We start from the raw sequence: 41589 nt of genomic DNA, 5'->3' as shown, positions 1-41589 counted from the left end.
GTCGGGATTGTGGCGCGGGTCAGCGTCGAACATGCCGTCGCGGTCGGTGAGGATCACCAGCAGGTCGGCTTCCACCAGGTTGGCTACCAACGCGGCGAGGGTGTCGTTGTCGCCGAAACGGATTTCATCGGTGACCACGGTGTCGTTCTCGTTGATCACCGGGATGACCTTGAGCTCCACCAGCGCGCGCAGGGTACTGCGGGCGTTGAGGTAGCGCTTGCGGTCGGACAGGTCGTCATGGGTCAGCAGGATCTGCGCCGTGTGGCGACCGTGCTCGGCAAAGCTGGACTCCCAGGCTTGCACCAGGCCCATCTGGCCGATGGCGGCGGCGGCTTGCAGTTCGTGCATCGCGCTGGGTCGCGCGGTCCAGCCGAGGCGGCTCATCCCGGCGGCAACTGCCCCGGACGATACCAGCACCAATTCGACTCCGGCCTCATGCAAGGCCACCATCTGCTCGACCCAGACGCTCATGGCGGCACGGTCCAGCCCCTTGCCATCCGCTGTCAGCAACGCACTGCCGATCTTCACGACCCAGCGCTGCGCACCTGTCACTTTGCTCCGCATCATCTTCAACCTTAGAGTGAGGGCCGCGCGACCCAGCGCCGCCCATAACGTTATACCCGGATACCAAAACGCCGCTCCAAGGGAGCGGCGTTCAAGTTTATCGCAACGAATCAGTCGCGCACGTAAATGATTTCCGGGCCGTCCTCATCATCCACGTCTTCTTCGTCCCAGTCATCGTCGCCGATGTCATGCACCGACTTCACGCCGCTGCGGCGCAGGGCACGCTGGTCGTCCAGCGCTTGCAGCTGGGCACGGGCTTCGTCTTCGATCTGCTGGTCGAGTTCGGCGAGCTCGGCCTTGAACACCGGGTCGGCCGCCAGGCGGTCGGCGCGGTCTTCCAGGTAGCGCATGATGTCGCGGGTCAGGCGCTCGGTGCCTTCTTTGGCGATGGCCGAGATCACGTAGACCGGACCTTCCCACTCCAGGCGATCGACGATTTCCTTGACGCGCTCTTCGTGCTCTTCCTCAAGGATCTGGTCGCACTTGTTCAGCACCAGCCAACGATCACGCTCGGCCAGGGCCGGGCTGAACTTGGTCAGTTCGCTGACGATCACTTCGGCGGCGTCGGCTGCACTGGTGTCATCCAGTGGCGCCATGTCGACGAGGTGCAGCAGCAAACGCGTGCGCGACAAGTGCTTGAGGAAGCGAATCCCCAGGCCTGCGCCGTCGGAAGCGCCTTCGATCAGGCCAGGGATGTCGGCGATCACAAAGCTCTTCCAGCGGTCGACACTGACCACGCCCAGGTTGGGTACCAGGGTGGTGAACGGGTAGTCGGCGACTTTCGGCTTGGCGGCCGAGACCGAGCGGATGAAGGTACTTTTACCGGCGTTCGGCAGGCCTAGCAGGCCTACGTCGGCGAGCACTTTCATTTCCAGCTTGAGGTCGCGCTGCTCGCCCGGCTTGCCCGGGGTGGTCTGGCGTGGCGCACGGTTGGTACTGGACTTGAATCGGGTGTTACCCAGACCGTGCCAGCCGCCCTGCACCACCATCAGCTTCTGGCCGGCCTTGGTCAGGTCGCCGATCACTTCCTGGGTCGCGGAGTCGATGATCGTGGTACCGACCGGTACGCGCAGTACCAGGTCTTCGCCTTTTTTACCGGTGCAGTCGGTGCTGCCGCCGTTGGAGCCACGCTCGGCATCAAAGTGCCGGGTGTAACGGTAGTCGACCAGGGTGTTGAGGTTTTCGTCGGCCATCATATAGATGGAACCGCCGTCACCGCCGTCACCGCCGTTGGGGCCACCGTTTTCAATGAACTTTTCGCGACGGAAACTCATGCAACCGTTACCGCCGTCGCCTGCTTTTACTCGGATGGAAACTTCATCAACGAACTTCATAACAAAACGCCTCTCGCCGCACGGACGAGCTTAAGAAACCAAGACATAAGACTCTTGCAAAAATGAGCGTAGCGACCTCAATCAGCGACCGCAAATCCAGCCCCGGAGCCCATCACAAACAGCTTTGCAAGAGACTCACCCCATAAACGAAAAAGCCCCGTCGCGAGACAGGGCTTTTCCAGCGATCGCGCAATTAAGCGGCGACAACGCTCACGTAACGGCGGTTGAACGCGCCTTTTACTTCAAACTTGATCACGCCTTCGATTTTCGCGAAGAGGGTGTGATCCTTACCCATGCCAACACCGTAACCGGCGTGGAATTGGGTGCCGCGCTGACGCACGATGATGTTGCCCGGAATGATTTTCTGGCCGCCATACATCTTCACGCCAAGGCGTTTGGCTTCTGAGTCGCGACCGTTACGGGTACTACCACCAGCTTTTTTGTGTGCCATGAGTCAATTCTCCTAGTGAGGAATTAGGCTGAAATTAAGCCTGAATACCGGTGATTTTGATCTCGGTGTACCACTGGCGGTGGCCCATACGCTTCATGTGGTGCTTACGACGACGGAACTTGATGATGCGGACTTTATCGTGACGACCTTGGGAGATCACTTCAGCCACAACGGTAGCGCCAGCAACAACTGGAGCGCCGATGTTCACGTCATCGCCATTGGCGACCAACAGAACGCGATCAAACGTCACGGATTCGCCAGTGGCGATTTCCAGTTTTTCGATCTTCAGGTATTCACCTGGGGCGACTTTGTATTGCTTGCCACCAGTAACAATTACTGCGTACGACATGGTATTTCTCCGATAATCCTGCTCACCCAGCGCTTTATAAGAAGAGGTATTGGCTGGCATGGCTGCATGGGATGGACGTCCCGAATGCAATTGCGTAAGGCAGGTGCTGCCCAGGAAGTTCAGGGTGCGCGATTGTACGCAAGGTAAATGGGTGTTGCAAGGGGCCGTCTATCGCGCCTTGACACCCGGGGGTCAGGGTCCTAGCATGCCGCGCAACCCTTCTGGAGCGACTGTCGCTGATGCAACCCCAAGCTTTCTACCGCGCGGTCGCGGACGATTTTAGCGCCGTCGACGGCATCATCAAGCAGCAGCTGACGTCCAAAGTGCCGCTGGTCTCCAAAATTGGCGACTATATTACGTCGGCGGGCGGTAAGCGCCTGCGTCCTTTATTAGTGTTGCTGTGCGGCAAGGCCCTGGGCCGCGAAGGCGATGACCTGCGCCTGCTGGCCGCCACCATCGAATTCCTGCACACCGCCACCCTGCTGCATGACGACGTGGTCGACATGTCCGGCATGCGCCGTGGCCGCGAGACCGCCAATGCCATGTGGGGCAACGCGCCAAGCGTGCTGGTGGGCGACTTCCTGTACTCGCGCTCGTTCGAAATGATGGTTGAACTGGGCTCGATGCCGGTCATGAAAATTCTTTCACAGGCCACGCGCATCATCGCCGAAGGCGAAGTGCTGCAGCTGTCGAAGGTACGCGACGCCAGCACCACCGAAGAAACCTACATGGAAGTGATTCGCGGCAAGACCGCGATGCTCTTCGAAGCCTCCACCCACAGCGCCGCCGCGCTGTGCGGGGCTACCGCCGAACAGGCCGAGGCCCTGCGCACCTTTGGCGATCACCTGGGCGTGGCGTTCCAGCTGGTGGATGACCTGCTCGACTACAAGGGCGACGCCGAAACCCTGGGCAAGAACGTCGGTGACGACCTGGCCGAGGGCAAGCCGACCTTGCCGCTGATCTACACCATGCGCGAAGGCACGCCGGAACAGGCTGCACTGGTGCGCAAGGCGATCCAGAAAGGCGGCATCGAAGACCTGGAGGCCATCCGTGCCGCCGTGGAAGCGTCAGGCTCGCTGGAGTACACCGCACAACTGGCGCGTGACTACGTGGCCCGTGCGATCAAGTGCCTGGACGCCCTGCCCGCCAGCGAATACCGGGATGCCCTGGTTGAGCTGAGTGAGTTTGCGGTCGCCCGCACTCACTAAAGCACCAGCGCCGCAGGACCCTGTGGGAGGGGGCGTGCCCCCGATAGCAGTAGCTCAGCCAATGTATAAGGTGGCTGACCGACCGCAATCGGGGGCAAGCCCCCTCCCACATTTGAATTTCATACAGCCTGCAAGGCCACAAAACCCTATATAATGTGCGACTTTTAGCCATCCTGACTCTCAAGGAGCTTTAGTGAGCACGTTGCCACCCTGCCCGAAATGCAATTCCGAATACACCTACGAAGACGGCACCCAGTTGGTCTGCCCGGAATGCGCCCATGAATGGTCCGCCACTGGCGAGACCGAAGCAGCGGGCGATGAAACCGTGAAGAAAGACTCTGTGGGCAATGTCCTGCAGGACGGCGACACCATCACCGTGATCAAGGACCTCAAGGTCAAGGGCACCTCCCTGGTGGTCAAGGTCGGCACCAAGGTCAAGAATATCCGCCTGTGCGACGGCGACCACGATATCGACTGCAAGATTGACGGCATCGGTCCGATGAAGCTCAAGTCCGAGTTCGTGCGCAAAGTCTGAATCTGCTGCATCCATCCCGCACCCGCTGCGGGATGGCGCTTTGCCCTCCCGTTGACCTGTCTCAAATACCCACACAAAAAATCGTAAACCGCCAATAGACACTTGCTATTCTACGAATAAGAATTATTCTCATTGAAACCCATCAAGGAGAACGACCATGACTTATTTGATAGATGCCTGGCTGGACCGCCCACATCCGTACCTGCGAATCCTGCATCGGGAAACCGGCGAAGTCTGTGCGGTGCTGGAAGAAGAAGCGCTGAATGAGCTGCAGGACCAGGGCGACCTGGACGTGAATGGCCTGAGCTCCAGTGAACCCGGTGTGCTGAAAGAGGTGGTGCGTAACTTGTTTCTGTTCTGCTATGCCCGAGCGTTGCGCCCGGCGACGGAGCTCAATGGCAAGTTCCATCCATGAGAAACAACAGCCAATGTAGGAGCGAGCTTGCTCGCGAAGATAACAAAGGCAGCGCGCTAAACCAGGCTTTACGCGTTATCGTTGACGTTCTTCGCGAGCAAGCTCGCTCCTACAGGTACAGGCCTTACAGAACGTCGAGCAGCTCGACGTCGAACACCAGAACGCTGTGCGGCGGGATGCTGCCAACGCCTTGAGCGCCGTAAGCCAATTCGCTCGGCACATAGAGACGCCATTTGCTGCCGGCATTCATCAGTTGCAGGGCTTCGGTCCAGCCGGCGATCACGCCACCAACCGGGAATTCTGCAGGCTGACCGCGCTCGTAGGAGCTGTCGAACACAGTGCCGTCGATCAGCGTGCCGTGGTAGTGAGTGCGCACTTGATCTTCACGGGTTGGCTTAGCGCCATCACCGGCCGTCAGGACTTCAAATTGCAGGCCGGAAGCCAGTGTGGTGATGCCGTCACGCTTGGCGTTTTCAGCAAGGAATGCCAGGCCCGCACCTGCGGCAGCTTCAGCCTTGGCAGCGGCTTCGGCTTGCATGATTTCGCGGATCACCTTGAAGCTGGCCGCCATTTGCTCCTGGTCAACACGGCTTGGCTTGCCTGCGAACGCATCGGTCAGGCCGGCCAGGATGGCGTCCAGGCTTACGCCTGGTGGCGGGTTGTCGCGCAGTTGGTCGCCCAACTGACGGCCGATACCGTAGCTGACGCGGGTTTCGTCGGTGGACAGATTAACTTCGGACATGAAGAGGCTCCGCTGTAGGACAACGCTGTTTACTGCGTCATCCAAAACTAAAAGGGCCCGCAGACTAGCACACAAGTCCGACGCGTGATGAGCCCCGCACACCCGCTTCCATTACCGCACCTGCAACGTTTTTTCACTGCGCCGATAAAAGTATTTCAGATTCACGCCCTGCCGCCGATACAGCGCTACACACTTTGGCTGGCTCCAACAAAACAACATCGTCCAGCGAACAGACATCACTCTTGCGGAGCATTAGATGAACAGCTGGTTCGGTAACATCAGCGTCAACCTCAAACTGGGCCTGGGCTTCGGCCTGGTGCTTGTCCTCACCTCGATCCTGGCACTCACCGGCTGGACCAGCCTGGGCGGCCTGATCGATCGCAGCAACTGGATGAGCGACATCACTCAGCTCAACGCCTCACTGACCAAACTACGTATTGTGCGCCTGCAATATATGCTGGCCAACGGCGATGAAGAAGTGGCGCAGAACGTGCAAACCAGCCTTGACGCCTTTGCCGCCAAGCAACAAAAGCTGCTGGACAGCTTCAAGAGCCCTGAAAACGTCAAGCTGCTCAATCAACAGAAAGCCGTCATTACGGCGTATCAGCAGTCGTTGAACAAAATGCGCGAGGCCTATCGCAACGGCAACGCCGCACGCCAGGTCATGGGCGACAAGGCCGACATTGCCAACGCACAAATCAATGCACTGGACACCAACGTGCAGCAGATGCCCGACAGCCCGGAACGTTTCGCACAGTTCCAGGCCGTGTCCAATGCCAAGGAAGAGTTCCTGCTGGCGCGCTACGAAGTGCGTGGTTACACCAACAACGTCAACGCAGAAAACGAAGCCCGTGCCGCCGCACAAATCGAAAAAACCATCGCCGGCCTGAAAAGCCTCAATGCCGTCTTCGGCAGCAGCCAACAGGCCGCGCTGAGCGCGCTGGAAACCGCACTGGGTGCCTATCGCAGCGCGGTACAAAGCTATAAAGCCGCCAACGCCAACATCGTGGCCGCCCGCGCCGAAATGACCACCCAGGGCGCCGATATCGTCACCATCAGCGACAAGCTTTACGACATCCAGCTGGACCGCCGCGACGCCGAAAGCGCCCAGGCCCGCAGCCTGCAATTGATCAGCACGTTGCTGGCCCTGCTGGTGGGCATCATCGCGGCCTGGGTCATCACCCGCCAGATCACCCGCCCGCTGCAAGACACCCTGGCTGTCGTCGAGCGCATTGCCTCCGGCGACCTGAGCCACAACATCCAGGTCACCCGCCGTGATGAACTGGGTGTGTTGCAACAAGGCATCCAGCGCATGGGCACCACCTTGCGTGAACTGATCAGCGGCATTCGTGACGGCGTGACCCAGATCGCCAGCGCGGCCGAGGAACTCTCAGCCGTGACCGAGCAAACCAGCGCCGGCGTCAACAGCCAGAAGATCGAGACCGACCAGGTCGCCACGGCGATGCATGAAATGACCGCCACCGTGCAGGAAGTGGCACGCAACGCCGAACAGGCCTCCCTGGCCGCTGCCGATGCTGATGGTCAGGCCCGCGCGGGCGACAAGGTGGTGGCCGAGGCCATCGCCCAGATCGAACGCCTGGCGGCCGAAGTGGCACGCTCTACCGACGCCATGACCCACCTGCAACAAGAGAGCAACAAGATCGGCAGTGTGATGGATGTGATCAAGGCCGTGGCCGAACAGACCAATCTGCTGGCCCTCAACGCGGCGATTGAAGCAGCCCGTGCCGGTGAAGCCGGTCGTGGGTTCGCCGTGGTGGCCGACGAAGTGCGTGGCCTGGCCCAGCGTACGCAGAAATCCACCGAGGAAATCGAAGGCCTGGTTGCCGGCTTGCAGAACGGTACCCAGCAAGTGGCCAACGCGATGAATAACAGCCGCAGCCTGACCGACAGCAGCGTGGACCTCACGCGCAAAGCCGGTGCATCCCTGGAAAACATCACCCGTACAGTGTCGAACATCCAGTCGATGAACCAGCAGATTGCAGCGGCCGCCGAACAGCAGAGCGCCGTGGCCGAAGAGATCAGCCGCAGCATCGTTAATGTGCGCGATGTATCCGAGCAGACCGCTACGGCCAGTGACGAGACGGCCAAGTCGAGCGTGGAATTGGCGCGTCTGGGTAGTCAGTTGCAGCAGATGGTCAGTCATTTCCGGGTGTAAAAAACAAAAAGCCGCCTCGATCTAAACCGAGGCGGCTCCACTTCATTAGACCTTAAAGGTCATCGAAGCTGTCCCGTAGGAATTTCCAAACATGATAAACATGCACGGCATTCACTACGAGGTTCCACGCACGTCGTGCAAACTTAGACATACTCGGCCCTCCGTGAGTCAGGCCTTACCTCCAGCACACTTACCGGAACATGTGGGGCCTTCGGATGCAGGTCAATGCATCTTTGAGGCGGCCGGGTTGATGGGCCTCCCGCTTGAATCCGGCACGGATTACTAGCCCGTGGCGGTCGGTCCAAAAAATCGCGCGCGTACCCGGCGCACCTGAAAGCGACAAACTCAGAACGAATGGAGCCTACCCAAAACTCCGCGGGAAGGTGTGACAAGCGCTGGGCAAATACTCAGTATTGTTCGGGGGATCTATTGCAAAATTTTGCGACAGGGATCATTCCTATGGAGTCCCATAAAGAAGGGGGGGCAGGACATCGTTCAATCTTGCGTGATGATAAGACCAGGGTTAATATCCGCCTGCAGGTCAATGCATCTTTGATGATAGCAATCCAGCCACTAACTGGATTGCAAAAAAAAACCGCCCTACTAAGGCGGTTTTTTATTGCCTGCGATTTACCTCAGCCCTCCCCTTCCTCGACAAACACCACCCGATTCCCAAACGGGTCCTTGATGCTCATCTCCCGCGAGCCCCAGGGGGTCTGCTCCACATCAGGCTTCGCGTAACGGTAGTTCCTGGCCTGCAATTGCTGCTGATAAGCGTCTATTCCTTGCGCCTGGATCCGCACCGCAGCGCCCGGCGACGCATCGCCATGATGCTCGGACAAATGCAGCACGCACTCACCCAGCGACACCTGCAGGTACAACGGAAAATTGGCCTCAAAGCGATGCTGCCAGTCCACTTTGAACCCCAGGAAGTCGATGTAGAACTCCAACGCCTTGGCCTCGTCGAAAATCCGCAGGATGGGGGTGACTTTTCCTAAGTGCATGTGACTCTCCAAGTCCAGGTAAACACTGTTCGCTACAGGCGAACATCCACCCTAGCTCAACAGACCGCCAAAATGAAACACACTCAGTGACGGGAAAGCCTGGTGATCCTCGCGCTGGACAACTGATCATTGTCCACATGCACTTCATCGAACTGATAAGCGTCGTTGGCAAACTCGCGCAAGCGGCCTTCATTGCGCAGGCGTTCAATAGTGCCTGACGCCACACACTGGCGCGCTTCGACGAACTGGGGATTGGCATCGATATTTTCATTGAAGGACACGACGGGAATGCCGCGACTGTCGATTTCGTAAAGGTTGTATTGGCCGGCGAATTCGGTTTCACCAAAGTACTTCGCCGCCTCCTTTGAGCGGGAGGCGACCACGACGTTGCCATCCATCATCTTTTCCGGACCGGAAAAGAAATTCGAATCGCGAAACCCCGTATCTTCCGGATCGCCCCGACGCTCTACGCGGTCGGCCTTTTCGACGCGATACAACTTCGGCACGTCAGTGCGCTCAATCATGCCACGACTGTTGAAATACCCACCGGCAGGCAGGCTGACGCTGGCTTTGAACGGATTGGTCTTGAGCACGCTGTCATCGTCATACGCCTCATAATCCCCGGACGATGTGGCGTTCGAGTCGACGGAAGAAGGCGAGCGTTCATCGTCCGACAGCTCGGTTTCCGACTCGTCAATTCTCGGTTTCTTGGGCGTGACCGGAGCGTCTGCCACTATTTCATAGGTGGGCTGTACCAAGGGACGCTTGGATCCGGGCTGCAGGTAGATGTCCATGGATGAATCCCATAAGGGGTTCAATTGGCCCTCCTGCACGGCGGGTAATCGAGGAGGCTGATTGGGACTCATCAGCACACCGATTTGCCCGTTTACCCGCCGATAGTTGAAAAACGGTTTATCACCGCGCGCGCCGCCGGTTTCACCTTGCGTCGTCTGTGCGCCTGCCTGGCCAGTGGAGTCGCCCTCAGTGGGGGCGGCCTTGCCCAGCGCATGGAAAAACGCCATGGTCGCAACATCCGTGACGGCGGCATGCAAACCGCTTTTGCGCTCGGCCTGGGTGTCGCCTTCAACGGCCTGGTCGATTTCCATGCCCACTTGAACCCCGTATGAGGTAGCGCCCAGGGCGAGGCCGATCGGACCGAGCAATGCCATGGGAATGGAAAACACCGCGTTGCCCGCTTGCAGCATGCCTAACGCATCGTCCTTGTACACTTCTGCGTTGGACTTCATTTCAGTGTCTGCGTCGTCGTTGATACGCTGACGTGTCTGATTGGCCATGAAGGTGAACACATCGCCGCCAATCGGGACGTTGCGGGTGTTGATGTGACTGTCATTGGCCGCCATCGCGCCCGTGCCGATCTTATTCAAGGTACTGTCTACGCCGTTGACACTCAGGGTACCGAATACACCCTGCTGGCGATCACGCAATGCAAAATGCTCTTCCAGCGCCGCTGCCTTGACAGGGTCCCTGCTCTGCTCCACCACCCATTGATCCACTGCGGCGCGGTCCTTGAATGTCTTGAAGGCAGGCTTGCCCCCCGGAAAACATAAGGTTTCAGCGCCATCCTTGGTCACAAAACGCAGGATGTCGTTGGATCGATAGCCATTGATGTCGAAGCATAACGCCTTGACGTCCCCCTCTGGCGCGGCCTCTGCCTGCAACTGCGCTTTCGTGACCGGCCCTTCAAGCGGCACGTTGGGCGCGGCGGCCTTCATGACACCGGCGTAGGCCTGCGGGCTGAGCCCCTGACTGGGGTCCTGCTGGTTGAGGGCCCGCGCAGCACGGGCTTCCATCACAAACTGTTGCTTGGCCAACGCCCGCCACTCACTGCCATGCTGCGTCCAGAATTCATCCAGCCTGGCGGTCACTTTCTTCTGCAGATCGCCCTCTCGGACCAGTTTCAATAACTCACTGGGCTTCATTCGCAGTTGATTGTCCGCATCGTACTTGCCCTTGCCCGGGCCATCCAGGTAGAGGCCATAGACTGAATCCAGGTCACGCCACGTCTCCCTGGCATTGGGCACATCGTCATGAATTTTCGAATAGAGATAACCCGGCCCCGTTCGATCCAGCACCAGACGGCCGAGCCGGCTGAAAAAATCCGGCACACTCTCGCTGTCGAACAGCGAAAACGGACTGGTGTTCGAAGACATGAAGTGCGCCACGGCCTGGGCCTTGCCGGCCACCCCGTAGCGTTCGGCCGAGAAAAAATTACTGGCGACGGCCTCGGTGAGTGTCATCGACGACTCGGGCCTTGCACGATGCTCCCAGCCCGTTACGGCACCGCCGTTGCGGGTACTGGCGGCGGGTGAGAAACGATGCAGGTAAACCTTGTCCGGATCGACCCATTGATTGGTCTCGTTCCAGACTTTTTCCTGGATCCAGCCTTTGAGGGTATCGCGGGGAAAGGGGAACGCCGATACCGCATCGGCGCCTGAATTCAGCGTGGCGCCAGGTGCGGCACCGGTGGTCGAAGCGGGGACAGAGACAGGAAGGTTACCGACATGACTGGAGCTTATGGATTGAGTATTCATACGGATTCTCCGGAAGCGACCTGCTCATCTTAGAGAGCGGTTGCGCATACTCAATCCGCTTTTTGTAAGCGCTCATTGGGCATATTCCGACACGTTATCCACCGCAGGAAAACGTTAATTCATGTGCCCGACGCCAGCCCGAAGCCCTGACGCAAATCCCCGCTGCGCACCAAAAAACACCCCGCACGCTGCGCCGTCGCCTGCCCCTGGCGATAGCTCAACACCCCGTTGACCCAGACGCCCTCGATCCCCTCGGCTGCACGCTGCGGCGCCTTGAAGTCCGCCCTGTCGCGCACCCGCAGCGGATCGAATAACACCAGGTCGGCCCAGTGCCCTTCACGGATTTCGCCACGCTCAGCCAGGCCGAAGCGCGCCGCTGACAGCCCGGTCATTTTGTGCACAGCGGTGTGCAACGGGAACAATCCGACATCACGACTGAAATGTCCCAGCACCCGTGGGAACGCGCCCCACAATCGGGGGTGGGGAAACGGGTCTTCGGGCAACCCGTCGGAGCCGATCATCGACAGCGGATGCGCAAGAATACGTCGCACATCCGCTTCATCCATTCCGTAATACACCGCACCGGCGGGTTGCAGACGGCGGGCGGCGTCCATCAGCGCAATGCCCCACTCGGCGGCAATGTCCTGCAAGTCACGCCCGCCCATTTCAGGATGGGGTGTGGACCAGGTGATGGTGATGCGGAACGCGTCAGTGACCTGCTTGAGGTCCAGGGTCGACGAGCTGGCCGCATAGGGATAACAATCACAGCCCACCGGCTGGGTTTTCGCCGCCGCCTCAAGCGACGCCAACAGTTGCGGGCTGCGCCCCCAGTTCCCCGCACCGGCGCACTTGAGGTGAGAAATAATCACAGGCGCACGGGCATGTCGACCGATTGAAAACGCTTCGTCCATTGCCTCCAATACCGGCTCGAACTCACTGCGCAAATGCGTGGTGTACACCGCGCCATAAGCGCTCAGCTCTTCGCTCAGTTGCAGCACCTCCTCGGTCTCTGCATTGAATGCACTGGCGTAGGCAAGGCCCGTGGATAAACCCAGGGCACCGGCGTCAAGGCTCTCCTGTAATTGCATGCGCATGGCCGCGATTTCATGCGCCGCAGCCGTGCGGTGCAGGTCGTCCATATGATTGCTGCGCAGTGCCGTGTGGCCGATCAGTGCGGCGACATTGACTGCGGGGTGGGCGCGTTCGACCGCCGCGCGATAATCGATAAAGCGCGGGTAGGCAAACGCCTCGGCATCGCCCAACAGGTTCATCGGATCGGGTGGATTGCCACGCAGGCTCACAGGTGAAGCGCTGATGCCACAGTTGCCGACAATCACCGTGGTCACGCCCTGGCTGAGCTTGGGCAGCATCTGCGGGTGGCGGATCACCACGGTGTCGTCGTGGGTGTGCACATCGACAAAGCCCGGCGCCAGTACGTAGCCGGTGGCGTCAACTTCATGCTCGGCTGTCGCCGCCGACAGGTCGCCGATCGTCTCGATACGCCCGTTGCGCACCCCCACATCGGCGAGGTACCCAGGCGTGTTGCTGCCATCAATGATCAGCGCCTGGCGAATCAGCGTGTCGTACGTCATTTCAGTCTCCAAGCGGCAGGCTGTCAGGGCCGCCGCGATAATCGTCCAGGGCGAGTTTGATCCGGCGCAGGCGTTCCTGGTTGGCGTCGGGCATGGCCAGCGCCAGCTCGGTGGCCAGCAGGTCGATGGCCAGCAGCATGCCGTAGCGCGCAGCCGTAGGCTTGTAGATAAAATGGGTTTCAGCCGGTTGCAGCGGCAGCACCACGTCCGCCAGCCCGGCCAGCGGCGAATCGGCCAGGGTGATGGCGACAACGCGCGCGTCGTAGTTGCGCGCCAGTGTCACCACATCCAACAGTTCGGGGGTCAGTCCGCTCAGCGAGCAGACGATCAGCGCCTGTTCCGGCCCCAGGGTCGCGGCCGTCACCCGCATCATCACCGGGTCGTGGCAGGCCGCAATCGGATAGCCCAGGCGCACCAGCCGCACCTGCAATTCATCGCTGCACAGGCTCGACGGGCCGCCCATGCCGAACGCGTGGATCATCCGTGCCTTGCCCAGCAGGCTCACCGCATCGACAAAGCTGTGCTGATTGAAGCCAACCAGGTGCTGGCGCAACGTCGCTTCGATATCTCCGAGAATCTGCCGATGAAATGCCGATTGTTCCGGCAGCCCCGCCGGGTCCAGGAAGCGGCTGCCAACCCCGCTGGCCTGGGCCAACTGCAGGCGCAGGTCACGCAAGTCGCGGCAACCGACACTGCGCGCAAAGCGCGACAAGGTGGCGGTACTGACCTCGGCCCGTTGCGACAGCGCTTCCAGGCTGGCCGACGCGGCAAAGCCCACATCGTCGAGCATCAGCCTGGCGATACGCCCTTCGCCGGCGCTGAAAGAGTCCTGGCGGGCGCGGATCTGGTAGAGGATGTCCATGGGGCTCCCGTTTACAAAAGGCAGGACAGACCGTAGGTCAGACCGAAGGCCACCACCGAAATCAGGGTTTCCAGCACGGTCCAGGTCTTGAAGGTCTGGATCACCGTCATATTGAAGTATTCCTTGATCAGCCAGAAGCCGCCGTCGTTGACGTGGGAAAAGATCACCGAACCTGCACCGGTCGCCAAGACCAGCAATTCAGGGTGGGAATAACCCATGCCCAAAGCGACCGGCGCCACCACACCGGACGCCGTGGTCATGGCCACCGTGGCCGAGCCCGTGGCGATACGCATCAGCGCGGCGAACAACCAGCCCATCACCAGTGGCGACAGCTGGAACGCATGGGCCAGACCGAGGATTTCGTCAGTGACGCCGGCATCCACCAGGATGCGGTTCAAGCCACCGCCCGCCCCCACCAGCAGGGTGATGCTTGCCGTGGGCGCCAGGCATTCATTGGTGAACTTGAGGATCGACTCACGGTTGAAGCCCTGGGCCAGGCCCAGCGTCCAGAAACTCACCAGGGTCGCCACCAGCAGTGCGATCACCGAGTTGCCGATAAATAACAGGAACTGGTTGAAGCCGGTGCCAGGCGTGGAAATCACATTGGCCCAACCGCCGATCATCATCAGCACGACCGGCAACAGGATGGTGCCCATGGTCAGCGCGAAGCTCGGCAAACGGGTACGCGGTTCGCGCTCGATAAACTGGCGCTCCAGGGGGTTTTCCGCCGGCAGGTGAATGTGCGGCACGATGAATTTGGCGTAGACCGGCCCGGCGATGATCGCCGTCGGAATACCGATCAGGATCGCATACAGCACGGTCTGCCCGACCGAGGCGTTATACGCCAACACCGCCATCATCGCCGCCGGGTGCGGCGGCACCAGCGCATGCACCACCGACAGGCCGGCGACCATCGGCAGGCCGACCATCAAGATCGACACGCCCACGCGCCGCGCCACGGTGAAGGCGATCGGCACCAGCAACACAAAGCCCACCTCGAAAAACAGCGGCAACCCCACCAGGAACGCGATGCAGACCATGGCCCAATGGGCATTGCGCTCGCCGAAACGGTTGATCAACGTACGGGCCACCTGCTCCGCGCCGCCGGACTCGGCCATCATCTTGCCGAGCATGGTGCCCAGCGCCACGACCAGGGCGATATGCCCCAGGGTCTTGCCGACGCCCGCCTCGTAAGAGCCCATGATGGTGTCCGCCGGCATCCCGGCCATCAGCGCCAGACCAATGGACACCAGGGTGATGACGATAAACGGATTGAGCCGGTAACGTGCGATCAGCACGATCAAAGCAATGATGGCGATGGCGGCATATGCCAATAGCCCGAAGCCCGGTGATGCGGCCATGCGGTACTCCTCGGAAAGGGTCACGTCGAATATGTTGTGAAACTCATAAATCATTACCGAAGAGGGTTTTCAAATTTTATGAAAGTAATTACCGCGCAGGGATAAGCGCTGTCGCGGTGGGATATGCCCGACGCCGCCGCATGAAAATTCAGGGGGTGTTCTTACATCACCTTCAGATAAGGGCCGGAAACTCAGCGTGCGTCGTCGAGTCATACAATGCACATCCATCGATGCCAGGAAAAACACAGATGATTCGCACAACGCTCGCCGCCGGCGCCCTGCTTCTTGCCATCTGCGGCACTGCCGCCGCCGCCGATAACCCGGCGCTGAACAAATGCATGGACGGCGCGAACACCACCGCCGATATGGTCGGCTGCAATGTCAAGGAGGCCAAGGTGCAGGATGCGCGGCTGAACAAGGCTTACAAGACTGCGCTGGCCGCCCAGGAAGGCAACCGCAAGCAGCAACTGCAGGACCTGCAGCGCCTGTGGATCAAATACCGTGACGCCAATTGCGCCTTTGCAGGCAGCGCCACCGGCGGCACCATCGATCAGGTCAACGGCTCCGGCTGTGTGCTGGACATGACCCAGACCCGTGCCCAGGAACTCGAAAACCTGGTCGGGCCCTAGGCTGCTGCAGGTCAGTCGTGCTGAACCCTTGCACGCTTGAGCAGCTTCTTGCAGCGCTCCGAGAGGTGCAGCACGCGCAAATGCTTGCCCGCTTTGCTGTAGCGCTCGCGCAGGGTCATCAGCGCGGCAATCGCTGAATAGTCGACGAAGCTCAGGTGACGGCAGTCGAGCGTCACCTGGGCCGGGTCGTTGGCCGGGTCGAATTGATTCAGGAACGGCGTGGTCGAGGCAAAGAACAAGGTGCCGTGCAGGCGATACAGTTTGCTGCCGTCGGCTTCCAGGTGTTCATCGGCATACAGCTCACGCGCCTGTTGCCAGGCGAAGTTCAGCGCAGCGATCACGATACCGCACAGCACAGCGGTCGCCAGGTCGGTGAACACGGTGATGACCGTCACTGCGATGATCACCAGCACGTCATTGAGCGGGACCTTGTTGATCACCCGCAACGACGCCCAGGCGAACGTCTGCTGGGACACCACGAACATCACCCCCACCAGGGCCGCCAGCGGAATCCGCTCGATCAGCGGCGACAGAAACAGAATGAACAGCAGGATCATCACCCCGGCAAACACGCCGGAGAAACGCCCACGCCCGCCGGAACTGAGGTTGATCACGGTCTGCCCGATCATCGCGCAACCGCCCATGCCGCCGAACAGGCCCGAGACCATATTCGCAGCGCCCAGGGCCACGCTTTCGCGGTCAGGGTAGCCACGGGTCTCGGTGATTTCGTCGGTGAGGTTGAGGGTCAGCAGGGTTTCCAGCAGGCCGACCATTGCCATCAGGAACGCATAGGGCGCGATGATCCCAAGGGTTTCCAGGGTCCAGGGGATCTGCGGCAGCGCGAAGGTCGGCAGGCCGCCTGCGATGTGCGCCATATCGCCGAGGGTGCGGGTAGGCAAGCCGAGCAGGTACACGGCCAGGCCCACGCCGAGGATCGCCACCAGGGCCGGCGGCACGGCGCGGGTCAGGCGTGGCAGCAGGTAGACGATGGCCATGGTGGCCGCGACCAGCGCGACCATCACGTACAGCGGTGTACCGCTGAGCCAGGCTTCACCCCTTTTGAAGTGCTCCAACTGCGCCAGCGCAATGATAATCGCCAGGCCGTTGACGAACCCCAGCATCACCGGGTGGGGCACCATGCGCACCAGCTTGCCCAGGCGCAACAGGCCGAACGCGAGCATGATCAAGCCGCCCAGCAGCACGGTCGCCAGCAAATACTCCACGCCGTGTTGCACCACCAGTGCCACGATCACCACCGCCATGGAACCGGCCGCACCGGACACCATGCCGGGCCGGCCGCCGAACAACGCGGTGAGGGTGCAAATGATAAAAGCGCCGTAGAGCCCCATCAGCGGGTTGAGATGGGCCACCAGGGCGAAGGCGATGCACTCGGGCAGCAATGCAAATGACGTGGTGAGGCCGGCCAGGGCGTCGGCGCGCAGACGGGTGAGCTTCATGGAGTACCAGGGAATTGCGGGGGATAAGGCGGGGAATGGTACGGAATTGAGCGGGGCGGGGCTAGCCTCGAAGACCGAGGCGACCCCAATCGGGGCATAGGTATCTACACAACTCAGCAGCGCCCAACCGTAACCACGATGCGAAGCGAGCCGCTCTTGATCTTGATCTGCTTTTGATCCTAGGCGCCCCGTTAAACCACGCTGGCCGAACGCAGGCTTGAATCCGTGGGCAACCCGGCAGGACGCCGGGTTAGCCGCACTGGGCCATGGATGGCCCATTGCGGCGGCCCACGGATTCAAGCCGGAGAGAGGGCACACCGAGCATTAGCGAGGTGCCGAGTGGTGGGGCAAGAGCGTTTTGCTTACTTTTGCGCTTTTCAAAAGTGAGCCGCCGTCAGGGCGGAACCCTAAGTGGTCGTGACCGCAGAAACGGATATGTACTCAGTCTGATCCAACATCCTGGTCGGCCCTGAGGCCGCCATCGGGGGCAAGCCCCCTCCCACATTTGGACCTCGGAGCGTCAGGTAGATACGCGTTAGCTCCCTCGCCACAGGTGCGGTGTCGCACCAAAACTGTGTAGATACCTATGCCAATCGGGGGCAAGCCCCCTCCCACATTTGAACTGTGAATACATTCAAAGTGTGGGAGGGGGCTTGCCCCCGATAGCCTCACCCCGGTATCAAGCAACATCACACCATCTCGTGGCGAATCCACTCCACCACCGACGTACGCGTCGGCACCCAGCCCAGCCGTTCCCGGGCATGCTTGCCGCGCACTCGGCTGTTGGAGCCCAGCCCGTAGTTGGCCATTTCATAACCCCACTCGGCCTCAGCCTCGGCCAATGGCCAGTCCTGCGGCTCGCCCAGGTTCAGCGCCTGGGCAATCGCCGTGGTCATGTCGATAAAGGCCGCTTCGCCGCTTTCCACGAAGTAGAACGTGCCCGGCACATTCTTCGTCAACGCCAGCAGGTACAGCGCGACCACGTCTTCGATATGCACGTTGGACCAGATGTTCTGCCCCGGCCCCACATGACGTACCACACCACTGTTGCGAGCCTGTTTGAGCAAGCGCGGCAATTGCACGCTGTCGCGTTTCACGCCCAGGCTGTGACCGTAGATCAGGGTGTTACAGATCACGGCCGAATTCACACCCTCCCTGGCGGCGGCCAGGATCAGGTTATCGATCGCCACCCGAGCGGCCTTGTCGGCGGTCGGCTGCGGCAGATTGTCCTCGAAGTAAATGACATCACTGGCCTTGCCGCCCGACGCGTCGCCGACGATGCTCGAACCGCTGGTGTGCAGGAACGGCTTGTTGGAGCCTTTCAAGGCAGCCAGCAGGGTTTCGACGCCGGCGCGATGGTCGCTGCTGGCGGCGTTGATCACCGCATCGGCTTGCTGCGCCTGTGCGGTCAAGACCGCCGCGTCATCGAGGGTGCCGATCACTGGGGTGATGCCCAGTGCCGTCATTTCAGTAGCTTGCTCGGCGCTGCGCACCAGGCCGGTGACGGCGTGCCCGGCCTTGACCAGGCCGTTGGCGATGGAACCGCCGATAAAACCGGCTGCGCCGGTAACGAATACATTCATGGAGAGTGCTCCTGACTGGGTAAGTGATGAGCCCAGTATCCAGCAGCCCCCGACGTTGAATAACCCCGTGCCGGCCAATTCACTCTTGCGCGGCAGTCACGAATCAGCGGGCATAACGCGCCAATTTGGCCTGGATAAAGTCCAGGAAGCATTGGATACGCAACGCCAGTTGGGAGTTGCGGTAGTACACCGCATGGATTGGCTGGCGGTAGCCACTGTTGAAGGTGTCCAGCAGTGGCACCAGGCGTCCGGCATCGATGTCTTTGTGGGTCATGAAGTTGGACAGGCAGCAAATGCCCTGCCCCTCCAATGCCAGGTGGCGCACGGTTTCACCGCTGGAGGCGGCAATACCCGGCTGGATCAGCCAGCGGTCACCTTCGGCATGGCGCAGCGGCCAATGGTTGAGGGTGTCGGTGTGGGTGAACCCCAGCAACGTATGCCCGGCCAACTCGGCGACGGTGGTCGGCGTGCCGTGTTGCTTGAGGTATGCGGCGCTGGCCAGGATGTGCAGCGGCGTGCTGCCCAGGGCGCGGGCATGCAGGGTGGAGTCGGCCAGGGTGCCGATACGAATGGCAATGTCGGTGCTTTGCTCCAGCAGGTCGATGATCACGTCGTCGCTGTTGAGCTCCAATTGGATATCCGGGTACAGGCCACGAAACTCGCCGATGTACGGCATGATCCCGTGCAGCATGAACGGCACCGCCGCATTGATGCGCAGCCGCCCGGCCGGTTTTTGCTGGCGTGACGACAGACGCTCTTCCAGCTCTTGCATTTGCGCCAGGATCACCTTGGCCTGCTCGAAGAAGTACCGGCCCTCCTCGGTCAAGTCCATGCGCCGCGTGGTGCGGTTGATCAGGGTGGTATCGAGCTTGGCCTCCAGGCGCGACAAGGTGCGGCTGACCGCCGACGGCGTCTGCCCGGCCTGCTCGGCGGCGGCGGAAATCGAGCCGCACTCGATCACGCTGACAAAAATCTGTAGTTCATCGGATCGGGCTTTCACGGGCTGTCCTGGTTATCGGCTCGGGCTCATTATTGACCACTGAACAACAAATGGCCTCCCAATAGCGCCATGCCACTGAAAAATCCGCGCTTGAACCACAACGCACTGATGCGCTGGCGCACCACCTGGCCCAACCACATCCCCAGCAACGCCGGCACCAGCGCCAACAACGATGCGCTGATTTCACCGCCACCGAGCGCGCCGCGCCAGGCGAGCCCGCCGGCCAGCGCGAGGGTCGAGACGCTGAACGACAGCCCCAGCGCCTGCACCAACTGATCGCGGCTCAACCCTAGCGCCTGCAGGTACGGCACCGCAGGAATCACGAACACGCCGGTGGCCGCAGTGATGACGCCCGTGACCACCCCGCACAGCGGGCCCAGCCAGCGCTCCGTTCGGGGTTGCACCTTGAAGGTCGGCAGGAATAACCCACTCAGTGCATACACCAGTAACGCCGCACCCAACGCGCGTACCACCCACGGCCCTCCGTCCAGGCCCAGCCACAGCGTGCCCAGCCCTGCACCGAGGACAACCAGCAGCAACATCGGCCACAGGCGCTTGAGCAAGGTACTCAGGTGCCCACCCAATGCCAGTTGCCAGAGGTTGGTGACCGTCGACGGAATGATCAGTAACGCCGCAGCCTGCGCCGGCAGCATAGCCAGGCCGAGCATGCCCATGGCCACCGTGGGCAGGCCAAGGCCAATCACACCCTTGACCGTACCGGCCAGCAGGAACGTGCCGACAACCAACAGCGTCAGGGCTGGGCCGAGGTTTTGATAGAACGTCAGGAAAGTCATCATGCCGGGAGTATGCCGTCAACTGCCGTCGTTCGAACACCTGCCGGTGTCATACCAGGGCCTTGTTCGATGCCCCGGCCCTGCCCTTGCGGAAAAACCCGTAATACACCGCGCTCAGGATCAGCAGGAACGGCACGCCAAACACCAGGGTCATCCTGAACGCCTCGGTGAAATACGTGGTGATCATCACCGCACCCATCAGTACCAGCCCCAGCAAGGTGCTGTACGGAAACAGGCGCAGCTCGAAGGACAGCGTCGGCCCGCCGTGGCGTTTGCGGTAGCGCCGGAAAAACAGGTGCGTGAGGAAGATCATGAACCAGGTGAAAATTGCCCCGAACATCGAGATCGCCATCATCAGCGTGAACGAACTGTCCGGGTACAGCACATTGAGCAGGGTCGCCAAGGCGATACCGGAGCTGGACAGCAGCAAGGCATTGAGCGGGATGCCGCTGTTGCTCAACGCGCCCATGGATTTGGGCGCAAACCCTGCGCGGGACAGGCTGAACATCATGCGCGTGGTGATGTAGAGCTGGCTGTTCATCGCCGACAGCGCCGCGACCAGAATCACGAAATTCATCACCCCGGTGGCGCCGGGAATGCCGATGGTCTGCATCACTGTGACGAACGGGCTCTGGGCCTGACCCGCCTGGTTCCACGGCACGATGGCCAGCATCAGGGCCAGGGTCAGCAGGTAGAACACCACCAGGCGCACGAGGGTCGCGCGAAAGGCTTTCTTCACCGCTCGCTCCGGATCGGCCGCTTCACCGGCAGCCACCGCGATCATCTCCACACTCAGATAGCTGAAGATCGACACGATCACCGCGATCCACATGCCGCTCAACCCATGGGGGAAAAACCCCTCATGGGCCGTGTAGTTCTGCACGCCATATTCCGGGTTGCCGGAGCCGAACACCAGGTACACGGCCAGGATGATGAAGCCGACGATCGCGCTGATCTTGATGGTGGAGAACCAGTATTCGAAGTTGCCAAAGGTCTTCACACTGATCGCATTGAGCAGGATCAACACGCTGGAGAATGACACGATCCATACCCATTCCGGCACGTTGGCGAACCAGAACTTCATGTACATCGCCACCGCCGTCACCTCGGCGCCGACTGCCAGCACGATCGCCGCCCAATAGGCATAACGCACCAGGAACCCGGCCAGCGGGCCAATATAAAACTCGGCATAGGCGCCAAAAGAGCCGGAGGTGGAATGGGCCACCGTCATCTCCGCCAGGCACCCCATCAGGATCAAGGTAATCACCGCACCGATGGCATAGCTGAGCAATACGCTGGGCCCGGCATAGCCAATCGCGTAGGCGCTGCCCATGAACAGCCCGGTACCAATGGCGCCGCCGATGGCGATCATGCTCATTTGCCCGCAAGTGAGCTGGCGCCTGAGGCCCAGTTCGCGGTGGGTGATTTCTGCAAAGCCGTTGTCTGGCGTGGTCACGTGGCGTGCCCCTTTTATTATTGTGATTGGTGCTGTTGTCACAGATGGCAAGTCCTGATGCCAGTCAGTCAAGCGTACCTGGCCCGCTGTAGGAGCGAGCTTGCTCGCGAAAAATGTCAACGATAACGCGTGCTTGCTGAATGAACGCGGTGCCTGTGAGTTTTTCGCGAGCAAGCTCGCTCCTACAGAGGGCGGGGTACGCTTAAGCTCTTAGGTCACGCTGTTGCGCACCTTGAATTGCGCCTGGTCCCAGGTGGTGGTGTCGAGAATGTCACCGAGGATTTCCACCGCATCCCACACGTCGGTGAAGCGTGTGTACAGCGGGGTAAAACCGAATCGCATGATGTGCGGCTCACGGTAATCACCGATCACGCCCCGGGCAATCAGCGCCTGTATCACCGCATACCCTTGAGGGTGTTCGAAACTCACATGACTGCCGCGCCTGGCGTGTTCACGCGGGGTGATCAGCTTCAAGCCATGAACGGCGCAGCGTGCATCGACCCGCTCGATAAACAGATCGGTCAGCGCCAGGGATTTGCTGCGCAGGCTGGCCATGTCCGTCTGTTCAAATATCTCCAGCCCGCACTCCACCATGGCCAGCGAGGTGATCGGCTGGGTGCCGCACAGGTAGCGGGCGATGCCGGCACTCGGCGCGTAGCTGGATTCCATCGCAAACTGACGGGTATGCCCGAACCAGCCCGACAGCGGCTGGCGCACCAGGTCCACCAACGCGGGGTTGACCCACACGAACGCCTGGGAGCCCGGGCCGCCATTGAGGTATTTGTAGGTGCAGCCAATCGCATAATCGGCGCCGGCCGCGTGCAGGTCGATGGGCACCGCACCGGCCGAATGCGCCAGGTCCCAGAGGCTCAACGCGCCGCACTCATGGCTCAAGTCGGTGAGCGCATGCATGTCATACATATAGCCGCTCTTGTAGTTGACGTGGGTGAGCATCACCACCGCGACATCCTGGTCGATGGCGCGGGGCAGTTCGTCCGGGCTGTTGACCAGGCGCAGCACATAACCCTGTTGCAGCAGCTCGGCGAGGCCCTCGGCGATGTACAGGTCGGTGGGAAAATTGCTCGCTTCGCTGACGATCACCTTGCGCGCCGGCGCACGCTCGCGCTGTACGCTCAGCGCCGCGCTGAGCACCTTGAACAGGTTGATGGACGTGGTATCGGTCACCGCCACTTCGCCCTCGCCGGCGCCGATCAGCGGTGCCAGGCGATTGCCCAGGCGCAGGGACAGATCCGCCCATCCGGCGCTGTTCCAGCTGCGAATCAGGCCGTTGCCCCATTCTTCGGCGATCACCTGTTGTGCCCGCGCCAGCGAGGCCAGCGGACGCGCGCCGAGGGAATTACCGTCGAGGTAGATGACGCCCGCAGGCAAGGCGAACTGATCGCGCAAAGGCGCCAGCGGGTCCTGGACGTCGAGCGCTTGGCAATGGCTTCGGGTGGTCATGGTCTGTCCTGGTTTTTATAAGAGAAGATGGACCAGATAATGAACGAAGCTTTAGAGAATTTTCGTGCAAAGTGGTAGGTGAAGCGCTATTTAAGCTGTAGGAAATTCGAATTTAACTCCCAAACACGCGGATTTATTCAAATTATGATTCTTGACGCCACCGACCTGCGCCTCCTGCATTTCCTGCAACAGGATGGCCGTATCAGCAACCAGGAACTGGCGGAAAAAGTCGCGCTGTCGCCCTCGGCCTGCCTGCGTCGTTTGCGCCTGCTGGAGAGCGAAGGCGTGGTCAGCGGCTATCGGGCGGTGCTCAATGCCGAGCAGTTGGGCATTGAGCTTGAGGCCATCGTGCACCTGTCCTTGCGCCAGGATGTGGAAGATTGGCATGAGACCTTCATCGAGAAAGTGCAGGGCTGGCCGGAGGTGGCCAGTGCCTATGTGGTCACCGGCGCCAGCAACTATGTGCTGCGGGTCCAGGCGCGCAACCTCAAGCATTTTTCGGACTTTATCGTGAACCAACTCAACCGCACGGCAGGGGTCGTGGATATACGCTCGGAGATCGTGCTGCAGAAAATCAAGGATCGGGATGAGGTGCTGGATCTGGTCCTGCGCAAATAGCCCCTGCCCGCCAAACGCGTGGGCCCGCTGCGGATCGTCACTGAGGTTGGTCCGGGTGGTCACGGATCAGGCACTTGATGGCGTCCAGCTGTATTACGAAAAGTTTACGCAGAGTAATATCTGCCCCTCAGCACTTCTGAGGGGCTGATGCGCCTGCACTCACCCTTAAGAAAAACAAGTATGAAGGGAACGTTAATGGCGGATGACATGGTAAACCCGGTGGGCCTCAAGCGCGGCCTGAAGAACCGGCACATTCAACTGATTGCCTTGGGTGGGGCGATTGGCACGGGGCTGTTCCTGGGCTCGGCCGGGGTGCTCAAGTCGGCAGGGCCGTCGATGATCCTGGGTTACGCGATAGCCGGTTTCATCGCCTTCCTGATCATGCGCCAGCTCGGCGAGATGATCGTCGAAGAGCCGGTGGCCGGCTCCTTCAGCCACTTTGCGCATAAATACTGGAGCGGTTACGCGGGCTTTCTCGCAGGCTGGAACTACTGGGTGCTGTACGTGTTGGTGGGCATGGCCGAACTGACGGCCGTGGGCAAATACATCCAGTTCTGGTGGCCGGAAGTCCCGACCTGGGTCAGCGCGCTGGTGTTCTTCGTCGCGGTCAACCTGATCAACACCCTGAACGTGAAGTTTTTCGGTGAAGCCGAGTTCTGGTTCGCGATCATCAAGGTGGTGGCGATTGTCGGCATGATCGTGCTCGGCTGCTACCTGCTGTTCAGCGGTACCGGCGGCCCGCAGGCGTCGGTCAGCAACCTGTGGAGCCACGGCGGTTTCTTCCCGAACGGTGGCATGGGGCTGTTGATGTCGATGGCGTTCATCATGTTCTCGTTCGGTGGCCTGGAGCTGGTCGGCATCACTGCCGCCGAGGCCAGCGAGCCGCGCAAGGTGATTCCGAAGGCGATCAACCAAGTGGTGTACCGAATCCTGATTTTCTACGTCGGCGCCCTCGCCGTGCTGCTGTCGCTGTACCCGTGGGATCAACTGCTGCAAACCCTCGGCGCGTCGGGCGATCCCTACAGCGGTAGCCCGTTCGTGCAGATTTTCTCGCTGATCGGCAATGACACCGCTGCGCATATCCTCAACTTCGTGGTGCTGACCGCGGCGCTGTCGGTCTACAACAGCGGCGTGTACTGCAACAGCCGCATGCTGTTCGGCCTGGCCGAGCAAGGCGACGCGCCCAAGGCGTTGATGAAGCTCAACAAGCAAGGCGTGCCATTGCGGGCGCTGGCGATTTCGGCGCTGGTGACCCTGCTGTGCGTGGTGGTCAACTACGTCGCGCCGAAGAGTGCCCTGGAGTTGCTGTTTGCATTGGTGGTTGCCTCGCTGATGATCAACTGGGCGCTGATCAGCATCACCCACATCAAGTTCCGCAAGGCCATGGGCGAGCAAGGCGTGACGCCGTCGTTCAAGACCTTCTGGTTCCCGTTCAGCAACTACCTGTGCCTGGCGTTCATGCTGGTGATCATCAGCGTGATGCTGGCGATCCCGGATATTCGTGAGTCGGTGTATGCGATGCCGGTGTGGGTGGGGATTATCTATATTGCCTACCGGTTCCGGATGCGCAGGAACAGTGCGCGAGTGGTTGCTCGGTAGACCGCTCTGCGAATGGCACCTCAACAATAAAAAACGGCACTTCCCGAGTGCCGTTTTTTAATACGAGTGCCGCCTTTACCGTCCGTCTTAACTGTCACTTCTGACAGTAGTCAAAAATAATAGCCCTGCCAAATACTCAGGCTCATTTTCAAAGAGTCTGACTATCATGAGTAAGTTAATCACACTTACCTTCTCCAATAACAATATTGAGGCCACTCCGTACGTGGGCAAGCCATCCCAAAGCGTTCGTATTGTGCAGCAAGCAGACGGGAACTCTGGCATTCGCAGTTTCTATACCGATCTAGCGCTCAATCTCTCCGAGACCGGAGTATGGGCATCCCCCTACGAAGGCAGTGCTTATCAAAGCTTTTGGATAATCCAGCAGCCTGACGGCTCCAGTATCATTCGAAATGCTTATTCAGGCAGTGCTTTAACAATGACTGAATTTGGGGTCCGATCAAGCAGCTACGTAGAGGGCAATCGAAATCAGCGCTTCAACCTGATCCCCCAAGCGGATGGGTCTACAGGGCTGCGTAAAGTCTCTCGTTCATTATTCAACGGAACCGTCGACGCTTTTGAAGCCATAAAAAGGGTAGGCAATTGGTTTTTCAATAGTGTCCAGCAACCCACAGGCTTCTATCACCCTAAAAATTCCGTACTTACCTGCGAGCTTTTACTCACAGGGACGATTGAAGGCAGCCAACCGACGTTGATAATCGGTGCCGCCTATACAGACCCTGACACTACTTATGCGCTTCCTCGGATCTACCCCTTGACGGTAGGACTCAATACGATAAGGGATGAGGGCGGCGGCATGGTCTATTTGCTACTCGGCGGTGAAGAAAACACCGCAAACCTGACATTTACCTCAGGGGTTGTAGAAGCGCCCTGTTTTGAACATAAAAAAAACACCCTTAAAAACTATAGAGATATGCTGAGAGCCTGGGACAGTTCGCCCTTTGTCGAACTTATCAGTGAGCGCGCAGTTGTCACCGTCAGTCGTGCGGCGGCATTGACCTACCAAAGCAGTGACCAAAACATCCTGATGGATACTTACGAACAAATAATATCTATCGAGGACAACCTGTTGGGCCTTGATGGATCAACAGCACTGCACAAGAGAGCGCCTCTCAAACACCACCTTATTCTGGGCAATTACGGAGGACCGGGATATGCCCATGCCGCGCATGGATATACGGCCTATCATGAAAATTTCGGCCGAGAATTGCTGACACCCAATGGCCTGAAAGGATCGTGGGGAGTCGCTCATGAACTCGGGCATCAAAATCAGATGCTGGCCTACCTCGCGCCTGACTTTATTGAAGTGACTAACAACATTCACTCACTCGCGGTAGAACGTGCGTTCGGATTGCCTTCGACACTGACCGGACAAGGTGCCGATGGGCGAGACATTTGGGACAGTACACTTGCGAAGCTCGGCTCACCCAACCTATCAATTGCTGATTTGGGTATATACGAACGCCTGGCTGCACTTGAACAACTCAGACTCGCATTTGGTGATCAGTTTTGGCGAGACCTGAACAGAACGACTCGAGAACAATGGTCATCAAATGGCTTTTGGCCTAATCGGGAAAAAGCCTTTGACAACCTTGGGTTGTTTGCCTCGATAGCCGCTAAGGCTGACCTGCGCGACTTCTTTTCCGCTTGGGGTATACCTCTTTCAAATCAGTGTAAAGAGGACATCGGGCGCTTGGGCTTGCCATTACCATCGGTCAAGCCGCAAACCCTCCGTGAGCCTCGGTCAACGCAACCATCAACTATTGCGCCACCGGAACTCATACACTGCACCGACCATCCTCACCCATTTGGCTGTAACACTGACAGTACACATTAAGCATCTCGTATCGGTAAAAGCACTCTTCGCCAGGACGTCGGCTAACTTACCTACAGCGAAGAGCGCACCCGCCAGAGTTCGGGAAACAACACCGTGTCGAGCATCTTGCGCAGGTAACCCACACCTTCCGTGCCGCCGGTACCCGGTTGGAAGCCGATGATGCGCTCCACCGTGGTGACATGCCGGAAGCGCCACTGGCGGAATGAATCTTCCAGGTCGATAAACTTCTCGGCCAATTGATACAGATCCCAGTAACGACTCGGATCGCGGTATACCTCACGCCACGCGGCCTCCACCGATTCATCGTGAACCGTTGCCGCCGCCGGGTCGCGCTCGGCCCGTTTCGGGTCTATCGCCAGACCGGCCTTGAGCATCAGGTTTACGGCCTCGTCGTATAACGACGGCGTAGCAATCGCCACCTGCAATTGCTGCTGCAACTCCGGGCGATGGGCGTGGGGCCGCAGCAGCGCCGGGCTCTTGTTGCCGAGAATGAATTCAATCTCGCGGTACTGGAACGACTGGAACCCCGACGACTGCCCCAGGAACGGGCGGATCGCCTTGTATTCAGACGGTGTCATGGTCGCCAGCACCGCCCAGGCGTGCACCAGTTGATCGAAGATCCGCGAGACCCGCGCCAGCATCTTGAACGCCGGCGGCAACTCACCGAGGCGCACATGGTCGCGGGCCGCCTTGAGTTCGTGCAGCATCAGTTTCATCCACAGCTCCGAGGTCTGGTGCTGGATGATGAACAGCATTTCGTTATGGTCCGGCGACAGCGGGTGCTGGGCGCTGAGGACTTTGCCCAGGTCCAGGTAGTCGCCGTAGCTCATGGACTCGGAAAAATTCAGCTCGGCGTTGTGCCATTCCTCCGGGGGTCGGTAATCGGCAGGCTTATATTCTGAAGAGAAGGGACACTGGCTCATCGCGTGGGCTCCAAAAGCGGGCGCAGGATTGCGCGGACCGGGCTGGCGTCCAGGTTGGCAAAACGCAGCGGCAGCGCGATCAGTTCGTAGTCGCCCTCCGGTACGTCGTCGAGCACGATGCCTTCGAGGATCGCCATGCCATGGCGCGCCACAGCGTTGTGCGAGTCCATGGTCTTGGACTGTTGCGGGTCCAGGGAGGGCGTGTCGATCCCGATCAGGCGCACGCCGAGGCCGGCGAGCAGCTCGATGGTTTGCGGGGCGATGGCCGTGAAGTCTGAATCCCATTGCGTCAGGGGGGCTTGTGGATAAGTGCGCAGCAGCACGCGTTCGGGCAGGTTATCCACACGCCCCTGCAGTTGATGCGGTTGCACCAGGGCACCACTGCCCAGGCAGTGCAACACCCGGCACGGGCCCATGTACACGTCCAACGACACCTCGCCAATCGGCGCGCCATCGGCGCTGTAATGCAGCGGCGCATCCACATGGGCGCCGGTGTGCGGCGACAGCGTCACACGCCCCACATTCACCGGGCACTGCGGCCCGAACTGCCACACGCGCTCTTCCTGGAACGGCGTATCGCCCGGCCAGGTCGGGGTCGCCGCACTCAAGGGCGGGCTGATATCCCACCACGTTTTTATTGGGTTCATTTAACGGCTCTCACTCATTCCTGAGTGAATGATACGAGGGCCGGACGTGAATTTTCTTGCGAATTCTGGCGTGAACGGGGAGTTCTTTCGCAGTTACTGCGAGAAAGTCGCTTATTTACGCGCAGAACCGCCTCTGAACACAGTGGCGATGCAACCGGCAATACAAGGTGGGAGGGAGCTTGCCCCCTCCCACATTGACCGCGCTTCGTATCAGGCTGCGCTTCTGGGCATACCGATGTCGAGTCCAGACCACCAGCCCCCGCTGCGACGCTATAGGGTTCGACTCTTATTCCCTTGCCTCGGAGTCATCATGTCCAAGCCCATCACCGTACTGCGCGACACCCATCCCTTGCCGGTCCTGGATGCCTGCAAATGGGAAAAGCTCGAAGGCGACCCGCACACCGTCAACCTCAACGCCTACACCAGCGAAGACGGCAGCAAGATCATGGGCACCTGGATCTGCACGCCGGGCAAGTGGTACGTGGACTACGTGAAATGGGAGTACTGCCACTTCCAGGAAGGCTATTGCATCATCACGCCGGAAGGCATGGAGCCGATTCACCTGCGGGCTGGGGATATCTTTGTGGTGGAGCCCGGGATGAAGGGGACGTGGGAGGTAGTGGAGACGGTGCGTAAGTATTTTGTGTTTGCCTGAGCCATCTCTACAGCAAGCGGTTTTCCTACGGTGAACGGGCTCGCCCGACATCGTTTGTAGGAGCGAGCTTGCTCGCGAAAAACGTCAACGATAACGCGTGTTTCCTGGACGCACGCGGCGTCTGTGAGTTCTTCGCGAGCAAGCTCGCTCCTACAGTAGACCTTATTGCCTCAACTCCACTCACCCCATCATTCAGGCTTGCGATAGCTGTTAATGATCGCCGAAAAGTCCTTGCCCCCTTCCCCACGCTGGCTCATCGATTGATACAACTGCTGGGCCACCGCACCGAGGATCACCGGCTGTTTTGCCTGGCGCGCCGCTTCGGTGGCCAGGCCCAGGTCCTTGAGCATCAGGTCGGCGCCAAAACCGCCGGTATAACCGCGCGACGACGGCGCAGTTTCAATCACGCCCGGCCATGGATTGTAGGTGTCCGAACTCCAGCAGCGCCCGGTGGAGCTGTTGATGATGCCGGACAGCACCTGCGTGTCGATGCCCAGCGCATCGCCCAGGGCCATCGCCTCACTGACGCCGACCATGCTGATGCCCAGCAGCAGGTTGTTGCAGATCTTGGCGATTTGCCCCGTGCCCACGTCGCCGCAGTGCACGATGTTGCGGCCCATCTGCGCCAGTACCGGTTGCAGGGTGGCGAACAGTTCAGGCGTGGCGCCGACCATGAAGGTCAGCGTGCCGGCTTGCGCCCCGCCGGTGCCGCCGGACACCGGTGCGTCGGCCATCACCACGCCTTGCCGGGCGGCGGCAGCGGCGACATCGCGGGCGGTCTGTGGGTCGATGGTGCTGCAATCCACGGCGGGAATGCCGCTGCCGATGCCGGCGAGCACACCGTCTTCGTTCAGCCACACACTGCGCACATGGGCGGCGGCCGGCAGCATGGTGATCACCAGTTCAGCGCCCTGGGCCGCGTCACGCGGTGAGTCGCTGATGTGGCCGCCCAACTCGGCCAGTTCCTTGAGGACGGTCTGGTTCAGGTCGAACAGGTTCAGCGCGTGCCCGGCCTTGATCAGGTTGCGGGCCATGGGCGCGCCCATGTTGCCCAGGCCGATAAATGCAATCTTCATGGTCGTCTCCCAGGTTTCAGCGCAGGTTGATGGTGGTGTTGACGCCATCGTTGACCGTGTCGTCATCGAACCAGCGGCTGGTGACGGTCTTGGTCTGGGTGTAGAACTGCACCACCTGCTTGCCGTACGGGCCCAGGTCCCCCAGCTTGGAACCACGGGAGCCGGTGAAGCTGAAAAACGGCACCGGCACCGGGATCGGAATGTTGATGCCGACCTGGCCTACATCGATTTCACTCTGGAACTTGCGCGCCGCCGCGCCGCTCTGGGTGAACAGGCCGGTGCCGTTGCCGAACGGGTTGGCGTTGACCAGCGCAATGGCTTGATCGAGGGTGTCGACCTCCAGCACCACCAGCACCGGGCCGAAGATTTCTTCGGTGTAGATGCGCATGTCGGTGGTCACGCCCGAGAACAGGGTCGGGCCGACAAAGTTGCCTTGCTCGAAGCCCTGCACCTTGATGTCGCGGCCGTCCAGCTCCAGCGTGGCGCCTTCTTTCACGCCGCTTTCGATCAGTTCCAGGATACGTGCCTTGGCGCGCTTGGAGATCACCGGGCCCACATCCGTACCCGCCTCGCTGCCGGCGTTGACCTTGAGCTTTTGCGCCAGCGCCTTGAGGTCCGGCAGCCATTGCTTGGACGCGCCCACCAGCACCACCACCGAGGTGGCCATGCAACGTTGGCCCGCCGCGCCGAAACCGGCACCGACCAGGGCATTGAGGGTGTGTTCGCGGTTGGCATCCGGCAGCACCACCGCGTGGTTTTTGGCGCCCATCATCGATTGCACGCGCTTGCCGTGCTTGCCGGCCAGGTCATAGACGTGGGTGCCCACGGCGGTCGAACCGACGAAGGATACGGCCTTGATGTCTTTGTGGGTGCACAGCGCATCCACCACGTCCTTGCCGCCGTGCACCACGTTAAGCACGCCAGCAGGGACACCGGCTTCCAGAGCCAGCTCCACCAGCAGCATGGTCGAAAGCGGGTCTTGCTCAGACGGTTTCAGGACGAAGGTATTCCCGCACGCGATCGCCATCGGGAACATCCACAGCGGAATCATCGCCGGGAAGTTGAACGGGGTGATACCGGCGCACACGCCGATGGGTTGGCGCAGCGTGTAGGTATCCACGCCACCGGCGACGTTTTCAGCGAATTCGCCCATTTGCAGGGTGCCGATGGAACAGGCGTGTTCCACCACTTCCAGGCCACGGAAAATATCGCCCTCGGCATCGGCAATGGTCTTGCCCTGCTCGTTGCTGAGGACCACGGCAATGCGCTTGGAATGTTCGCGGATCAAGGCTTGCAGCTTGAGCATGATGCGCATGCGCGCGCCGATCGGCGTCAGCTTCCAGGTCTGGAAGGCGCGATGGGCGGCGTCGATGGCCGCGTTGACCTCATCGGCCGTGGCGAACGGGACTTTGGCCAGTACTTGCTGGGTAGCCGGGTTGACGATGTCTTGCCATTCGGTGGTCTTGGACTCGACCCACTCGCCGTTGATCAGCAACTTGACCTGTTGTACGGAAATATCGGCAGATGCGTTCATGAGGGTCTCCGGATCTTGTTGTTATGCAGAGAGTGAATCGCCTTGAAGAAGGAGGCGTTCGGACTGTTTTTGGAGTATAGATGTGCAAATCTCTAATAAGAACGCACATAAAAGCCGGTCCAATATGCAAAAAAACATTACATCACTGGGCTCCCTGAACTGGGATGACCTGAAGTTTTTTCTCGAAGTGGCCCGCACCCGCAAGGCCAGTGTCGCCGCCAAGCGCCTGGCGGTTGACTACACTACGGTGTCGCGGCGCATCAGCTCGCTGGAAGTGTCGCTGGGCACGCTGCTGTTCGAAAAATCCCGGACCAACGGTTTTGTCCTGACCGCTGAGGGCCAGCGTTTGCTGGGTTACGCCGAATCCATCGAAAGCACCCTGCACATGGCGTGCGAACAAGTCTCCGGCTCCGGCGTGGCGCTGTCCGGCCATGTGCGCATGGGCTGTACCGAGGGCTTCGGCAGCTTCTTCGTCACCCCGCAACTGAGCCACTTCGTCGACACCTACCCGGCGATCTCGGTGGACATCCTGCCCCTGCCGCACTTCATCAGCCTGTCCAAGCGCGAAGCCGACATCGTCATCGCCCTGGAACGCCCGGAACACGGCCCGTACGTGTGCTGCAAACTATGCGACTACAAACTGCAGCTGTACGCCACACAGGACTACCTCGACCAACACCCGCCGATCCAGCGCCCGGCGGATCTGGCCGAGCATCCGTTTATCAGCTACGTGGATGACCTGGCGTTCAGCTCGGAGTTGCTGTACTTGGCGAACGTAGTACCGGGCGCCAGCGCCAGCCTGCGCAGTACCAGTGTGATTGCACAATACGTCGCCGCGCAGCAGGGCCGGTCGATGGCGATATTGCCGTGTTTTTTGGCGGCGCAGGACCCGCGACTGCTGCCGGTGCTGGGGGAGCAGATCGCGATTACGCGGCAGTTCTGGATGTATTGCCGGGAGGATTTGAGGAAGTTGAAGCGAATTACGTTGTTGTGGGACTACATCCGGGAGGTGACGGAGCAGAATCAGAGGTTGTTGATGGGGGAGACGCGGGAGATGCGGTTTGCCAGTCAATAAGCCTACCGGGTTTCTGGATAAGCCAGCGCGGATCGAATCTCCGAATTCCCGCTTGGCCAGATTTCTGGAGGGTTGCCACACCAAATGTTCCGAGCAGCCAATCCGAGGAGGACTTGCCGGAATACTTTAACTGCGGCCGCGATGACTTCCCATTTTAAGAGTAGATCTAACAGATTTTCCCCTTAAGCATTCCTCAGTTGGAGCGTTACATAGAGCGCCCAAAAACCGCCTATGAAAATTTTAAGCGTAAGGCTGTTGTTTGCATCAAAGACATTGCGGCTTGCAGATTTGAAGCCAAAGTCAGAATGGGATTAGATGCTTGCTGTAGCCGAATTTAACACCTGATGCAAAAAAGCCCCCGCACTCACGCTGTTTTGTGCAGCTCTGGCACTCATGCGCGTACTCATTCTTCCAGTCACTGATTGACTTCCGGTAGTAGGGCTGAATGTCCGGATTCACCAAACAAAGCTGATGATTATAGACCGAGATATTCATACCGTATTTGGCCAGAATACCAACCGATTTGCTGAGCGTGTCTTTGTATTCGACAGGGTCGATCCACAGCTCATCAAGATTGGCCCTGGTGAAACCCATCATCTCAAGGCCCATTAGCGCAACATGGTCAACAAACAGCAGATTGCGTGCAATGAACTCACACAGTTCAGGCAGGCGCTGCACTGATAGTTTGTGAATGACAACTCGGATCTCAACCTTCTGACCCAAGCGCTTCAGATTGAGGATGCCCTGAATGGTTTCATCGAAGGCACCCTGGGCCTGGACGATGTAGTCATGTAGCGTAGGATCGTCTGAATAGACAGGGATTCCGATCATCGCGTCGGGCAATTCAATCCGCGCATATTTTTCAGCGAATGCTGGGTCTTTGAAGCTGCGCCCGTTTGAGAGGATATGGATTGCGGTTCTCGGCAGGTAACTTTTTGTCAGACTGATAATTTTAAGGAAGCGCTCCCGATTGGTTGTCGGCTCGCCCCCAGTAAACCCCAACTCGCGGGTATCTTTGGGAATAAGCGGAATCAGACTCTCGATTTCGTCAAGTATCCACGAGTCATCAGCTGCTTTAGGCGGTTGTGAACACATAAGACAGTAATGATTGCATTGCTCGGTGACCAAGATGCTGTTGTGCGGCGACGATGCTCGAAACAGCACGCTAATGCTCTGACGACCAGCTGAAAGTCGGATGATGTCACCATCACCGATGTAGCTGTAGTCATTCGGTAAGAGCGAGTAATCGGAGTCGGACGGCAGTACCTCAACCAACTGTCGATGTTTCTCAAGCAGAAGGTAGTGCGCGAATCCTCGGGGGATCTCCTGATCGGAAACCAAGTAGGCTACTTCCCGTCGCAAGACTTCTGGCAAACTCCGGCTGGTCGACACCTTGAGCAGAGTAAGTTCCCTATGAACATCAACCGCATGGATGCGGATAATCTTTCCGCCGAGTTTCAGCATCGGTTGGCCCAACCCATAAAAATCCGTTTTGTTTGCTCATCACTTTCCATCAGTTCAATGAGATGCTTAAAAATCGCCATATTTCGCTTGCAGAAAGAGGACTCAGGTTTTCTTGCTACAAAGTCCTTATGAATGGCGTGATGGTAGACAGGCTCCGCTCCACAGTAAGGTTCAAATGCACAATCAGAGCACATTGGAGCGCTTAAGGTGAAAGAATTTTCCAGTGCATCCAGAAGCTGATCAGAGAGGATGATTTCCTCATATGAGTGTTCAAGAATGCTGCCCAGACGGAACGTATGATCTCCCATTTCAGCAAGCATACGGCTTTCATCTGAGGCGTAGACCGATCCATCGTAGTTGAACACGATGGCTGCGATACCAGCGCCAGCAGGGTTCATCAAATCAACGAAACCAGGGTCCCCTGATGTCAGCATTTTTGTCAGCACGAGCGAAGAATATTGCTCTACAAATCGTATGCCGGACTTATTTAGTTCAATGATGTACTCAAGGCCCTCCTTGTAAAATTCCAGCCAGCGCTCCGTATCATACGACATGAATTTTTTAGTCTTTATCGCAAAACCGTAAGGGGAGAGCGTGCGGAGGAAGATGCCATCAAAGCCTAGGCGCAAGTACTCATCAATTATGTCGCGTGCTCGTATCAGGCTCTTATCTGTGGTTGTCATCAGGGCTGACACTTGGTCATAGCCGAGGGCTGCACGGGCTTTCTTCAAGCCTTCCTCGAAACGCTGATGACTATCTCTGCCCGGGCGTGGACGATTTGCATTATGCAGATCCATTGGTCCGTCGAGCGAAGATGAAAGAACTATATTGTGCTGCTTACAGAAGTCGAGCACATCATCGGTCAGTAGCGAAAGCGTGGTTGCAATGACGAACTGTAGGTCGCGCCCTTCCTTGACGTTACGTTTTTTGGCCTCAAGAACAACGTACCTCACCATCTCGAAGTTCAGCAGCGGCTCTCCACCCTGAAATTCAATTTTGATGGCGGGATTGGGTGACATAAAAACGAAATCTAACGACTTGTCTGCCATCTCTGTGGTCATGTCGAATTCGCCTTTGCTCTCCGACTGCCTCGAAACCTGGCAATACGGGCAGCTATGGTCACACCGAAGAGTCACTACAAAGATATGCAGGTTGGTGAACTCTGCCAACCTGGATAATCGCGTACGAATTTTTAGAGCCAGAAGCTGAAGTGGCGCTTGCTCATTGGTGAAGCGAATGAACTGCTTGGATCGAAGCGTAGGGATCAGCTCTGATGAGAGCGGAAGCGTCTTGCTAATGATCGGTTCAAGCATCGGCACAGGTATGACATGAAATTCGCCTGCCATGTTGGTAATGACGTACTCATCGTCATTCAGACGGTCGAACTTAAAGGGCAGCAACTCGTAGGGACGTTGCTGCGCGTAGAACTCCAGCTTTTGGAATTTACTCACTAATCAGTCCGGTTTTTGAAAAGGCCAGTCCGAGTATCAGGTTCTTGATCGGTTGCGTCTCAACTGCCAGTCGGTGACGAAGCTGATAATCGAGCGCATCCTTTTTGAACTCTTGGACCGCACACAGAAAGGACTGCTCGTCCACTCCGATATTCGATGACAAAGCGCAGACGAACTGCCCCCCATCAGGGGTTATATCAACCGTCAGGGCGTTGATCGATCGATATGCAGCTTTCTGCAAAACCTGCGCGTCATAAAGCCGCTCATCAAAAACGAGCTTATGAGAGAAATCCATTACCGACCCGAATAGTGGGAGCTGTGGGAACTGTGCGAAGAGTGAGAGCTATGGGAGCTGTGATAAGCCATCATCTGCCCGTGATCGCCGCGTTTGAGAACAAAGGCAAACAAATCGTTGCCACCACGGACCGAAAGGTTCTCGCTTTGGGCTTCAGCTTGAAATGTGTTCTTGGCTTCAGAGCTGGGCTCTACAACCTCATAGGTAGTTAGAGCGGAAGCTTGTTCTGTAGCAACGGCTGCAGCCAAAGTGGCCAAGGGAACCAGAAATGAGCGCTTTTTCATTGCAGATGTCCTTATCGATGTGATGGTTATTCGCCTCAGTGTCGGTGACTCGCGCTGATGATGTCAATGTAGTATCGACTAATGGCCTTTTACTCATCCACAACGCGATAATCGGCTCCCTTCTGATTTCGGACTTCTTGCCGCTGGGTATAAATTGAGAAAATGCTAGGGCCGAAAATGATGCTGATCCCAACACCTACAAGCTCTCCATAAACGCCACAGTTTGCGAACGCCTTTGTCAGCGCCATAGCACCTGCTCGCCGACCATTAAGACACTAAAGCCTTACGCGAGACGTTGTTGTGGGATTACATCCGGGGGGTGACGGAACAGAATCAGGGGTTGTTGATGGGGGAGACGCGGGAGATCACGTTCGCAGATTAAAGAGCCATCAACGACGATTCCCTTTAAATTGCAGGACGTTTCCTAGAGAATCCATGGCCTATTGCGCCATAGGATTTGAGTGTCTAGCCTCCTCGGGTCGCTGCAAAACGGCGACTGGGTTTAGCGACCCGAGAAACGTAGGTTCAACGCCCTCAATTACTTTGGCTGGCCACTTTTGCTTGCCTCATTGTGTTATGGCGGCTGTGCGCGGGAGACCTTCGGGTCTACCGGGTTCCTAGGTTACCGGTTCGCTAACCCGCGTACAGCTGCCACCTCTCCATGTTTAGCGACGTGCCGTGGCGGTTTCTACTTATTAACCTAAGGAAAAACCATGTCCAAGATCGTTCCCGATCCACCGCTTTCCTCGATCATTACCCTGGGCGTCGTCACCTTCGGCGACTACGGCGAAAACCAAAAACCATTGTTCCGCGTCAATGCCGGCATACCGGTTGAGGAAGCCCTGGAGCACGCCTCTACCCTGCTTTTTTACTCCAAGAAACTCGCAATGGAAGCCGCCATGGATGTGCGCGGCGAGCAGTACGCTTGGGCCGCGCATTATCTGTGTGAGATGGGCAAGGCGGTAGTGGATGACTTGACGCAGGCGATGACGCCGAGCCGTTGAGCGAACACAGTCTTAAGCACAATGCAGTACAACTGTGGGAGGGGGCTTGCCCCCGATGGCGGAGTGTCAGTTGCCAGTTGTATTGGCTGACACACTGCTATCGGGGGCAAGCCCCCTCCCACATTTGAATGCGTTTCAGATTGAGGACGGTGAAGGCCTTAGTCCGCGATGACCACAATCGACACGCGTCGATTTTCGGTGCGCCCCGCCGCCGTTGTATTTTCCGCCACGGGCTCGCTGCTGCCCAGGCCGCGCAGTTGGATGTTTTGTTGTTTCATGCCCACGCTGCTCAGCACCTTGCCCACACTTTCAGCACGGCGCAGGGACAAGGCCTGGTTGTAGAGTTCCTTGCCCGACGCGTCGGTGTGGCCGTCGACGCGTACACGTTCGATGCCTGCGCCCACCAGGGCCTTGCCGATGCGCTCGACGATGTCGGTGCTCGGTTTGTTGAGGGTTTCGACGTCGCTGCCAAACAGCACTTTGCCAGACAAGCCGAAGGCCCAGCCTTCGTCGGTCAGCTCGAAACCCTGCTGCTTGAGCACGGCCACTTGTGCCGGGCTCAGGCCTTTGGGCGGTGAGGTCTGGCAGCCGCCGAGGACCAGGCAGGCGAGAAGCAAGCTGATGAATACAACGCGCGGGTGAGAGAACAAGGGATTAACTCCTGTGCTGGACATTGACGACAGAGTGCACAGGCTCCGCCGTTTGCTGACTGCCCGAAGACAGCCGCTTGGCTTGGTACATCGCCACATCGGCGGCATTGAGCAGGGTGCCGGGCGTGGCGCCATGATCGGGATAAATGGCGATGCCGATACTGAGGGAGGTCAAGACCTGGGTGTTGCCGGGCAGCGGGATCGGTTGGTCCATGCTGGCAATGATCTTGTCGGCAATGCGTTGCGCATCCTCGATTTTGTTCAGCGGCGCCAGCAGGACGGCGAATTCGTCACCGCCCAGGCGGGCCACCAGGTCATCTTCGCGCAGCTGTGCCCGCACGCGCTCGGCAACGGCCACCAGTACGGCATCGCCGGCGGCGTGGCCGAAGTTGTCGTTGATGTCTTTGAAACGATCGCTGTCGAGAAACAGCACGCCTACCCGTTCGTTGACTTTGGCGGCGCTGCGCAAGGCTCGAATCAACCGGCCTTCGAAGAATGCACGGTTGGGCAGGCCGGTGAGGCTGTCGTGGCTGGCCTGGTGCGCGAGGGTTTCGTTTTCGCTTTGCAGATGACTTTGCCAGGCCTCCATCTCGCCCAACAGGGCATTGAAGTCGCTGCCCAGGCTGTCGAGTTCGGCAATCTGGGCCGGGGGCACGCGCCGGTCAAAGTCGCGCTCGCTGCGGGCGGCGTGGGCCACGGCGGCAAGGCTTTGCAGCGGCCCGGTGATGCCATTCAACAGACGCCGCGCCAGATGCAGCGCCACCCAGGCGCTGAGCGCGGTACAGATCACAATGCCCGCCAGGCCGCTGAGCAGGAAGCGCAACAGGCTGCCGCCATGACCGGTCAGGTGGATACTGCCGACCGTTTGCCCCTGGTGAAGGATCGGCTGGCTGATGGGTTGCTCGAGCAAGGCATGCGCCAGTTCGAGTTCAACCCGCGACAACATCCCGTTGTTCGGCCGCACCCATTGCGCCAGCAGCTTGCCACTGGCATCGAAGACTTCGGCCTGGGCCACCTCTTCGGTCGAAGCGATCAGGCTCAAGGCTTCAGTGGCGGCGGCGCTGTCGTCGAACACCACAGCCGCTTCCACGGTGTAATTGATCGAGCGTGCGATCAAGTGCAGGTTGTGCTCGGCGTACACCCGCAGCGCCAGCACGCCGAGCAGGGTCAGGGACACACTGGCCAGCGCCACCGCCACCAGGGCCAGGATCATGTGCCCTCTGCCGATGACCGACCTCAGGGTCGGTCGCGTCTTGGCCGGCCTCATGGCGTCGGCGCTCGACGGCGCGACAGTTGCAGCACGCTGGGGTGAATGCGTACGCCACTGCGGGCAACGGAATCCAGGTTCACCTCAAACGACACTTGCGCATCACTCACCCGCAGGCAGAACAGGCTGCCCACGGTGCATTGATCGCCGCCTTCGCTGATGCTGAGCACCGGATGGCCGATCAATGAAGCAAACAACGCGGTGCGTTCGTCAGCGCTGAGTTTGCCGATGTAGACGGCGTCGCAGGCACTGACGATGTCCGGATGGTTGGCCAGCAAGCGTCGCACTGCCACCGGTCGGCCGGTGGCCTGGGTGGTGCCCTTGATCAGGTCGTCGGTGTACTGGGTGGGCCCGACGATGCACAAGCGCAGTTGCACAGGCTCCACCGGCCAACGGGCATAACTGAGAATCCCCAGCACGACTTGGGTGACCGTCTGGGCGCGCTGCTCGGCCAAACTGGGCGTTTGAGCCCAGGCCTGTGGAGCGAGCAGGCATAGCACCGCCACCTGCAACAGGCGTCTCCAGCTCAAACTGCGCTCTGAGAGCGAGACAGCCACGTTCATGCAGCAATTCTCTCAAGAAATTCGATGGTGATGCCGCAACGATAGCACAGCAGCGGAAAACCCCATGACGCGAGGCTTTCCACAGTGCTGAGTATTTTTTCAGAAAAATCAGACATCTGAATCAAAAATATCGCATGACCGTTCAGTCAGCTTCCTCGGCCATGGCGTCCAGCTCCAGCATCAGCCCGCTCAAGCGTTTGACCCGGCGCCGTACGGCTTCCTCAAAGACGCCGGCACGGGGTTCGATCAGGCTGAACCAGCGTTTGGCGCGGGTGATGCCGGTGTAGATCAGTTCTTTGGTCAGTACCGGGTTCAACGCGTCCGGCAGGATCAGCGCGGTATGGGCGAACTCCGACCCCTGGGATTTGTGCACGGTCATGGCATAGACGGTTTCCACATCATTGAGCCGACTGGGCAGCACGAAGCGCACACCACCCTGGCCGTCATTGCGCGGGAAAGCCACGCGCAGCACCTGAGGGCCGCCGTCGCTCTCGGGCAATTTCAGGGCGATACCGATATCCCCGTTCATCAGGCCCAGGCCGTAGTCGTTACGGGTCATCAGCACCGGACGCCCTTCATACCACTGCTCGTCGCCCTCGATCAGCCGCACCTTGCGCAGGGCGGCGGTGATGCGCAGGTTCAGCCCTTCGACGCCCCAGGGACCTTTGCGCACGGCGCAGAGCAACTGGAACGCGTCGAAGGCTTGCAGCAGTTGTTGCGCCCAGTGGGTCCAGGCGTGATCGTCACGCGGGGTCTGCGGCGCAGGACGCGCCGACTGCAGCAGGTTCAGGTAATAGCGATAGCCCTGGGCACCTTCGCCCTGCCCGTCCAGCACCAGGCGCTCAAGCGCGTGATCATGCTCGCCCTTGAGGCTGAGGCAGAACAGGTCGTCATGACTGCGCGCGGCCAGCAACATGCGCGCTTGCTCAGCGTTCTGCTGGTTGACCCAGCGCGCCAGTTGGCCGATGCCGCTGCCCTCGCCGAAGCGACGCGAGTAGCGCAGCATCACCACCTGCTGGGCCAGCGGATGACTGCCGTCAAGGTCTTCCTGCAAGCCGCTGTTGCCGAGGTCTTCGGCGCTGACCGCTTGCAGCCATTGGCGGG

39 protein-coding genes and 2 pseudogenes are annotated in these 41589 nt (G+C 59.3%); 13 read left to right on the top strand and 28 right to left on the bottom strand.

What is annotated here, in order from left to right; all coding sequences use genetic code 11:
• The 4 genes from proB to rplU form a co-directional block, all read right to left on the bottom strand.
• Nucleotides 1-564: glutamate 5-kinase (gene proB, locus BFP89_RS01585; RefSeq protein WP_065883538.1), on the bottom strand; the 564-nt coding region annotated here is incomplete at its 3' end.
• Nucleotides 565-674: 110 nt separating this feature from the next.
• Nucleotides 675-1898, bottom strand: a complete 1224-nt coding sequence (gene cgtA / locus BFP89_RS01580; RefSeq protein WP_065883536.1) for an Obg family GTPase CgtA — start codon at nt 1896-1898, stop codon at nt 675-677.
• 193 nt (nt 1899-2091) lie between these two features.
• A complete protein-coding gene (rpmA, locus tag BFP89_RS01575; protein WP_003176049.1) occupies nt 2092-2349 on the bottom strand; it encodes a 50S ribosomal protein L27 in 258 nt (85 codons plus the stop codon).
• A gap of 34 nt (nt 2350-2383) precedes the next feature.
• The gene (rplU, locus tag BFP89_RS01570; protein ID WP_003176051.1) at nt 2384-2698 is read right to left on the bottom strand and encodes a 50S ribosomal protein L21; all 315 of its coding nucleotides are present in this window, start codon (nt 2696-2698) and stop codon (nt 2384-2386) included.
• Between the two features lie 239 nt (nt 2699-2937).
• Here rplU and BFP89_RS01565 point away from each other — a divergent pair, with 239 nt between their 5' ends.
• The 3 genes from BFP89_RS01565 to BFP89_RS01555 all read left to right on the top strand — a co-directional run bounded on the left by BFP89_RS01565 (nt 2938) and on the right by BFP89_RS01555 (nt 4856).
• Nucleotides 2938-3906, top strand: coding sequence for a polyprenyl synthetase family protein (locus BFP89_RS01565; RefSeq protein ID WP_065883534.1), 969 nt, complete (start codon nt 2938-2940; stop codon nt 3904-3906).
• Between the two features lie 193 nt (nt 3907-4099).
• A complete protein-coding gene (locus BFP89_RS01560) occupies nt 4100-4441 on the top strand; it encodes a zinc ribbon domain-containing protein YjdM (protein ID WP_065883533.1) in 342 nt (113 codons plus the stop codon).
• Nucleotides 4442-4598: 157 nt separating this feature from the next.
• A complete protein-coding gene (locus BFP89_RS01555; protein ID WP_003194088.1) occupies nt 4599-4856 on the top strand; it encodes a PA4570 family protein in 258 nt (85 codons plus the stop codon).
• A gap of 124 nt (nt 4857-4980) precedes the next feature.
• Here the strand turns inward: BFP89_RS01555 and BFP89_RS01550 are convergent, their stop codons facing one another.
• The gene (locus BFP89_RS01550) at nt 4981-5598 is read right to left on the bottom strand and encodes an FKBP-type peptidyl-prolyl cis-trans isomerase (protein WP_003176055.1); all 618 of its coding nucleotides are present in this window, start codon (nt 5596-5598) and stop codon (nt 4981-4983) included.
• A 256-nt stretch (nt 5599-5854) separates the two neighbouring features.
• On the opposite strand from BFP89_RS01550, the pseudogene BFP89_RS29595 reads away from it, so the two are divergent.
• Nucleotides 5855-6871: pseudogene (locus tag BFP89_RS29595) on the top strand (methyl-accepting chemotaxis protein); the annotation flags it as partial.
• A 39-nt stretch (nt 6872-6910) separates the two neighbouring features.
• A complete protein-coding gene (locus tag BFP89_RS29590; RefSeq protein ID WP_370671195.1) occupies nt 6911-7774 on the top strand; it encodes a methyl-accepting chemotaxis protein in 864 nt (287 codons plus the stop codon).
• Between the two features lie 635 nt (nt 7775-8409).
• On the opposite strand, the gene BFP89_RS01540 is transcribed toward BFP89_RS29590, so the two are convergent.
• The 5 genes from BFP89_RS01540 to BFP89_RS01520 all read right to left on the bottom strand — a co-directional run bounded on the left by BFP89_RS01540 (nt 8410) and on the right by BFP89_RS01520 (nt 15145).
• A complete protein-coding gene (locus tag BFP89_RS01540; protein WP_065883527.1) occupies nt 8410-8778 on the bottom strand; it encodes a glyoxalase superfamily protein in 369 nt (122 codons plus the stop codon).
• 83 nt (nt 8779-8861) lie between these two features.
• Nucleotides 8862-11330 (bottom strand): dermonecrotic toxin domain-containing protein, encoded by a 2469-nt coding sequence (locus BFP89_RS01535; RefSeq protein ID WP_065883526.1) that lies wholly within the window; start codon nt 11328-11330, stop codon nt 8862-8864.
• A 119-nt stretch (nt 11331-11449) separates the two neighbouring features.
• The gene (locus BFP89_RS01530) at nt 11450-12922 is read right to left on the bottom strand and encodes an N-acyl-D-amino-acid deacylase family protein (RefSeq protein ID WP_065883524.1); all 1473 of its coding nucleotides are present in this window, start codon (nt 12920-12922) and stop codon (nt 11450-11452) included.
• 1 nt (nt 12923) lies between these two features.
• Nucleotides 12924-13784: a MurR/RpiR family transcriptional regulator gene (locus tag BFP89_RS01525; protein ID WP_065883522.1), complete on the bottom strand. Its 861-nt coding sequence runs from the start codon at nt 13782-13784 to the stop codon at nt 12924-12926.
• Between the two features lie 11 nt (nt 13785-13795).
• A complete protein-coding gene (locus BFP89_RS01520; RefSeq protein ID WP_256097298.1) occupies nt 13796-15145 on the bottom strand; it encodes a GntT/GntP/DsdX family permease in 1350 nt (449 codons plus the stop codon).
• 248 nt (nt 15146-15393) lie between these two features.
• Between BFP89_RS01520 and BFP89_RS01515 the strand changes: the two genes are divergently transcribed.
• Entirely contained in the window at nt 15394-15774 is a 381-nt protein-coding gene (locus BFP89_RS01515) for a lysozyme inhibitor LprI family protein (RefSeq protein ID WP_065883518.1), read from the top strand.
• An 11-nt stretch (nt 15775-15785) separates the two neighbouring features.
• Here BFP89_RS01515 and BFP89_RS01510 read toward each other — a convergent pair whose 3' ends face one another.
• The 6 genes from BFP89_RS01510 to kynU all read right to left on the bottom strand — a co-directional run bounded on the left by BFP89_RS01510 (nt 15786) and on the right by kynU (nt 23525).
• Complete coding sequence (locus BFP89_RS01510; protein ID WP_065883517.1) at nt 15786-17231, bottom strand: SulP family inorganic anion transporter; 1446 nt, start codon at nt 17229-17231, stop codon at nt 15786-15788.
• A gap of 689 nt (nt 17232-17920) precedes the next feature.
• On the bottom strand, nt 17921-18814 hold the full coding sequence (locus BFP89_RS01505) for an NAD-dependent epimerase/dehydratase family protein (RefSeq protein ID WP_065883515.1): 894 nt from the start codon (nt 18812-18814) through the stop codon (nt 17921-17923).
• Between the two features lie 103 nt (nt 18815-18917).
• Entirely contained in the window at nt 18918-19814 is an 897-nt protein-coding gene (locus BFP89_RS01500; RefSeq protein ID WP_065883513.1) for a LysR family transcriptional regulator, read from the bottom strand.
• 29 nt (nt 19815-19843) lie between these two features.
• Nucleotides 19844-20611: a sulfite exporter TauE/SafE family protein gene (locus BFP89_RS01495; RefSeq protein WP_065883512.1), complete on the bottom strand. Its 768-nt coding sequence runs from the start codon at nt 20609-20611 to the stop codon at nt 19844-19846.
• A gap of 46 nt (nt 20612-20657) precedes the next feature.
• Nucleotides 20658-22064 (bottom strand): amino acid permease, encoded by a 1407-nt coding sequence (locus tag BFP89_RS01490; protein ID WP_065883510.1) that lies wholly within the window; start codon nt 22062-22064, stop codon nt 20658-20660.
• Between the two features lie 210 nt (nt 22065-22274).
• The gene (gene kynU, locus BFP89_RS01485) at nt 22275-23525 is read right to left on the bottom strand and encodes a kynureninase (RefSeq protein WP_065883508.1); all 1251 of its coding nucleotides are present in this window, start codon (nt 23523-23525) and stop codon (nt 22275-22277) included.
• A 144-nt stretch (nt 23526-23669) separates the two neighbouring features.
• Between kynU and BFP89_RS01480 the strand changes: the two genes are divergently transcribed.
• The 3 genes from BFP89_RS01480 (at nt 23670) to BFP89_RS01470 (ending at nt 27597) form a co-directional block, all read left to right on the top strand.
• Nucleotides 23670-24143, top strand: coding sequence for an Lrp/AsnC family transcriptional regulator (locus BFP89_RS01480; protein WP_065883506.1), 474 nt, complete (start codon nt 23670-23672; stop codon nt 24141-24143).
• 195 nt (nt 24144-24338) lie between these two features.
• Nucleotides 24339-25742 carry an amino acid permease gene (locus BFP89_RS01475; protein WP_065883504.1) on the top strand — a complete coding sequence of 468 codons (1404 nt, stop codon included), beginning with the start codon at nt 24339-24341 and terminating at the stop codon, nt 25740-25742.
• A 166-nt stretch (nt 25743-25908) separates the two neighbouring features.
• On the top strand, nt 25909-27597 hold the full coding sequence (locus BFP89_RS01470) for a M60 family metallopeptidase (protein ID WP_065883503.1): 1689 nt from the start codon (nt 25909-25911) through the stop codon (nt 27595-27597).
• Between the two features lie 50 nt (nt 27598-27647).
• Here the strand turns inward: BFP89_RS01470 and kynA are convergent, their stop codons facing one another.
• Nucleotides 27648-28520 carry a tryptophan 2,3-dioxygenase gene (gene kynA / locus BFP89_RS01465; protein ID WP_065883502.1) on the bottom strand — a complete coding sequence of 291 codons (873 nt, stop codon included), beginning with the start codon at nt 28518-28520 and terminating at the stop codon, nt 27648-27650.
• Entirely contained in the window at nt 28517-29167 is a 651-nt protein-coding gene (gene kynB / locus BFP89_RS01460; protein ID WP_065883501.1) for an arylformamidase, read from the bottom strand. The genes kynA and kynB overlap by 4 nt, the downstream gene beginning before the upstream one ends.
• A gap of 310 nt (nt 29168-29477) precedes the next feature.
• Between kynB and BFP89_RS01455 the strand changes: the two genes are divergently transcribed.
• A complete protein-coding gene (locus BFP89_RS01455; RefSeq protein ID WP_015885872.1) occupies nt 29478-29822 on the top strand; it encodes a cupin domain-containing protein in 345 nt (114 codons plus the stop codon).
• A gap of 188 nt (nt 29823-30010) precedes the next feature.
• Here BFP89_RS01455 and mmsB read toward each other — a convergent pair whose 3' ends face one another.
• Together mmsB and BFP89_RS01445 are read right to left on the bottom strand one after the other, a co-directional pair.
• A complete protein-coding gene (mmsB, locus tag BFP89_RS01450; RefSeq protein WP_065883500.1) occupies nt 30011-30898 on the bottom strand; it encodes a 3-hydroxyisobutyrate dehydrogenase in 888 nt (295 codons plus the stop codon).
• A 16-nt stretch (nt 30899-30914) separates the two neighbouring features.
• Nucleotides 30915-32432 carry a CoA-acylating methylmalonate-semialdehyde dehydrogenase gene (locus BFP89_RS01445; RefSeq protein ID WP_065883498.1) on the bottom strand — a complete coding sequence of 506 codons (1518 nt, stop codon included), beginning with the start codon at nt 32430-32432 and terminating at the stop codon, nt 30915-30917.
• 124 nt (nt 32433-32556) lie between these two features.
• Here BFP89_RS01445 and BFP89_RS01440 point away from each other — a divergent pair, with 124 nt between their 5' ends.
• Nucleotides 32557-33507, top strand: coding sequence for a LysR family transcriptional regulator (locus BFP89_RS01440; protein WP_065883496.1), 951 nt, complete (start codon nt 32557-32559; stop codon nt 33505-33507).
• A gap of 300 nt (nt 33508-33807) precedes the next feature.
• Here the strand turns inward: BFP89_RS01440 and hxsC are convergent, their stop codons facing one another.
• From hxsC to hxsA2, 4 genes are read right to left on the bottom strand one after another with little or no spacing between them, the layout of a single operon-like run.
• Entirely contained in the window at nt 33808-34971 is a 1164-nt protein-coding gene (gene hxsC, locus BFP89_RS01435) for a His-Xaa-Ser system radical SAM maturase HxsC (RefSeq protein WP_065883494.1), read from the bottom strand.
• Nucleotides 34965-36422: a His-Xaa-Ser system radical SAM maturase HxsB gene (gene hxsB / locus BFP89_RS01430; RefSeq protein WP_065883492.1), complete on the bottom strand. Its 1458-nt coding sequence runs from the start codon at nt 36420-36422 to the stop codon at nt 34965-34967. The genes hxsC and hxsB overlap by 7 nt, the downstream gene beginning before the upstream one ends.
• Nucleotides 36415-36717: a His-Xaa-Ser system protein HsxD gene (locus tag BFP89_RS01425; RefSeq protein ID WP_065883490.1), complete on the bottom strand. Its 303-nt coding sequence runs from the start codon at nt 36715-36717 to the stop codon at nt 36415-36417. The genes hxsB and BFP89_RS01425 overlap by 8 nt, the downstream gene beginning before the upstream one ends.
• Nucleotides 36717-37001: a His-Xaa-Ser repeat protein HxsA2 gene (hxsA2, locus tag BFP89_RS26925; RefSeq protein WP_083207993.1), complete on the bottom strand. Its 285-nt coding sequence runs from the start codon at nt 36999-37001 to the stop codon at nt 36717-36719. Before hxsA2 ends, BFP89_RS01425 begins: the two co-directional genes overlap by 1 nt.
• A 277-nt stretch (nt 37002-37278) precedes the next feature.
• Between hxsA2 and BFP89_RS29585 the strand changes: the two are divergent.
• Nucleotides 37279-37383 (top strand): annotated as a pseudogene (locus tag BFP89_RS29585) (LysR family transcriptional regulator); the annotation flags it as partial.
• Between the two features lie 331 nt (nt 37384-37714).
• Complete coding sequence (locus BFP89_RS01420; protein WP_065883486.1) at nt 37715-38005, top strand: DUF3077 domain-containing protein; 291 nt, start codon at nt 37715-37717, stop codon at nt 38003-38005.
• Nucleotides 38006-38163: 158 nt separating this feature from the next.
• Here BFP89_RS01420 and BFP89_RS01415 read toward each other — a convergent pair whose 3' ends face one another.
• The 4 genes from BFP89_RS01415 to BFP89_RS29165 form a co-directional block, all read right to left on the bottom strand.
• On the bottom strand, nt 38164-38655 hold the full coding sequence (locus tag BFP89_RS01415) for an OmpA family protein (RefSeq protein WP_065883484.1): 492 nt from the start codon (nt 38653-38655) through the stop codon (nt 38164-38166).
• A gap of 4 nt (nt 38656-38659) precedes the next feature.
• Nucleotides 38660-39922, bottom strand: coding sequence for a diguanylate cyclase domain-containing protein (locus BFP89_RS01410; RefSeq protein WP_065883483.1), 1263 nt, complete (start codon nt 39920-39922; stop codon nt 38660-38662).
• The gene (locus BFP89_RS01405) at nt 39919-40485 is read right to left on the bottom strand and encodes a YfiR family protein (RefSeq protein ID WP_065883482.1); all 567 of its coding nucleotides are present in this window, start codon (nt 40483-40485) and stop codon (nt 39919-39921) included. Before BFP89_RS01405 ends, BFP89_RS01410 begins: the two co-directional genes overlap by 4 nt.
• A gap of 142 nt (nt 40486-40627) precedes the next feature.
• A partial coding sequence (locus BFP89_RS29165; protein WP_256097297.1) for an ATP-binding domain-containing protein occupies nt 40628-41589 on the bottom strand: 962 nt, incomplete at its 5' end.

The organism is Pseudomonas sp. 31 R 17, from assembly GCF_900004915.1.
GTDB lineage: Bacteria > Pseudomonadota > Gammaproteobacteria > Pseudomonadales > Pseudomonadaceae > Aquipseudomonas > Aquipseudomonas orientalis_A.
Note: the sequence above shows the minus strand (reverse complement) of the source record. Positions and strands in the feature narration are given on the sequence as shown.

Coding starts and splice junctions, on each gene's coding strand:
- cgtA (WP_065883536.1), bottom strand. CDS start 1,898: ATGAAGTTCGTTGATGAAGTTTCCATCCGAGTAAAAGCAGGCGACGGC.
- rpmA (WP_003176049.1), bottom strand. CDS start 2,349: ATGGCACACAAAAAAGCTGGTGGTAGTACCCGTAACGGTCGCGACTCA.
- rplU (WP_003176051.1), bottom strand. CDS start 2,698: ATGTCGTACGCAGTAATTGTTACTGGTGGCAAGCAATACAAAGTCGCC.
- BFP89_RS01565 (WP_065883534.1), top strand. CDS start 2,938: ATGCAACCCCAAGCTTTCTACCGCGCGGTCGCGGACGATTTTAGCGCC.
- BFP89_RS01555 (WP_003194088.1), top strand. CDS start 4,599: ATGACTTATTTGATAGATGCCTGGCTGGACCGCCCACATCCGTACCTG.
- BFP89_RS01550 (WP_003176055.1), bottom strand. CDS start 5,598: ATGTCCGAAGTTAATCTGTCCACCGACGAAACCCGCGTCAGCTACGGT.
- BFP89_RS29590 (WP_370671195.1), top strand. CDS start 6,911: ATGGGCACCACCTTGCGTGAACTGATCAGCGGCATTCGTGACGGCGTG.
- BFP89_RS01540 (WP_065883527.1), bottom strand. CDS start 8,778: ATGCACTTAGGAAAAGTCACCCCCATCCTGCGGATTTTCGACGAGGCC.
- BFP89_RS01535 (WP_065883526.1), bottom strand. CDS start 11,330: ATGAATACTCAATCCATAAGCTCCAGTCATGTCGGTAACCTTCCTGTC.
- BFP89_RS01530 (WP_065883524.1), bottom strand. CDS start 12,922: ATGACGTACGACACGCTGATTCGCCAGGCGCTGATCATTGATGGCAGC.
- BFP89_RS01525 (WP_065883522.1), bottom strand. CDS start 13,784: ATGGACATCCTCTACCAGATCCGCGCCCGCCAGGACTCTTTCAGCGCC.
- BFP89_RS01520 (WP_256097298.1), bottom strand. CDS start 15,145: ATGGCCGCATCACCGGGCTTCGGGCTATTGGCATATGCCGCCATCGCC.
- BFP89_RS01515 (WP_065883518.1), top strand. CDS start 15,394: ATGATTCGCACAACGCTCGCCGCCGGCGCCCTGCTTCTTGCCATCTGC.
- BFP89_RS01510 (WP_065883517.1), bottom strand. CDS start 17,231: ATGAAGCTCACCCGTCTGCGCGCCGACGCCCTGGCCGGCCTCACCACG.
- BFP89_RS01505 (WP_065883515.1), bottom strand. CDS start 18,814: ATGAATGTATTCGTTACCGGCGCAGCCGGTTTTATCGGCGGTTCCATC.
- BFP89_RS01495 (WP_065883512.1), bottom strand. CDS start 20,611: ATGATGACTTTCCTGACGTTCTATCAAAACCTCGGCCCAGCCCTGACG.
- kynU (WP_065883508.1), bottom strand. CDS start 23,525: ATGACCACCCGAAGCCATTGCCAAGCGCTCGACGTCCAGGACCCGCTG.
- BFP89_RS01480 (WP_065883506.1), top strand. CDS start 23,670: ATGATTCTTGACGCCACCGACCTGCGCCTCCTGCATTTCCTGCAACAG.
- BFP89_RS01475 (WP_065883504.1), top strand. CDS start 24,339: ATGGCGGATGACATGGTAAACCCGGTGGGCCTCAAGCGCGGCCTGAAG.
- BFP89_RS01470 (WP_065883503.1), top strand. CDS start 25,909: ATGAGTAAGTTAATCACACTTACCTTCTCCAATAACAATATTGAGGCC.
- kynA (WP_065883502.1), bottom strand. CDS start 28,520: ATGAGCCAGTGTCCCTTCTCTTCAGAATATAAGCCTGCCGATTACCGA.
- kynB (WP_065883501.1), bottom strand. CDS start 29,167: ATGAACCCAATAAAAACGTGGTGGGATATCAGCCCGCCCTTGAGTGCG.
- BFP89_RS01455 (WP_015885872.1), top strand. CDS start 29,478: ATGTCCAAGCCCATCACCGTACTGCGCGACACCCATCCCTTGCCGGTC.
- mmsB (WP_065883500.1), bottom strand. CDS start 30,898: ATGAAGATTGCATTTATCGGCCTGGGCAACATGGGCGCGCCCATGGCC.
- BFP89_RS01445 (WP_065883498.1), bottom strand. CDS start 32,432: ATGAACGCATCTGCCGATATTTCCGTACAACAGGTCAAGTTGCTGATC.
- BFP89_RS01440 (WP_065883496.1), top strand. CDS start 32,557: ATGCAAAAAAACATTACATCACTGGGCTCCCTGAACTGGGATGACCTG.
- hxsC (WP_065883494.1), bottom strand. CDS start 34,971: ATGCTGAAACTCGGCGGAAAGATTATCCGCATCCATGCGGTTGATGTT.
- BFP89_RS01425 (WP_065883490.1), bottom strand. CDS start 36,717: ATGGATTTCTCTCATAAGCTCGTTTTTGATGAGCGGCTTTATGACGCG.
- hxsA2 (WP_083207993.1), bottom strand. CDS start 37,001: ATGAAAAAGCGCTCATTTCTGGTTCCCTTGGCCACTTTGGCTGCAGCC.
- BFP89_RS01420 (WP_065883486.1), top strand. CDS start 37,715: ATGTCCAAGATCGTTCCCGATCCACCGCTTTCCTCGATCATTACCCTG.
- BFP89_RS01410 (WP_065883483.1), bottom strand. CDS start 39,922: ATGAGGCCGGCCAAGACGCGACCGACCCTGAGGTCGGTCATCGGCAGA.
- BFP89_RS01405 (WP_065883482.1), bottom strand. CDS start 40,485: ATGAACGTGGCTGTCTCGCTCTCAGAGCGCAGTTTGAGCTGGAGACGC.